Annotated in this window: 59 protein-coding genes and 2 pseudogenes (1 of these 61 cut by a window edge); 10 read left to right on the top strand and 51 right to left on the bottom strand. The window is 54.2% G+C overall.

All coding sequences use genetic code 11. The annotated features are described in order from the left end of the window. The 37 genes from ADK28_RS09505 to mobA form a co-directional block, all read right to left on the bottom strand. Nucleotides 1-975, bottom strand: partial view of a DsbC family protein gene (locus ADK28_RS09505; protein WP_048795543.1) — the 5' portion only. It extends 72 nt beyond the left edge of the window; the window shows 975 of its 1047 coding nt (coding positions 1-975); it begins with the start codon at nt 973-975; the stop codon falls past the left edge of the window. A 109-nt stretch (nt 976-1084) separates the two neighbouring features. Further along, on the bottom strand, nt 1085-2170 hold the full coding sequence (locus tag ADK28_RS09500; protein WP_204375372.1) for a conjugal transfer protein: 1086 nt from the start codon (nt 2168-2170) through the stop codon (nt 1085-1087). Nucleotides 2171-2387: 217 nt separating this feature from the next. Further along, on the bottom strand, nt 2388-3023 hold the full coding sequence (excA, locus tag ADK28_RS09495; protein ID WP_048795541.1) for a plasmid IncI1-type surface exclusion protein ExcA: 636 nt from the start codon (nt 3021-3023) through the stop codon (nt 2388-2390). Between the two features lie 63 nt (nt 3024-3086). After that, the gene (locus tag ADK28_RS09490) at nt 3087-5231 is read right to left on the bottom strand and encodes a DotA/TraY family protein (protein ID WP_048795540.1); all 2145 of its coding nucleotides are present in this window, start codon (nt 5229-5231) and stop codon (nt 3087-3089) included. Nucleotides 5232-5324: 93 nt separating this feature from the next. Further along, nucleotides 5325-5885 (bottom strand): conjugal transfer protein TraX, encoded by a 561-nt coding sequence (gene traX / locus ADK28_RS09485; RefSeq protein ID WP_048795539.1) that lies wholly within the window; start codon nt 5883-5885, stop codon nt 5325-5327. Continuing rightward, nucleotides 5875-7083 (bottom strand): conjugal transfer protein TraW, encoded by a 1209-nt coding sequence (traW, locus tag ADK28_RS09480; protein WP_048795538.1) that lies wholly within the window; start codon nt 7081-7083, stop codon nt 5875-5877. Before traW ends, traX begins: the two co-directional genes overlap by 11 nt. A gap of 12 nt (nt 7084-7095) precedes the next feature. Further along, nucleotides 7096-10155, bottom strand: coding sequence for a conjugal transfer protein (locus ADK28_RS09475; protein ID WP_048795537.1), 3060 nt, complete (start codon nt 10153-10155; stop codon nt 7096-7098). Beyond that, entirely contained in the window at nt 10130-10744 is a 615-nt protein-coding gene (locus ADK28_RS09470) for a hypothetical protein (RefSeq protein ID WP_048795536.1), read from the bottom strand. Before ADK28_RS09470 ends, ADK28_RS09475 begins: the two co-directional genes overlap by 26 nt. A gap of 104 nt (nt 10745-10848) precedes the next feature. Beyond that, nucleotides 10849-11235 (bottom strand): DUF6750 family protein, encoded by a 387-nt coding sequence (locus ADK28_RS09465; RefSeq protein ID WP_048795535.1) that lies wholly within the window; start codon nt 11233-11235, stop codon nt 10849-10851. Between the two features lie 76 nt (nt 11236-11311). Further along, nucleotides 11312-11854 carry a conjugal transfer protein TraQ gene (traQ, locus tag ADK28_RS09460; protein WP_048795534.1) on the bottom strand — a complete coding sequence of 181 codons (543 nt, stop codon included), beginning with the start codon at nt 11852-11854 and terminating at the stop codon, nt 11312-11314. A gap of 10 nt (nt 11855-11864) precedes the next feature. Continuing rightward, complete coding sequence (gene traP, locus ADK28_RS09455; protein WP_048795533.1) at nt 11865-12500, bottom strand: conjugal transfer protein TraP; 636 nt, start codon at nt 12498-12500, stop codon at nt 11865-11867. 76 nt (nt 12501-12576) lie between these two features. Continuing rightward, complete coding sequence (locus tag ADK28_RS09450) at nt 12577-12945, bottom strand: hypothetical protein (protein WP_048795532.1); 369 nt, start codon at nt 12943-12945, stop codon at nt 12577-12579. 10 nt (nt 12946-12955) lie between these two features. Next, nucleotides 12956-14302, bottom strand: a complete 1347-nt coding sequence (traO, locus tag ADK28_RS09445; protein ID WP_048795531.1) for a conjugal transfer protein TraO — start codon at nt 14300-14302, stop codon at nt 12956-12958. A 3-nt stretch (nt 14303-14305) separates the two neighbouring features. Next, complete coding sequence (locus tag ADK28_RS09440; RefSeq protein ID WP_373275253.1) at nt 14306-15280, bottom strand: DotH/IcmK family type IV secretion protein; 975 nt, start codon at nt 15278-15280, stop codon at nt 14306-14308. 23 nt (nt 15281-15303) lie between these two features. Next, nucleotides 15304-16011: a DotI/IcmL/TraM family protein gene (locus ADK28_RS09435; RefSeq protein WP_021807923.1), complete on the bottom strand. Its 708-nt coding sequence runs from the start codon at nt 16009-16011 to the stop codon at nt 15304-15306. Nucleotides 16012-16019: 8 nt separating this feature from the next. Next, nucleotides 16020-16373, bottom strand: a complete 354-nt coding sequence (locus tag ADK28_RS09430) for a hypothetical protein (protein ID WP_048795530.1) — start codon at nt 16371-16373, stop codon at nt 16020-16022. Nucleotides 16374-16397: 24 nt separating this feature from the next. Beyond that, nucleotides 16398-19715: an LPD7 domain-containing protein gene (locus ADK28_RS31445; RefSeq protein WP_152929687.1), complete on the bottom strand. Its 3318-nt coding sequence runs from the start codon at nt 19713-19715 to the stop codon at nt 16398-16400. Between the two features lie 60 nt (nt 19716-19775). Next, complete coding sequence (icmT, locus tag ADK28_RS09420; protein ID WP_048795552.1) at nt 19776-20063, bottom strand: IcmT/TraK family protein; 288 nt, start codon at nt 20061-20063, stop codon at nt 19776-19778. Beyond that, nucleotides 20056-21231: a plasmid transfer ATPase TraJ gene (gene traJ, locus ADK28_RS09415; protein ID WP_048795529.1), complete on the bottom strand. Its 1176-nt coding sequence runs from the start codon at nt 21229-21231 to the stop codon at nt 20056-20058. Before traJ ends, icmT begins: the two co-directional genes overlap by 8 nt. Further along, nucleotides 21224-22036 (bottom strand): type IV secretion system DotC family protein, encoded by an 813-nt coding sequence (locus tag ADK28_RS09410; RefSeq protein ID WP_048795528.1) that lies wholly within the window; start codon nt 22034-22036, stop codon nt 21224-21226. The genes traJ and ADK28_RS09410 overlap by 8 nt, the downstream gene beginning before the upstream one ends. Beyond that, entirely contained in the window at nt 22033-22491 is a 459-nt protein-coding gene (locus ADK28_RS29975; RefSeq protein ID WP_075202059.1) for a DotD/TraH family lipoprotein, read from the bottom strand. Before ADK28_RS29975 ends, ADK28_RS09410 begins: the two co-directional genes overlap by 4 nt. A 40-nt stretch (nt 22492-22531) precedes the next feature. Next, on the bottom strand, nt 22532-23965 hold the full coding sequence (gene pilV / locus ADK28_RS09400) for a shufflon system plasmid conjugative transfer pilus tip adhesin PilV (RefSeq protein ID WP_048795526.1): 1434 nt from the start codon (nt 23963-23965) through the stop codon (nt 22532-22534). Beyond that, complete coding sequence (locus ADK28_RS09395) at nt 23962-24630, bottom strand: prepilin peptidase (protein ID WP_048795525.1); 669 nt, start codon at nt 24628-24630, stop codon at nt 23962-23964. Before ADK28_RS09395 ends, pilV begins: the two co-directional genes overlap by 4 nt. Then, nucleotides 24630-25115 (bottom strand): lytic transglycosylase domain-containing protein, encoded by a 486-nt coding sequence (locus tag ADK28_RS09390; protein ID WP_048795524.1) that lies wholly within the window; start codon nt 25113-25115, stop codon nt 24630-24632. Before ADK28_RS09390 ends, ADK28_RS09395 begins: the two co-directional genes overlap by 1 nt. Before the next feature lie 54 nt (nt 25116-25169). Next, the gene (locus ADK28_RS09385; protein WP_048795523.1) at nt 25170-25760 is read right to left on the bottom strand and encodes a type 4 pilus major pilin; all 591 of its coding nucleotides are present in this window, start codon (nt 25758-25760) and stop codon (nt 25170-25172) included. A gap of 36 nt (nt 25761-25796) precedes the next feature. Beyond that, nucleotides 25797-26912 (bottom strand): type II secretion system F family protein, encoded by a 1116-nt coding sequence (locus ADK28_RS09380; protein ID WP_048795522.1) that lies wholly within the window; start codon nt 26910-26912, stop codon nt 25797-25799. Then, nucleotides 26909-28399 (bottom strand): GspE/PulE family protein, encoded by a 1491-nt coding sequence (locus tag ADK28_RS09375; RefSeq protein WP_048795521.1) that lies wholly within the window; start codon nt 28397-28399, stop codon nt 26909-26911. The genes ADK28_RS09380 and ADK28_RS09375 overlap by 4 nt, the downstream gene beginning before the upstream one ends. 5 nt (nt 28400-28404) lie before the next feature. Continuing rightward, nucleotides 28405-28989 carry a type IV pilus biogenesis protein PilP gene (gene pilP / locus ADK28_RS09370; protein WP_048795520.1) on the bottom strand — a complete coding sequence of 195 codons (585 nt, stop codon included), beginning with the start codon at nt 28987-28989 and terminating at the stop codon, nt 28405-28407. Next, complete coding sequence (gene pilO2 / locus ADK28_RS09365) at nt 28976-30280, bottom strand: type 4b pilus protein PilO2 (RefSeq protein WP_048795519.1); 1305 nt, start codon at nt 30278-30280, stop codon at nt 28976-28978. The genes pilP and pilO2 overlap by 14 nt, the downstream gene beginning before the upstream one ends. 3 nt (nt 30281-30283) lie before the next feature. Then, nucleotides 30284-31915 (bottom strand): PilN family type IVB pilus formation outer membrane protein, encoded by a 1632-nt coding sequence (locus tag ADK28_RS09360; protein ID WP_048795518.1) that lies wholly within the window; start codon nt 31913-31915, stop codon nt 30284-30286. 24 nt (nt 31916-31939) lie between these two features. Continuing rightward, complete coding sequence (pilM, locus tag ADK28_RS09355) at nt 31940-32365, bottom strand: type IV pilus biogenesis protein PilM (protein ID WP_048795517.1); 426 nt, start codon at nt 32363-32365, stop codon at nt 31940-31942. Nucleotides 32366-32517: 152 nt separating this feature from the next. Next, nucleotides 32518-33555 (bottom strand): toxin co-regulated pilus biosynthesis Q family protein, encoded by a 1038-nt coding sequence (locus tag ADK28_RS31440; protein WP_152929686.1) that lies wholly within the window; start codon nt 33553-33555, stop codon nt 32518-32520. A gap of 78 nt (nt 33556-33633) precedes the next feature. Beyond that, nucleotides 33634-33909 carry a hypothetical protein gene (locus ADK28_RS31435; RefSeq protein ID WP_152929685.1) on the bottom strand — a complete coding sequence of 92 codons (276 nt, stop codon included), beginning with the start codon at nt 33907-33909 and terminating at the stop codon, nt 33634-33636. 449 nt (nt 33910-34358) lie between these two features. Then, a complete protein-coding gene (locus ADK28_RS29970) occupies nt 34359-34559 on the bottom strand; it encodes a TraY domain-containing protein (protein ID WP_075202058.1) in 201 nt (66 codons plus the stop codon). A 117-nt stretch (nt 34560-34676) separates the two neighbouring features. Continuing rightward, the gene (locus ADK28_RS09345) at nt 34677-34982 is read right to left on the bottom strand and encodes a helix-turn-helix transcriptional regulator (protein ID WP_048795516.1); all 306 of its coding nucleotides are present in this window, start codon (nt 34980-34982) and stop codon (nt 34677-34679) included. A gap of 143 nt (nt 34983-35125) precedes the next feature. Beyond that, nucleotides 35126-37081: a TraI/MobA(P) family conjugative relaxase gene (gene traI / locus ADK28_RS29965; protein WP_075202057.1), complete on the bottom strand. Its 1956-nt coding sequence runs from the start codon at nt 37079-37081 to the stop codon at nt 35126-35128. Nucleotides 37082-37088: 7 nt separating this feature from the next. Further along, the gene (gene mobA / locus ADK28_RS09330) at nt 37089-37421 is read right to left on the bottom strand and encodes a plasmid mobilization protein MobA (protein WP_048795513.1); all 333 of its coding nucleotides are present in this window, start codon (nt 37419-37421) and stop codon (nt 37089-37091) included. Between the two features lie 244 nt (nt 37422-37665). Between mobA and ADK28_RS31430 the strand changes: the two genes are divergently transcribed. Further along, entirely contained in the window at nt 37666-37968 is a 303-nt protein-coding gene (locus ADK28_RS31430) for a hypothetical protein (protein WP_075202061.1), read from the top strand. A 30-nt stretch (nt 37969-37998) separates the two neighbouring features. Here ADK28_RS31430 and ADK28_RS31425 read toward each other — a convergent pair whose 3' ends face one another. The 13 genes and pseudogenes from ADK28_RS31425 to ADK28_RS09270 all read right to left on the bottom strand — a co-directional run bounded on the left by ADK28_RS31425 (nt 37999) and on the right by ADK28_RS09270 (nt 48773). Then, entirely contained in the window at nt 37999-38562 is a 564-nt protein-coding gene (locus tag ADK28_RS31425) for an LPD29 domain-containing protein (protein WP_152929684.1), read from the bottom strand. Nucleotides 38563-38608: 46 nt separating this feature from the next. Then, on the bottom strand, nt 38609-39025 hold the full coding sequence (locus ADK28_RS31420; RefSeq protein ID WP_075202056.1) for a hypothetical protein: 417 nt from the start codon (nt 39023-39025) through the stop codon (nt 38609-38611). An 853-nt stretch (nt 39026-39878) separates the two neighbouring features. Further along, nucleotides 39879-40749: pseudogene (locus tag ADK28_RS29950) on the bottom strand (DUF4942 domain-containing protein). Nucleotides 40750-40808: 59 nt separating this feature from the next. Continuing rightward, nucleotides 40809-41069, bottom strand: a complete 261-nt coding sequence (locus tag ADK28_RS09315; RefSeq protein WP_048795511.1) for a hypothetical protein — start codon at nt 41067-41069, stop codon at nt 40809-40811. A 166-nt stretch (nt 41070-41235) separates the two neighbouring features. Then, nucleotides 41236-41637 carry a hypothetical protein gene (locus tag ADK28_RS09310; protein WP_048795510.1) on the bottom strand — a complete coding sequence of 134 codons (402 nt, stop codon included), beginning with the start codon at nt 41635-41637 and terminating at the stop codon, nt 41236-41238. A gap of 622 nt (nt 41638-42259) precedes the next feature. Continuing rightward, nucleotides 42260-42985: a plasmid SOS inhibition protein A gene (locus tag ADK28_RS09305; RefSeq protein WP_161802707.1), complete on the bottom strand. Its 726-nt coding sequence runs from the start codon at nt 42983-42985 to the stop codon at nt 42260-42262. Then, the gene (gene psiB / locus ADK28_RS09300; RefSeq protein WP_048795550.1) at nt 42982-43419 is read right to left on the bottom strand and encodes a conjugation system SOS inhibitor PsiB; all 438 of its coding nucleotides are present in this window, start codon (nt 43417-43419) and stop codon (nt 42982-42984) included. Before psiB ends, ADK28_RS09305 begins: the two co-directional genes overlap by 4 nt. Before the next feature lie 34 nt (nt 43420-43453). After that, nucleotides 43454-45517: a ParB/RepB/Spo0J family partition protein gene (locus ADK28_RS09295; protein WP_048795508.1), complete on the bottom strand. Its 2064-nt coding sequence runs from the start codon at nt 45515-45517 to the stop codon at nt 43454-43456. Between the two features lie 87 nt (nt 45518-45604). Then, nucleotides 45605-45895, bottom strand: a complete 291-nt coding sequence (locus ADK28_RS09290; RefSeq protein ID WP_048795507.1) for a hypothetical protein — start codon at nt 45893-45895, stop codon at nt 45605-45607. Nucleotides 45896-46582: 687 nt separating this feature from the next. Beyond that, a complete protein-coding gene (locus ADK28_RS09285) occupies nt 46583-46987 on the bottom strand; it encodes a DUF1380 family protein (RefSeq protein ID WP_048795506.1) in 405 nt (134 codons plus the stop codon). Between the two features lie 55 nt (nt 46988-47042). Then, entirely contained in the window at nt 47043-47468 is a 426-nt protein-coding gene (locus tag ADK28_RS09280; protein WP_048795505.1) for an antirestriction protein, read from the bottom strand. Nucleotides 47469-47890: 422 nt separating this feature from the next. Continuing rightward, nucleotides 47891-48112, bottom strand: a complete 222-nt coding sequence (locus tag ADK28_RS09275) for a hypothetical protein (RefSeq protein ID WP_048795504.1) — start codon at nt 48110-48112, stop codon at nt 47891-47893. A gap of 16 nt (nt 48113-48128) precedes the next feature. After that, on the bottom strand, nt 48129-48773 hold the full coding sequence (locus tag ADK28_RS09270; protein WP_048795503.1) for a DNA methyltransferase: 645 nt from the start codon (nt 48771-48773) through the stop codon (nt 48129-48131). 457 nt (nt 48774-49230) lie between these two features. On the opposite strand from ADK28_RS09270, the gene ADK28_RS09260 reads away from it, so the two are divergent. From ADK28_RS09260 to ADK28_RS30980, 3 genes are all read left to right on the top strand, one after another. Continuing rightward, on the top strand, nt 49231-49866 hold the full coding sequence (locus ADK28_RS09260) for an AAA family ATPase (RefSeq protein ID WP_048795501.1): 636 nt from the start codon (nt 49231-49233) through the stop codon (nt 49864-49866). Further along, complete coding sequence (locus ADK28_RS09255) at nt 49860-50117, top strand: hypothetical protein (protein ID WP_048795500.1); 258 nt, start codon at nt 49860-49862, stop codon at nt 50115-50117. The genes ADK28_RS09260 and ADK28_RS09255 overlap by 7 nt, the downstream gene beginning before the upstream one ends. Nucleotides 50118-50460: 343 nt before the next feature. Then, nucleotides 50461-51066: a plasmid fertility inhibition factor family protein gene (locus ADK28_RS30980; protein WP_193392125.1), complete on the top strand. Its 606-nt coding sequence runs from the start codon at nt 50461-50463 to the stop codon at nt 51064-51066. A 132-nt stretch (nt 51067-51198) separates the two neighbouring features. Here the strand turns inward: ADK28_RS30980 and ADK28_RS09250 are convergent, their stop codons facing one another. Further along, on the bottom strand, nt 51199-52092 hold the full coding sequence (locus ADK28_RS09250) for a tyrosine-type recombinase/integrase (RefSeq protein ID WP_414711740.1): 894 nt from the start codon (nt 52090-52092) through the stop codon (nt 51199-51201). Between the two features lie 446 nt (nt 52093-52538). Between ADK28_RS09250 and ADK28_RS09245 the strand changes: the two genes are divergently transcribed. The 6 genes and pseudogenes from ADK28_RS09245 to ADK28_RS09220 form a co-directional block, all read left to right on the top strand. Continuing rightward, on the top strand, nt 52539-52796 hold the full coding sequence (locus ADK28_RS09245; protein ID WP_048795498.1) for a hypothetical protein: 258 nt from the start codon (nt 52539-52541) through the stop codon (nt 52794-52796). Nucleotides 52797-52828: 32 nt separating this feature from the next. Next, nucleotides 52829-53383 carry a hypothetical protein gene (locus ADK28_RS09240; RefSeq protein WP_239686230.1) on the top strand — a complete coding sequence of 185 codons (555 nt, stop codon included), beginning with the start codon at nt 52829-52831 and terminating at the stop codon, nt 53381-53383. 76 nt (nt 53384-53459) lie between these two features. Then, nucleotides 53460-55439, top strand: coding sequence for an acyltransferase family protein (locus tag ADK28_RS09235; RefSeq protein WP_048795496.1), 1980 nt, complete (start codon nt 53460-53462; stop codon nt 55437-55439). 66 nt (nt 55440-55505) lie between these two features. After that, the gene (locus ADK28_RS09230) at nt 55506-56438 is read left to right on the top strand and encodes an Rpn family recombination-promoting nuclease/putative transposase (protein ID WP_048795495.1); all 933 of its coding nucleotides are present in this window, start codon (nt 55506-55508) and stop codon (nt 56436-56438) included. Nucleotides 56439-56466: 28 nt separating this feature from the next. Next, on the top strand, nt 56467-57081 hold the full coding sequence (locus ADK28_RS09225) for a DUF2913 family protein (protein ID WP_048795494.1): 615 nt from the start codon (nt 56467-56469) through the stop codon (nt 57079-57081). A gap of 37 nt (nt 57082-57118) precedes the next feature. Next, a pseudogene (locus ADK28_RS09220) lies at nt 57119-57394 on the top strand (transposase); the annotation flags it as partial.

Below are 57394 nucleotides of genomic sequence, written 5' to 3'. Positions count from 1 at the left end.
CTGGGGCACATAACGACCATCATCCGCAATCACCCATGGCGTACCCGGAATACGATAGGCCTGATAGGCCACCTCGTTGACGCCCAGTGCCTTTTCAGCCACATCACAGGTGCTGTCGGCTTTCTTGTCGACTGGGGGTTGTTTACCCAGCTGCAGTCCATCCGTACCAACAGTAAATAATGCCTGCCAGGCAGCTGGCCGTTGCTCCGGCGGCAAGCACAATACCGGGGTGATAGCAGCAATGGATTTTTCGCGCCCAATCACGGCCACCGGGAAGACGACCACGTTCGCCAAATGGGCTGCAGCCACTAATGCCGGCTCCAGATGCCGGCAATTCGGGCAGTTGGGATCAGCAAACACGTATAAGGTGCGGTCATGGCCAGAGGAATAGTTCACGGTGAACAATTGGCGATCGGCAGCACTTTTCAGCTTCTGCGGCAGGGTAGCCCGGACTGACGCCGGCAGTGCCCAGCCATCTTCAGGCGCGGCCGCCCGTGCTGGCTGGACGGGTACAGGGTTTTCAGGACGTACGGCATCCGTGGTGGCGTGCGGAGGAAGCGCCGGAGGAAAACCCAGAGGCGGTGGTGCCAGGCTAACCTCTGGCCCCAAGGGTGCAACCTCCCGTGACTGCGCCAGGTAAACACCCAGCATGACCCCGACAAACAGCAACGCACCGGCCATCGTCAACCGGGTACCCCATCGGGAGCGCCATTTTTCCGCCTGCTGCAGCTGTGCCCCGGACAAGGCCGCAAGCAGCTGGTCGTTGCCACCATTGGCGCTGGACTCAACCGTAAATACATTTCCCAACTTGTCGCAGCACATCACCCCGGCGTCAGACAGGAAAAAAGTCGGCTGGCGGCGCAGATCGACAGTACACAAAGTACGGCCACCGCCGTTCTCCCCAGTACGTTGAACGACTAACAAATTATCGCGGATGTATACGGAGAAAGGCGCATAGCTTGATTTTGCACGCATGGAATATCCTTTTAATTCAAATACGGGTCGACACCAGAGCCTGATTAGCCTGGCGTACAAATGGGGTAAAATTCGGTGGGTGTGATCAGATAAATCAAGAGGAGTGACGCTAAGGTGCAGTTGCCTCCTCGCTGTCCGGCGGGTCGGTAATGGCATAAACAGCTGACATCACCGACTGTTCTGCCGCCTGGCGACGACTAATCACCACCGGTGTATACGGATAGACCAGACCCAGACTTTCCAGATCGGCCTGCAGCCCTTCAACAGCTTGCTCCACCATGATGCCCGGACGAGGCAATCCCAACTTGCCGGCGCGCACCTCGGCCCGAGCCTGAGCAGCAATACCGGCACCTTCGACAAACACCTTGGCGGTATCTGCCGAATGCAGGCTATACCACAATGTACGGTCAACACCCTTGAGCCAACGAAAACGCGCCGGTGGCAATCGCAGGTCACGGGCATACAACCCAACCAGCGCACTGCGCACATACCCGTGACCAGCCAACCACTCGTTGACCCCTGGCGCTTGAACCACGCGTTCAAAAGCTGCATTGGCCAACGGGAACAACGGCACAGGTGAAACCCGCTTGCGTCGTAAAAAGCGCCTCACTACACAGGAGCGATTCAGGTCATCCAGCAACCGTGACGCCGCCGCCCGATCGTTCAGGAATACCTGCAGACCAAACACTGCCAGCAGGGCGCGTTCATAAGGATGCCAATTTGTCACATTGCACATTGTTTTTCCCAGTTGCGCAGTGAAGACCTCCGCTGCGGCAGTCCGATCGAGCGTCTTGCGTTGAACGAGTTGATGTTGCGTGGTGAAGTCTTCAGGTTTCAGCGCCCAAACATTCGCCGGCGCGGGATCATTCATCAGGCCATCCGGCCCGGATGCCATGGCCAGAACAGGCATCACTGAGGGGGCAAAGCCACTGACCAGGCCCGGCAACGTATGGACATTGATAGGCCGTTTGCTACGAAAAGCCAGAACGGGGTGCTGCGCCAGCGCGATAAAGCTGGCCACAACGATCGGCACCAAGAACAACAGTAAGATACCTGAAGTGGCGTTCATCACATTAAGCCACTCATCGAAGGTAACGCTGTCGGCGTGATTGGCCGTGTCGGCCAGCAGGTTAATTTTTCCACCGGCCCAGTTATGGATGCGGGGAACATCTACCGCAGTCCAGAGCCAGTACAAGACCCAGCAACTCCCGTACACAAACGAATCAAAAAATAGCCAGCACAATAGAACAGCAGCACAGAAGGCCAGGAACATTTGCCCTTGATCGCCGTCCCACGCGCTCTGCGATGGGCGGTTATACATAGAGGAACTCGCAAAAAAGAACACCGGCTAAAAGCCGGTGTTAAGGGTGTTTGCCACCCGATGAGGTGACTAGAGGGGGATAAGGTACGACTCAGGCCAGGCGAGGGATCGCGATATGGTTTTCACGCTCCAGCTGCTCACGGTGAATATCAACATACTCAGAGAACGGCATCGCCGGCTGATATTGCTTGAATTCCATAGAACCCAGCGTATCAAACCAGCGTTGGGCCCACGGAGTAGCAATTTCAATGCGGGGCAGCTCAGGGAGCTTGGTGTAAAGACGTAACATTTTTCCTTCCACTTCCCGATTGGTCCAGTCGTTCATATCCAGTCCAATCACATCCACTTCACCTTTGCGGATACGATGCACGTAAAGGATGGTGCCGCGCTTGATATCGATACCCAGATATTTACCATCACCTTCATGGAACATCTCATACCCATGTTCTGGCATAAAGAAATCGGGATTTTTTATATCATTGGTAATGATTTTCAAAAGACGGCGCTTTTTTAAAACATGAAAGAAGAATACAGCAACCGGGATTATTACCCCCATCCAGATTGTTCCAACGATAATATATATGTCGCTACCTGTCTTACCTGGGGCACTAATGGCAAACAGAGATAAAAGCCCCAATATGAGCAGACACGGGAGAGCAACTATCCCATAAGCAAGTTTGATAAGGAAAAAAGTGAACTCTTTCCCTGTTTTTAGTCGCTGAGCCATAAAATTCCCTCCTCTATGATTGAATACATTATACCCAACCACTGTGTATTTGTCAGGGGGTTTCTACTGTATTCCATCAGTTTCATTACCCTTTCCAGACCGCTTCGGCATATTACGAATACCAGGAATTCGCTGCGAACCCGTACCTGCAGCACCGAACATATTTTTCATATTATCGACCAAACCGCCCATAACATTATTCCCTTCACGACCGCCGAGGAACGAAATCACATAGTCCGGCAGTGAAGCCTGTAAGCTGAATAAGCGTGTCACGCCAAAGGTGGCAATACGCGCATATATCATCAACCAGCCAACCATCTTGACCAACCCCATAATCGAGTCCGCATTGGCGTTGGCCAGGGCTGAAGCAAACAACAGATTGAGTACCGTGCCGCCGGCAATCGCCGCCACAGAGGCAAAGAAAAAACCCAGCACCATCAGCGAAGGCCGCAACATCATGTCGATCAGGAAGATATAGCCATACGCGCTGCGACTCCCCTTGTCTTCTTCTGCCCCCAGATGCGTCGCTGACCACATTGGCCCTGCTGCGCACCCAATCAGCACGCTGACAATCCAGTTAAAGAAGCCCGTCATCCAGAAAACAAAAGGGACTGCCGGCAAAAATACCGCCAGTGAGAACCCGATAGCCAAAAGCGCAAACATAAAGAAGTAAAACATCGGTGCCAGCGCGCCCATCACATCCTTCACCACTGCTCCGGCATCAACCGCAAAGATCTTACTTGCCCACCCCACCGGTGAGTTACTGGCCGCCGAAGCAATCGCCCAGGTGCCGGCATAGGCTGCCATCAAGGTTTCTGTGGTACCCAGCGTATAATCGCCTACTTCTTGCATTTTAATCAGTGGGTTAACTTGCTCAGTGTAGTCTGAGTTTGCACCTATATTTCTCGTTGCTATAAAGTTAGTTAGCCTTTGTATAGGACTTTTTAATATGCCAACAAATACAGAGTTGGGCTCTTGAGCTGCACCGGCTGCACTAATCTCGCTCTCCGTTTGTGTTCCCAGGGGGGGTGTATAGGTACTGTTCTGTACCTGTGCGCGATAGGCGGTAAACACCTGGTTGTACAAGTCTCCCGTACCGTGCTCACCCACCCCACTCATGCCGCTGGTGATCGGCGTGGCGTTGGCCACATCGTTGGTTTTACTGTTGGCGGTCGCGAAGGTGTGATACCAGGCTCCCAGAGAAACCCAGCCATAACTCTTGATCTGATTAACCAGTTGGCTCTGCAGCGAATCCTTGTAGTTGATCTGGTTCAACGCTTTGTTGACCGTATCTTCATAATCGGCCGCCGCATTCTGGATGTCGGTTTCCACATCCTGAAAACTGCCACTGTCCTGATCCCGTTTACTCAAATAGGTATCGACGAAGTCCATTGCCGCGCGATCCAGCGACGCCTGCATCCTGTCCAGCGCCTGCTTTTGTGACGCCACGACACTGTCGGTATCGACCTTGCTGTCAAACAACAAGTTCCATACACCGCTACGGGCAGAGTTCGGTGTTTTCGCCGACCCGCAAATGGCACTGCCATTACCGGTCTCATACTCACCGTTGCCCCCTTTCGTACTCATCATGGGCGTATTCGCTTCCCCTGACGCATAAAGAGCCTGCAGTTCGCGGTTGATGGCATATTTGCACAGGTTCATTTCAAAAATGGCCCGTGCAGCTGAACGGGTCGCCGGCGCGGTCGGCTGCGTGACCATCGAATACCCGCTGGCCATCATATCTGCCGCTTTATCTGTCAACAGGTTAGCGCTTCCGACGCCCATCACCGATGCGGCCCACAGCATCACCAATTGCGAAATCGACCACCCCGAGCCTGTAGGCACCAGCGTGATAAAGCCCGCAAAGGTCATAACCGGATACAGCATCGAGCGAGCACCATTAAACACACGCCCCTCATGTCCAGCCTTCACGACGGTTTTCATCGTCACGGTCAAAAACCAAAACAGGGCTATGGCACAAAGCACACCGTTAATAATGGCAAATAGCGAGCCAATCAACGTTTGTTGCCCGGGGTTAAACGGATGTAGAACCACATCCCCAAAGATCATGACCAGCGCCTGGCGCGATAAGTCATTGGTTTTCTGTGCAGCGTCTGCGATGGTCTGATAATTCACACCATCAGCGAACGCCGGCCAGGAAAAGACCAGCAGCAAGCCTGCTGACCACAGCCTTTTGAGAAATTTCATCGTGTTGTCCGTATATTATGTCCCCGGCAGCTCGCAGGGCAGAAGGCAGGGAAGTGAATGAGGCGTCAAAGGGGGATAAATGCAGTCGGGCTGTCAGCGCCAATAGCCTAATGACACTACTTGCCGGCAACAGCGATTCTCCGACCGGAAATCACCGAACGTCCCCTTTTCTTCTTTACTGACGCGCTGCGTATTGAGTTGCCACAGGCGATACGTCACGATCAGCGCTTTCACGAACCCTGCAGCCCCTAACAACGCCAAAATCAATGACGCAATCGTCGCACGCAGCAGGACCGAGCCAGGCAGGGAGACTAAACTCACCATGATCATCAGTAACAAAATCAAGGAGAGTCCGCCGCAAACCAGCATAAGGAACCACCAAAATGCCCGGATGCGGACATAGTTGGTGCGAAGCTGCTCAACCGAAACGCCCGCTGCCGCCACGGCTTGTGTCCAGGTCAAAGCTTCACGGTCAACCTGACGACGTTCGCGAACCACCTCCCTTACCCGCCCCAGGTTGTTCAGTATCGGCCGCATGCTACCCCGGTAAATAACGCCCAAGTCAGAGAATGGGTTTACCAATGACAGCCCTACTTTCCCAACACGCCGCAACGAGGAGGTTCCGGTTTTCTTATCGTCACGTTCAGTTTGCATTAGCCGTTACTCCCGCACTCATCTGGTTGGAAAGCTGCTGCAGCTGCGGCGCATATTGTGCTTTCGCCGCCATGGCCAATTGCTGACCGCCAATAACATTTGCCTTGCGTAACTCGTTTTTAATGCCCAATTGCAACCAGTTACCCAGGCTCTGGACACGCACCAATTCACGCATCAGATTGTCGCCATTCATCGCCTGCAGATCGGTTTCATAAGCGGTATTGGCGTAACGTCGGCCGACTTCGAAAGACTCATATTCCCGCTCACTCATCACCCCGGACTTTTGCGCTTCCTGGCTCGCCGTCGCTGAAAAATACTGACTGGCCGATGGACTCTGTAACGACTCACCTAACGCATCCCGGGTCGCAGGATTAGGCTGACTGGCCGCGATCATGTCCAACTGGGGCTGCGAGGCCGCGCTCTGTATTGATTTGTATTGTGTTAGCAATCCCTGATATTCGCGGCCTGTGGCCGATTGAATATCGCCTTTCCCCGGCGTACGCCCCGCATCATGGCGGGACGAGTTTTTCATGTAGGCCATCGCCGCATCGACCTGCTCTTGATTGAAGGTCAGGTCAGGTGCCTTACCAACAGCGCCAGCGCCATCCATCAGGGAACGCAGCTCGATATCACCGCCGGGCAGCGGAGAGACCTGTGGACACAGGTCTGTCCCCCCATAGGTTGCCGCTTCCTCTGCCGTACAGTAAGCCGCATGTACCGCCGCACTGCGATATCCACCCTGACGCGGCGCCACCGGAAGGGACGCCACGCTCTTGCGCACCATTTCGCTGCTGACGCCCCCGCCGCCAGACAGTCGGGAGGCGCTGGAACGGGTCTGCTTACTGACCTGCGTGGCCATGCCGGACGCCGATTCGCTGCAGATACTGTCCGTTACCGTGAAGCTGTCACGGGCACGCTCCAGACGCTCTGTCTGACGCCCAAAAATATCGGACTCTCGCTGTGCGCGGGCTGCCTCCGTCACCGCTGACACCTGTTTGTCGCTGGCCTGCACGATGGCGGTGCCTATCTGGGTTTCCGTCGTGAGGATCTCTGCCAACGTGGCATTGATGGTGCCCATTGCTGGCATAACCTGGAACTCAATCGGCGCACTGCCGGATACATAAACGGTATATGCGGCCGCGGGCTGGGTCAGTACCAGACTGACCGCCAGCGCGACCACTGTCGCAGAGTATTTCATGATTTTTCTCGCTTAAAGGTGATAGCCGCGTTTGGCAATAAGCTCAGAGGCAAGTTGGCGCGTGACATTGCCGGCATCCACATCGCCGACCTGCTTTCGACGCAGCTCGATCAACTTCTCCGCAGTGCCCTGCGGGAAAGCCTCGGCCAGAATGGCACGCGCCGTTGACCCGCCAACCTGTTCGTACAACAGCCGCCGGAGCGAACTGTCTATCGGTGAAGAGTTAAGCGCCCACAGTTCAAGAGGCCCCAGCGCGTTTTTCAATATCCGGGCCAACGTACCACCGCCCTTGATACGGAAAATGCCCAGGAACGGCACGCCACTCCCATCAGGAGCAGGGCCTGTACCGCAGCGCTGGAAGTTACGCAAGGTGACTTTCGGCACCTTGAAGCGTTCGACCAACAGCGCTTCGTCATCCGGATCGACTTCCATCATGAACAATGAGTTAGCCGAGCGAAGTATGGCCTCAGGGAAATCACGCATATACTGGGAAGACAATACGGTGCGAACCCCGAATTTCCGTTGTTCACGATCCTGGGTTTCCAGCATGGGGAAAATAAACGGCACTTTCTTGGCGTTATGCAGCTCGTCATACCCCTTGGTCTTAACCTCTTGATCCAGCTGTTCCAACCGTTCGATATGTAATGCGTGATAACGCTTGTCGACCGCAGTAAGCAACACATCACGGTACTGAGGCAGGACGAAATCACCGCCGGCCACCTGGCCAGCAAACAGGAACATGATCCCCGTTTTGAGATGCCCCGCCTTACTGTCATCCCCCATGACGTTATTGAGGTCGATTGCGATCACGCGTGTCCGAGGACTAATGACAAACCGCGTGCGCCCAGCCAGCATTTTGAATTCACCCACCGCGTCTTTCATGCAGCGATACATATACTCCAGCAACTTTTCCTGACTACCATCTCGCTGCACTTTACCGAAGGCACCCTGAATATCTTCATGATTCAGGATACCGGTCATGTCGGTCAATTCAGGTACAGCCTGGAACTGGGCCAATTGGGCCTCTCGCACATAGCCCCCATCAAACAGCAGATCACGCACTTCGTACCATAGAGCTTTATCCCACCAGTCTGCGTCGAACCGTTCAAACAGCCCCAATTTATCCAATGCCGCATCAACACATTCCAATCCAGGTAAACCGCGGCTATAAGCCTGCGGACTGACTTCTGCATTAGTGGTGTAGGCCTTACTGATGGCACGCTCGAGGATTTGTCGGGTATCGCGGGCATTAGGGGGTTCGCCGGTGGTGGGATCGATACACATGGCGGTCAACATGCCGAGTATCCAGTTGCGTTCAGGCTCTATCGGATAACGCGCCCCCAACTGGATATCAAACAGGTTGCGGCAATGGGCCGTACTATTCTGCAAAACAATACCCACCACCTCATCCTTGCGTTCCGGCGGCAAAGCATCGCGCAGCAAGGCAATCTGGCCTTGCATTGAAAATCCCTTATCGACCCCAGCAAAAAACGGCAGATTTTGCTGAGCGCTAGTGATTTGAATGTTGCCAAGGGCGTTAAGTAACACTGACTTACCCGTCCCCGGAGAACCGGACACCAGATTGGTCAACTTGTTCTGCTTACTGGTAGCCAGCCCCACAGGATAGAGTTTGCCATCCAGCGTGGGGAACAAGGCGTTGCCATCGTCTTCCCAGGCAGATGCCGGTCGCGTCAACGGCGCCAGGTTCAGTGCTTCGGATAACGGTGGGTAGAGCGGGTTGGGGCCGCTACCTTTACTGGCCGCTACCAAAGTGGAAACCCAGGCCCGAGCCGGATCGCCGAAAGTCTGTGTGACTTCACATACCCCCCATGACTGGAAAGCCTGCGTCAGTAGCGTCAGATTACGCGTCACCGCCTGCGGGCTGTCCCCCCAGGTCGCGGCCGTTATCGTCATCACACAGACAGGTTCATTTTTCTCAACTTGTGTCAGTGCAGCGATGGATTTCCAAATCGGCCGTAACGTCGGCACAAACGCCATAAAGTCGAGCGTCCCTTTCTTAACGCCCAGCGCCGACATGCCGCCAGGCATCACATCCATCCGTACCCGCCAGGGCACCGCACGCGGCACCAACGCTTTAAGATGCGCAAACGACTGAGGGGTTTGTGGCCCAAGGACAACTGACAAGGTGCCATGCCACACGCCGTTAATGTGCAACATATTGCCCTGCGGGTGAATATCCTGATTCATCAACTGGAAGTTCAGCCATGGCGCCAGGAATGGCGTGTGATCATCTCCAGCACGTGCGCCATGGGGCATAATGGGATCATCCGGCAACAATGGCTGCCAGTGCTCTGAGGTACCAGCCCGATCCACTTGCTCACGCAATGCATGCCCAACTGAATGCGCGTCAAGACGACTCAACAGCACACCTTCGCCGTTATCTCTCAATGCCGCCTCTATGCCACTGAGAAAGGCATCATGTCTGATTTTTTGTCCCACCATCTCAGCCAAAACAGGGTTTTGGCCAAAACGCGCATCGGGGCTTTGCTGGATAAGCGCCTTGAGACGCTTGTTTTCGTCCATCAGTTCGTGGGCAGACAATGCCTTACGTCCGGTATAACACACCAGATAACAGCGTTCTCGTGACACCCAGGGGCTGATCTTCGCCACCCGTTCATCCAGAATTTCCTTCAACGCCATGCCGGTACGGCGAATAGACCGGTATTGAGGCGCCATAAGGCGCCTGACCTCTTCTTCCCCGCGTGAAGGATCATCCTCGTAAATCAGGCTAAATTTATGGCCATGTCGGCGATACACCGCATTCAAAGATTCGGTCATACGTTTGATGCGACCCGCCCAGGAAAACGGCGCGTCTGACGCCGCCGTTTCATCGGTATCGCAAAAGCTGCCGGCGACGGCAAAGGCCGAGCAATAATCACCGTCGTCAGTCACCAAGATATAGGGAGCTGCCAGCTCGGGGTGGCGTATACGGTCGTCATCTGTCAGGCGGATCACCGTCTGCAGATCACAGTAGTCGGGCAAATCCCGCGACACGGCAAAGCGGGAAGTTGCAGTAATGATCTCTTCAATCCAGCGGATCGGGTTCGGCATACAAATCACTCCGGCGGTAGGTAGGGAAACACCAGGTCGTCAGGGCCTGCGCCGCTGTTTTACCCTCAGGCAACAACAGGGACAGGTCATCGAACACATCAGGGGGAAATACAGGTACACAGCCAACCAATCGTTCTTGCAGGCGTGCCCGCTTGACGGGGGGCAGTCGCAGCATGGCTGCGGCAAACTCTCCCACTCGCGCCGTTCCCCATGCCCCTTCAACCTCTCGGGCATGGAGTATCATCCAGCGCCACACGCGTTTTCCCTCACGCTGCTGTGTTTGGGTGCCAGCAATCATCGCCAGCAAAGTCTGACGCTGCAGGTGAAGGGCGTTCGTCAGCGACACACCGGGAAGCCAGACCAGACGAGCATGGGCTGCGGTGGGGCTGTCGAGGTGCCCGGAGAGGTAACATAAGGTGCATACCGCATGTGGCTCATCAAACCCTGCGCGGGCCCCCTGCCACAGTTTGTTAATATGCAGGCCACAGCATCGACAACGTGAACCGTCCATCGGCTGCGGCACCGGTGTTTGGGGATCGCCACTGATATCCAGTGAAAGTGGCGCTAGCGTTAACTGAGCTTCAGTCATGACGAATTCTCAACCAAAAGCAGACAGGGCCATCTCCCCGAATATGTCGCTGTGCCATAGATTCACTCCATAAAAAACGCTCCGGAAATCCGGAGCGTATCTCGTTAACCGACGTTGACCGGTGACAGTCCCACCTGTGTTTGCGCTCGTTTGATAATTTCCGGCACCACGATGAGGCAGACCCCAAACAGAATTGCCGAGATAATATGGGAGACCTTGATCTGTGGATTGTCCTTCTTGTTTTTTGCTGCAATCAGTCCGCCAATGACAAATACGGCTCCGGCAAGCTGTGCAATAACAAGTGCAGACTTAATCCCGGACTTGGCACCTTCAGCAGCACGGTCGGCCATATCCGCAATATCACCATCGGCCATTGCAGTGACCGGTAGAACCGCTATAGCGCCTGACAAAAACGCCATAAATCGCTGACGTAACCACGTTTTAATGAAATAAGCGCGCACGGAAAGTTTCAGCATCATGTCGTTTGGCATGATTGACTCCTTGAAAATGAAGATTGTTATTAATGAAGGTGAGAGTGCGCTTACGCGCGGATGAAACCCGGCAGGCTTACAGCATGCCAAGGAATTTTTGCAGGGCATCAAGCAGATAAGGACTGCAGACCATCATGATACCCAGCGTGAATTTCAAGCTTCCGGTGGAAACGTCCTGACTGGCCGACAACCCCGTATGCCCATCTTTAAGTGACCGGCGCCAGGTCAACATCCCCTGCAGCGCAACATAAACGCCAAAGACGCGGATCAGGGTCAGCATGGCGTTCGCGGCATCGGCCGCCACGCCAAAGGTGCCAACATCCACATAGCTGATGGCGTCGAAGGTAGCGCCTTGCCAACCCACTTGCCGGGCTGCGGCACCGATCATCTGATCCAACCCCGCCAACCCTCCGCACAACAGCAACCAGGCGATCACCTTTCCGCCGCCAGCGGACTGGCCCGGCGATTTACGTGATGCACTGGCGTGGTGTGCCAGAAATGTCACCGCGCCTACCACGGCAAACAGCATGGCCAGCGTAAACCCCAAACGGGTAAACGCCCCCTGCACGTTATGCGCGAGATTGACCAACAGTTGGATAGCATCGCTTCCGTTAGGCATAACCCTTACCTCACTTCAGCACGCCCGCGCTGGTGCTGACTTCACGAGACTGAGCATCGATACCGGTGATGGTCACCCTCCCCAGCCGATCGCCCGCTTTGACAGCCCAGGTTTTACCTTGCCAGTACACCCACGCCATGCCGTTTTGCACCGCATCAAGTCGCATGCCGGCAAGCGCAGAACGAGAACGGGGTGCGGCACGATCATTAACCTGCGACACCACAGCTGCAGGCTTTGCCTCAAGAACAGACAACCTGCTGAGCAGCTGGTTATTCTGTGCCTGCAGGTCAGTCAATTGCTGTTTCAGCGCGGCCAGCGCGGTACTCTGCGTTTTGACCGTGTCCGCCAACCGGGAAATCGCCGTGCGGTTAGTCTCCGCAAAAGAACGAACACCGCCAACCATGGTGGCAACGTCATTCTGCAGTTGAACCGCGTCCGCTCCCCCTGCCGGTGCGACAGCGGCCAACGCCACCGGTGCCATAGATTGACCATATTCAGCCTCACTAAAGGCATCCTGCGTAGCTGCCGAACCGCCATCATCACCATTCACATAAGGAGCGAACAGATAAGCCGCAAAAAGTCCCAGAGCAAGAACGGCCGCTGCAAGCCAGGGCAGCGTTAGACCCAAAAGCAACTTACGTTGCATTAAGCCAGGTCTGGCGGGCACAGTCGGTGTTGGCGGAGCTTCAGTCGGGGCGGATACTGTTGGGTTAGTTGAAAACTCACTCATGCCTATTCTCCCGAGTAATCAGTTGAACCAGATAATCATGGGCACGCTCTGCGGCTTCCGGCCATGGACTCATCGCCGCAGCGTGTTTAGGATGCACACCGGGCAGGCAGTTAAGGTAACTCTCCAGCGCTTCCCGTCCTTCTTCAAAACGTTGATCGGTATGCATCAGAAGGTACAACTCGGATACCCTATCCGAAGATACCCAGTCCTGAAGCAACCTGGGGGATATCACGTCAGGCTCACAGGCGTGCAAACAGGCCAGCGCGCAGTTCAGTGCCTGCCGCAGTTGCTGACTTTTCTGACGCCACTGCAAATTTTCATCCAGCCCTATAGTCATGTTCTGCTCGAATTGTCGTGCCATGGAATATCCCTTATTGCTGTTGCAGCCTGCGCTGCGCTTCGATTCGTGCCTGTGTCTGTGCCCGCCAGTCGTTTTCTGTCGGCGGCATTCTGTCTACCGGTTTTACCACCGGTGATGTGGCCATTGGCGCTGTTGCTGCCCCAGCGTTGGCCACATCGGTTGAGTAAACTCCTCGCATGAACTGAATCGCCACCACCTGTTGCTTCTCGATAAGGACCTGCTTCGACGGTAAGCGTGCTGCATCACTGCTCAACACATTCGCAGCCTGACTGGCCGTACCGCCGGCAATCACGCCAGCAACTGCTTTACCATCCGGTGTTTCCGGTCGCGTCGTCACCGCGTTGAAGCCGTTCGTCACCACCTGCGTATTGGCCTGCGCATACATCTCACCGATACCCCCAATCCCTTTCAGTAAGGCTGGCAATACAATGCGCGAGAAGTAACGGTTATTGACTTCAGTGGCGACGCTCGGCATCAGGCTCTCATCCTGCAGCGCATAGGCATCGACCTGATAATTGACGCCCCCAAAAGACATTTCGGTGAAGTGGATCACCACCCCATCCCCCGCCAGTTTCGCGCCGGCAGGGGCTTTAAGCACCGCGCCCGCATAGGGACCTGACACAAACCTCCCCAACACTGGGGTGGTGCTGTTATCTGAGTCCACGCCAATGTCGATCACGCCCGGACCACGCCAGTAGGGTGGCACAACCACGGAAGGAGTGACCGACGCTCCCCCCGTTCCGGTACTGAGTGAGGCCGTCTGCACCGACATATTGCCCGGCAGGCTGGCGCTCCAGCGGCTAAAGCCCGACATGTCTCCCCCGCTCCCCCCCGATGTATTACCGTCTCCCCCACCGAGAGCCTGAGCTACCTGTATACCGGTTGGGGATGATGTCGTATCCGCTCGCGGTACCATCTGCGCCAATAAGGCGTCCAACGCTTTCTGACGCCGCTCATCTTGCCGCTGCCTGTCCGTATCGGCCTGGCGCGAATCACTGCGCCCCTGTCGGGCTGACGGTTCTGTCGATGACTTTCGCGCATTCGTAGCTTGGGAGGGCAGCGTCACGGGTTCCTGCTCCAGCGGTATAGAAGCAATAAAGCTGCTATTACGCTGCTGTGCGGTCGTGACCCCTTCCTGGTTATACTGTCGAAGCAAATCCCGATACGCCGGCGTTTCTGTCCCCTTGCTGTGCACCGACGCGCCCACGCGATTGATATCAACCTGGGAGGGTGCCGGTGGCGGCGTAGCCAGCCAGCTCCAGACAAAATAAGTCCCGCCTACCAATGCCACCACAGCAGAGGCCACAAGGGTCAATGTCAGTTTTTTATCCCTTCCTGCATCATTTTCACTCGCCATGTCTTACTCCAGAGCAATGTTTAGCGCGGTGGTTTTCCCCATAACGGAAAACGTCACATAGGGTGTCGCCGGCAACTTCCACAGGTGAGTGCCATCTGCAGAGGAAAGCGTCGCTTCAAACTCGTCACGAATATCGGCGCGCGATCGGATGTACAAATCATCCCCCAGTTGCCATACCGTGGTGTCAGGCACGCCACCGGTAACTTTGAGCCGTCGAGCCTCTTTAGGCGGTACGCCGTCAAGGAAAGACTGCAGCGTACTGTCATGCAGCCCGATGCGACTTTCAGGTATGGCCGTCGCTTTGGCCGCTGGCCCACGCCGGGGAACGCGCATATCGAGGCGACTGTCTACCGTCCAGGTTTTAGCAGACGTATCCGGTTCGCCGCTGGTGACATTCAGCACAATGGGAACGGACAACCCACTCAGATAAACGGTGATATTGCCGCTAACAAAAGGTTGCTTGGCATAGACCACCATCACCGGACTGTCCGGCACCCAGTAAAGCTGGAAGGCCGGATTACCGCTGATCGGTGCAGCGCCCAATTTCCAGGGTGCACCGGTGCTGTCGATAAACGTCAGTGAACTGGGGTAGTTCATCGCCGTGCGCACCAGTGGCAAACTGGCTCCCGGCGACAAATCGACGGTCAGTGCACTGATACGAGGCACCACCGATACTGAGGGTGAGATCATGGCCCGGGTGACGTCGGACTGACGCGCCCGCAACTGCCTAATCTCATCAGGGGTCAAGGGTGATACGGCCTCCTCGGCCTGCGCATAGAGTGGTGAGGGAGGAGGAAGTGGATCGCTACCGGACAACCCGGCACCATTAGGTAATGGTGGCTCCGACACGGGCCGAGCGGCCGGTGCAGCAGGCACCGCAGCCGTGGGAGTCTGACTTTGTGACCAACCTGCCGGCGCGGAGGCGGCAGGCGCCTCTGCCCAGACCGGCGTGGTCATCAACGCCAGCAAGGAGAACATTAGGGTATTTTTCATGGGGAACCTCAGTTGGCGTTTGTTGAAATCATTTGGGTGACTTCAAGACCCGCCGGCTTTTCCTGAACGTCGGTGCGCTGAATGCGCAAAGTGAAGATAAACCGCTGAGCTGGCGTACTGGTTTGCTGCCCATCAAGCTTGAGTGTGACCGGATACTGGAACTCCCAGGTATAACGATCGCCGAGTACCCCTTTGCTGCGTATGACGCCAGGCGCCACATCAACCGACAGGTTCATCCGCTGACTTTTAACTGCAGCAAGAATGTTCGACGACGTCAGTGCCTTGTTGTATCCCTCAAAACCCTGGTCAGAGAAAAGTGGCTCCACCCGGGTCATCTGCGAGCGATAGTGAACAAAGTCGAGCGTAAAGCCTTTACGCAATGCATCGGCACCAAATGCCGCAACATCCTCTGAGCTAAACGCTGGCATATTCATCGGTTTGACCGGAGTCACCCGCCCGTTCTCAGTCGCAAAGTATTTCACCGGAGGGTGTGCAACCTGCCATCCCAGATATCCGTTTAGGGAAAGCGACAGCACCATCGCCACACATAACCACAGCATGACGGTCAGGCAGCGATGAGCAAAAGCCGCCCCCAGCTCACGCTGGCGTTGCAGGGACAGGGCATGTGCATAAGCACGCGCCTCATCGTCTGACACAGGGGGCGCCATGTTCGGCGCCAATGGCGCCTCGGCAGAGCTCTGTTCTTGCGTTTGCATGGGTCTCCTTAACGCCCCGTGAACTCTTGCCACGGGTCAATGGTGCCGGGGATGTTGTCGTTGATCTTGTCAACGGCCGCCTGACAGACCTTCTCAGACACCTGGTTCATAATGTCAGCAAGGCTGGGGAACGTGGGCAGTTGGATCGTGGTTGTGCGTATCCGTGACAAACAATCCTGCAACTGGTCGGAAGCATTCTGCTCTCGCGACGCCCAGGCTTCGGCTGCCCGCCGTGCCTGTTCATAACCGGCTTTGCTACCGGCTTCAGCAGCAGCCCCCGCACGGCAGGTAGAAGCAAAACTGGTAGCCGGCAGACAGCACAACACCGCAAGCAGTGCAGCGCACACGCTTTTTTTAAACATAAAGTGTCCTTTGCGGTCAGTGAGTTATATCGGGCGAGGGTCGCCCGGCTGCGCCTTTGGCGCTGCCGCCGGCGCGGCCTTTGGGGAGGTGTTCTCATCCCGCCAACGTTCGTCAAATCCCAATCGGGAATGAAGCGCGGGCGGTAAGCTGGCGGGTGCATCCAGTTTGCCAATCCGAACCTGGCTATCACCTTCCAGCTTGAAGGCGATATTCTCGCGGGGAACAGGCTGGCCGCTGCTGCGGTTGATCCCATTTCCGCAACCTACAGGCCTCGCTCCCTCCGGGGTGACCGTGTTGAACACCATCGGTGGGGCATCGTCCCTGCCAGGCAACGTCACCAGGACATGCTGATACTGCCCCTGGTGGCGAACCACACCCTGTAGGTACGGCCCATCACTGCGTACCAGGTATAAATCAAGATGGCCATCTTTCGACCAACTGCTGACAACCGGCTCCCCAGCCCCTTTATCCACGGACGGCCGCGGTGCGGATAACACATCTCCGGGAGCCTGACTGCCCTGCCCATCAGGACGCAACCAGTACACACCTTCCTTAGGCGCAGCCGGCGGCGGCATATCAAGGTGCAGGTGGGTGATGATGGCCGATTGGATTTTGGCAAAGCGCGACGCATCGAATGCCGCCAGCTTCACGCCTTCATCAGTACCGGTGCGTACCGTATCGCCCCCAGTCGGGGTCAACGACCACTGATTGCGATGAGCAGTTTTAGACTCAAAATGGGTGACCACCCCCTGATCGTCCTTTTGCGGAACCTGTACGGTTACCGCCTCCTTTCCCAGCCAGGTCAGTGTCGCCATGCGGCCTGGCTGGATGCGTGTTTCACGCAGCAACCCCGACAGTTCCTTACCCCAGAACGTTTGTTTTCCTTCTCGCGTCCGCAACGTAATGAACGCGCTTTGCGATTGCCCGGGTTCAAAACGGAAGGGTGCGTTGCCACATTCGAGTACCTTACCCGTCACCCCCGTTGCCGCCGCTTTGTAACTTTGGTGAATAGCGGGAGAAATACTGCTGTCAGGCTGAGCCGCATTATCTTGCGGTCGTGCTGCAGGAGCGACACGATGTTCAACGGCTGGTGCAACCTCTCGCGGGGCGTCCGCTGGTGTGGCTGCTGCAGAGGCGGGGTGATTCACTGGCGATACAGCCGGTTGCGATGTGGGGGAATGAGCAGGCATCGGCACCCTGTCACCGGTGACAGCGTCACGCGCTGATACTGGTGCAGCCAATAACTTCCGCGCATCCTCCAGCATGGCCTGTTGAGCGGGTACCTTCATCGCCACATTGATTTTATGCTGGGCAATCAAGGCAATCGCTTTTTCCTGAAAAGCCTCACTACCGGTCAGTTCAATACGTCCCCGGTAATACTGTGCCGCCGTCAACAGTGCCGCGAGCACCTTCTCATCGCTTTGGCTGGCCCCTTCAGCCATATCCAACCGAGAACCCCGATCGATGAACGCCGGTTCGTTATCCAGCTTATAGAGAACCGATTTATCACTCTGCGACTCCCATGACAGCCGCTGGAGTAACGCATCCTTATCTATCAGCGCTACGTCCGGATCAGCGGCTTCACCGTTCGGGCGTGACGGGCCAACCCAGATAGCGTCAACGGCAGGCTCGGCCTGAGTCTGTTCTGACGCAGCGCGGTGAGCCCACTGTGACGCAGGTATGGCATTTTCTTGCTCTGGCTCACTGGCTGGGCGAGCTGGCACATCAGCCTCCAGCTCACTTGCCGTATCCGCTGTCGCCACCCGGGACGTTTCAGTCGCCTCTGGCGTCGGTACAACGTATTCTGCACCGCCGGTCGGGGTTGGTTCTGGTACGCCCCCTTCAGGATTAAGTCGTCCAGCCAGAGAAATGGGGGCGTCGTCTGAAGGGGTGACTACATCAGAAACCTCGGGGATCTCTGCGGGTTCGGTGCCCACGCCAGGTAAGGGAACTGTCGATGTTTCGGCTTGCGCGGCCCAGGACGCATAATCATTAATATCGATCGGCATCTCATCAACAACGGGAAGGTGATCTACAACCGGTTCAACAGGCTCGATGTCGCCCTGAAAAGAAGGCGTCTCGGCCGGCATTGGCGGCATAGCGTCGACCGGAGTAGGCAGCGGTTCGTCAGGAATGGGCGGCGATACGCCCTCGGATGGAAGGTTCATTTTGTCTCTTTCCTCTCGGATGATCTCCAGTGCTCGGGCAATGTTGGCGGTCACGAGCAAACGCAACCCATCAAGCCCACGCGACTGGTGAAGGTCATTGAAATCGGTCAGTCCCTGTTTTTTTTCAGCGTCGGTAAAATCAGGCACAATTGCAGCACCGTAAGTCACTGAGGACGCTGCCTGGGTTGCCATCAGCAACCCTTTGTTCACCTTCTTCGCATGATCCAAATCGGCCAGGAAGATATGTGGGTTGTCGGGATAACGCGCGTGCAGCACGTTGGCTATTGCAGCCATATTGCCGGCATCGATAGTCATCACGACCGGCTGGCCAGTGGCAAGATTCAGGCTTCTGGCCGTGGCATACCCCTCGGCATACATCACCGGAGCGTCAGGTAAAAGCGGGCCTCCCACCACCAAAAAATTCCCCTGCTTTGGCGCATCGCTGTAAAGCCGCTTATCACCGTCAGGCGTGATGTACTGCAAGGTGCGAAACTCACCCTCAGCATTAAAAAACGGCACCACCAGGGCACCGTTTTGAGTTTGTCGCAGCTCTGGCGTCGGGGTTATCCCCTTTCGCACCAGATAAGGATGGGCGGGGTCAGCGCCCGGAAGCTTGTCGTATAACACCTGCGCTTTCGCCGTCTGCCGACGGTAATTGGCCTCTCGTGCCCGTTCAGCATTATCGTGTGCCTGGCGGGCTGCAGCCCGAATGTGCAGCCGGGCAACGGGGTCAACTTCTGTTCCGCTGGCCTTCCAGTTAGTGACCGACTTCTCCGTTTCCGCACGGTGGTAATTGATAAACCAGCCGCCGGGTCGGCGATCGAGGAACCCGCGGTAAACGCCACTTTTTTGCCCCTTCTTATCCTCCAGCGTAGCGACGCGATGCCGCTTCCCGTCCATCACCGGCAAACCTTTCACGACTAATCCCGCCTGCGTCAGGGCATCATGAAACTCTGCCTGCGCATCACCACCGCCGGTGCTGATGGTGTTATCGGGCAGCCAGGCCTTCACGCGATCGATATCGCTCCCTGGGCGCGCGTACCACAGAACGGCATCTTTATCCCAGGCCAGTGCCGAACGGCCATCATCAAGTAGCCCTGCGGCCTTGCGCGCCTTATCTCGTTCTTCGTGCGGCACCGCCAGCCAAAGACAGTGCTCAATTACTTTTCCCATGTTGATCTCCTCGACGCCGATCCCTACTCCGTCACCCTAAAAGGCCTATGTGGATAATCGTCACTCGCCTTCAGTAAAACGGCGATACCACCACGGGCGGCCCGACAGCCGCTTTCCCCGCAGCAGATAGACCAGCCGGGCATTCAGCACCGTCAACGTCCAACCAAAGGCCGACAGAATGCGGAAAAAAATGATGATGCCGCTGATCACATAAATCGTGTCCCAGGTAGGGAAGCGGAACCAGAATAAATACAGCAGAAACAAAGGGGCTGGAACACCGTAAACGTTGAGCCGCCGAGAGGCATTGCGCCAATAGCCCGGTGGCAAAGGTTCCTGTTCATCATTCATGAGCATGACCTCGCTCCAACTCACGTAACTGGTGGCTAGTCAGGGCGACGGCCAGCTCGCTGCGAGCGATGCGACCTTGCAAGTACAGCCGCCAGGCATGATCGGCAATGCGCCGTTTCTCAGTTCGAATAATGCCGTCAATATGCTGGCCCCATTTGATGTAAGGCATTTGCGACAGCCGTTCCCGCAAGAGATCGTCAAAGATAATGTATTCACGCACAGCCTGCCGTTTGCCATCGGTGGTTCTCAGCAACTTCTGCACCACGATGTACTGCAGTACACCCAGCATATCGTGTGCGATAGCTTCGCGGATCTCGGCCTGGAACAGGTTCAGGCAACGAGGAATGGCCTCCCCCGGTGAATGAATGTGCAGTGTCGACAAGCACAGATGACCAAGCTGGCCCGCCTGTATACCGGCCTCCACGGTTTCCCTATCACGCATTTCCCCGACGCCAATAACCGACGGTGCTCGCCGTAGGTCAGCACGGATACCTTCGGCAAAATTGGCCACATCCCGCCGGATCTGTAGCTGGGTCGCTGGCAGAATATCTCCGCTCTTACCCAGAACAAACTCTATCGGGTCTTCGGTCGTCGTCACTTTGCGGTCAGGGTCATGGTCGATACAGTGCCGATAAACCGACGCCAGGAAGGTACTTTTTCCGGAGCCGGTTTCACCGCCAATGAAGGCCAATCCTTTATGAGGCAGGACAACACTGCGTAGGTCATCCTCGATACCCAACGAATCCAGGTCGGGGATTGCGGTCGGGATAATTCGCATGGTCAGTGCAATGGTCGTATCAAGCCGCCCCGCCGTTGCCTGTACGAAATTGCAACGGAACCGCAACCGTTCGCCACGATCCAGACCGTAACGCTGGTACATATCGCCATCCAGCTGCAGCGCTCTGTCCACTGGATGCCCCCCACCGGCCGTTGCCCGGACTTCCGGCTCAAAGACCTCGTCAATCAGTTTGGACAAGGTGTCGTCAGCCAGCACAAAGGTGCTGGCTCGTCGCAATCGACCGTGGTGGCTGACAACCAGGTGATTGCCGCCCTGGATATGGATATCACTGACATTCTGCTTGGCGCACCAGACAAAAAACGCTTTCAGCGCATTGCCATCCAACCCGTTCTCAAACGGGTAGGGTACAAAGTCAGTAGATTCAGTCATGATCGCCCTCTCTTTGTATTACCGGCTTCCATTTCGTCTTGTCAGGCACAAATCCAGCGTGCTCTTTGAGGCGACGTACCCTGTCCCCCGTGGTCAGCTTGCTACGATCGCCACTGACGGTTTGTTGCTGGTCTGTCACCACCGGAGAGGTGATATATCCCTGTTGCAACAAGCGGGAGTAAACCAACATGCCGCGATAATCACGGGTCAGACGATTGAAATTGGCCTCCAACGTATGGTCAGCACTTTCCCGCCCTTCTTCCCACCCCTTGCGAACAGCAGCCTGCCACAGTGCTTTCTGCGCACCGTTAGCCGGAATCACTGCCGCCTCAGGCCCATCTACAGCCGAGGTAGACAAACCTGCACTGAGCCAACTCCGCCAAGATGGCGGGTTGCTGACAAAACGCTCCGGGGCAAGAATTTCATACACATGCGTAGCGGTTCTTATCTGATTAGGGGTGATGTGGGCCACATCCTGAGCCTCACTGATCACCGGAGGAAGCCAACCTTGGCGGCTGATCAAAGTACGAAAGTCATATAAGGCATCCAGGTTTTTAGCGACAGCATCAAGTGTTTGCCGTAGCTCCCAGGCTCGCTGTGCTTTTCCACCCCGAAAACCCAATGTGCGTCCAGCCTCTTCAAGCAGTTGACGCCGCGTTTCCGACACATCCGACGATGATGGCTGTGAAGGACTGAGGTAACTGCCCATATCTGGCGGTGCAGACTCTGAAGGGGATTGTGCAGCTGCTGCATGACCGCACAGTACGCCATTGACGAAAAGCAGCGTCAGAAAAGATTTTTTCATCTGCTCCCCCTCGGTTTCTCTGCTTGTGAAAAGACCAGCGTAAGCTGGCCAGGAAACTCATGCAGAGTAGCGCGCCAGGCAGTCTGAATTTCGATCATTCGCAACAGGTTTTGGTAGGTGACGTCGTTTACATGCAGGTTGACCGGCAACGGAAGCCGCACACCAGTCCAGTTAAAGGTCAACCCACGTTGTCGGGTCAGATGAGAAAGCAGCTCAACAGCATCGCCATCCCAGTCAACCGTGACACGCTGCGAATGAGCATTGATGCCAGGCGTAAAAAATGCATTTCGAACCTCATTAACAGCACCAGCCTCCCAGAGCGTAACGTTATTATGTTGCACATTCTGAACAGCGGTTGTCATTTGTGTTGATGGAGTTACAAGGGAAATCGGTTTGGAATTATGCGTACATCCACCGAGCAACAGCCCGACGGACGCCACCAATAAAATTCTCATCAGATTGAGTTCCTGTGGAAATTAAAGAGGGAAGTGAACGTTATTGGTAGGCCAGCACCCCAAATTGCCCAGGACTGCACCCACGTTCAGGCAGAGGATTAGAAACAATGTTGTAATTAGCTCCCGCCGGCACCGCAAAATTAATGGTGGTTTGTTTGGCCCACTCAGGGTTATTGCTGATGCTTGTCGCAACATTTAAACCGTTAACACTTGCGGCCAAAGCGAAGGTGTTATCACAAGAGCCATCGTTAACACCCCATGTTTTTGTAGACTGCCCTCCTATCGCGGTAACCCACATTGTCGAGCTACCAGGATTAGAACCAGAGAAATTGCCAACGTGGCTCCCAAGCTGTTGATATGCACCATTACTTTTACCCGTACCCCGCCATATTCCGTTTTGGCAAAACAACAGTGCACCATCGGTTGCCCTGCCAACCAAACCATTAGGGCTACAGCCCCAGCCTTCATTTGCCGTACCATCCAGTTGCAGATATTCGCCGACCGATGCCCGCCCGTCTGCACGAACACTCCCGCCTTTCAGTTGGCCACCGGTATAAATGCCTTTATTATTCAACGACCTGATCCAATCGTTGTCATCCATATAAAGGCCGCCTCCGTGGTCTTCATTGAGCCAACCTTTACCATGCTTGGTAATAAGCCAACCACTATTACTGCGGATGTCACCGTTAGAGGTTATCCACCCGCTGGACCACACGCTATCATTAGCAATTAAACGTTTACCGTTAACATCTTCACTAAAATTACCTGCTTTGGCATTGATATTGTTGGCATTATTCAAATCATTGGTGCCCATATCAATGGCAGTATGCATCTTGTTAAGATCGGGACGGCCATTAACCTGGAAGCGATACAAGCGATCACTTTCTTCAGCACCCCCGGCCAATACATCCGACGTCAGGTAAGCAGCAAGGTGGCCACTCTGCCCACTGAGACCCATGCTAGCCAAATTGACTTGCCAACCACCGCCGGCACCGTTGGCAATATTGGCAGGATAGATATATCCCCCAAGGCCAGAGGTGTTCTGGGCGATATATCGCTGCCCCTTGAACGCAATGTCCTGACCGCCGGCCGTCAACACAAAGGCGACCAGTTTGTCCGTTTGTGTGGGATTGCGTGTTACGGCGAGGATATAGGTCTGAGTATTATTGTTGGTCAGGGAAAAACCCGCGGGCAAATACCCTTTATCCCTTAGGGTCTGCCCGGTTACAGTGATGTTGCCGCCCCCTTTGACCTGATTCAGTAAGGTGTCGTAATTATCTTTGACGTATCGGCGTGCACCCTGGCTCACCGTGCTCAGGTGTGTGGCTGTCACGACCCAGGTTTGCTCCTCTATATAGTTGGAGTATCTTTCCAGCCCGATAGGGGCGGCAATCAATACGATCCCCAGCACGATGGCCATTGAGATCAACGATACCCCCCGGTTGATACGAGGGTTGGCAACTTCAGCAGTCATAAAGCACCTGATAGGGTCAGTTGAGGGAAGCTTCCGGCCAAGGCCGCCAGTAAGGCGAACAGCCAGGGAGCATAAGGTTGAGCCGTTTTTTTCATCAGTAGTGCACCAACGATAAACAGCAAGAATGCACATCCACTCAGCACGCTGGCCAACTGCCAGGGAAACCAGGCACACAGTGCGGCGATCAGATGAACATCGCCAAGGCCAAACCCTTCTTCACCCCGCAGGCGTTTGGCACCGTAGTGAAAGGCATAGAGGAACATAAACATGCCGATACTGCCTGTAAGCGCCTCCGTCAGGGTGAGCGTGCTCCCAGGCAGACAGGTAAACAGCAGACCTGTCAGCCAAAATCCGGAGGTATAACGCAGAGGGAGCCAGTAATTGCGCATATCAAGCAGCACCATGGGAATACCCCACGCAAACAGCCCCAGTATTTTGACCGTTCCCAACCAGGGGAAATCCGCGAGTGCTGTCGTTGCAATCAGGACAGTGCCAGTGCCGGCGAAAACTATTGTGACGCCCCGTATCTGCAACCGAGTGAGGGGTGGGCCATCGTGCTCAAGCAAAAATTGTTTCGCTCGATGAACCAACGGTTGGGCACCAATGCACAGAGTGATGCCGGCGAAGGCCATCAGTAACGAAAACTTCAGGAGATACAGGGTCATCAGGCTGCACCTCCCTTAAGTTTCATGTACATCGCATACACTTTCCGCGCATAAATCATGCGCCGTGGACCGTTGTTGTCAGCAAACCCGGCATTGTAGGAGCCGAGGCATTGCCAATTGACGCCGCATTGCTTGAGATGCTTTGCCAGTATCCAGGCCCCTATCTGTACGTTGAGACACGTATTTGTCAGCAGGTCCTGCTCACTTTGAATAATGCCCAGCGCACGCAGCTGGGGAATGTGTCGGTCATTAATCTGCATCAGCCCGAAGTCTCGGCTGGTGACCCGTCCTTTTTTATCGCGATTATTGCCGATAGCACGTGGGTTAAGACTGCTTTCAACGGTGGCCATTGAACGCAGTAATAAGGGGTCGACTTTATAGCGGGCGCCCGCCTCGTTAAAACAGAACGCCTGTGCCGGCAGCGATAATAATAACGCCCCGCCCAGCACCAGGCAGGACAAGGCACGTTGAAATGAAAACAACATAAGAATGCACTCCAGAAGGAGGCCGGCAACAGGACGTTACCGGCGGGATGGGCATCAGGTGTTGCTGGTGAAAGTGAGGGTATTTTGACCAACGGAGCCTTTATCTGCAGTGCACTGTGCGCCAACGGCGCTCGCCGCTATTGCACCATTAGTTGACGTGCCGTTAACCATGGTGGTCACAACACTCGGCGCCGCACTCAGCTTGGTCGCCAGAGTAATGCACGCTTCCTGTGGAACCGCCGCGTAGGTCAGTGAGAAGGAGGACTTCTGACCGCCGGCAGTCGCAACGGGTTGCACGGTGACAGCCCCACCCCACAAGTTTTGCAGCTTGGCGCTGCCGGAGGATTTAGTGCCGACAACAGTCATGTTGGCCGGCGCACCGCCAAACTGGATAAGCGCACCGGTCATGGCATCTGCAGCAGCAAAATTATAGATACCGGATGTTTTCAACATGGTGCGGGTATTGGTTAACAGTTCCGCAGCATTATTGTACTCCGTGCTGGCGTCGTTACGGTTAAACAAACTGCCCCCTTGGGTAATGGCGATGGCCAGTACGACCAAGACAAGAACAAAATAGATGGCCGCTTCAAGCAGGGTGATAACCCCACGGTTGATTGCCGAGCGAGGTGTTTGTGTCAATTCCATTACTGTTTCCTTTAGGTTTTGTGGAGAGTGGACGGCTTAACGTGTGCCCACGAGGTCGTTGAGGTTTTGTGTGGCCAGGAGGATCAGGATCATGTAGCCAGCGTTGGTGCCCAATGCGATGTAAGAAAGCAAAGACGCCGTTCGCTTGATCCGGGCTACGGTTTGCACAAGCCAGGCCCGTGCAAAATTTTCAATAATCATTTCAGCGTTATCGCCATCAGTCAGCAGGACCAGTTTGTCGATAGCGCGTGGGGAGGGAAATCCGTAGCCGGCATTGCGTAATGCGAGCCCCAGGTGGTCACCTTGTCTAACCTGACGCTGGGTTGCGGCCAATCGTTCATACAACCAGGGCGGCGCATAGCGACTCAGCATCTCGATGGCGTCTTCCGTTTTCACCTGAGCACGCATCAGCGCACTGAAATTCAGCAGGAAGCCCACGCCGAGCACGTCGCGATACACGCTCCAGGGCAATAAACGGTCCAAGACATGTTGTCGTATTTTTCCAATCAGATTTGGCATCGACCAGACAACGAACCCAATCAGCAGGATCACCAGCCCGCTGAGAATAATTGCATGATTAACAAAGAACTCTGATATGGCGCTGAGCCACCACAACCCCCCCGTCCAGTTTTCTCGGGAAGATAATGACTCCAGGCGAGGAAGAAAGTAGACAGTCACCATCTTCATCATGGCGAATGTGGTTGCCATCAGCAGCATCGGGTAAGCCAGTGTGGAAACCAGCGCTGATTTCATATCCGACATACCCTGAACCACGGTGATTGCCCGATATAAGGCGGCAGCCAGGTTACCGTCCTGAACACCGGAGCTGAGGATGGCGGCTTCCTGTCGGGGTATCCAGGGCGCCAATCCCTGATCGACTGATCTGCCCTGACGCAATGCACTGAGCATATCCTCCAGACAATAGACCACCGGGGGGCGCTTGTTCCCGTAGCTCCCTATCATTGAATTGATGGCTTTTTCTACTTTAAGGTTATTGTCGAGCAGGAAAGCCAGGTCTTCGTAGAGCGTCAGGCGGTCGGCCGTAGAGAAGGTTTTTTGCGCCAACCAACGGCCTAAGCCCTCATTCATTTTTTCCGATGACGGCATATTGCCCCGCAATGCCGTCAGACGTTCGCGCAAGCGGGAAATCATGATATGACCTCCGGGGGTAGCAAGGTCAGACTGTCCTCGTCAAGCGGACTGATGTAATCCGCATCAATCGGGTCGACCAGCCCGGCATTGAGATAACGCAACAGGTGCTGCCCGCGAGTAATGCCGCCCAGCACGTTCACCCAATAACTGCGCGCGGCCAGCTTGCCCTCATGGCGAAACAGCTCCATGAATTTGGCGTCGGGACGAATAACTTCAGCAATGACACGTCGCCCCGTCACGCCCTTATAACAGTGCTTGCATCCCTCCGGATGGCGAAAAGCCAATGTCTCCACTCGGCAAAAGCGCTCAAGTAATGCTTTTTTCTCTTCTTCCAGACCGTCACTGACGTCACACCAGCTTTTCTTGCAGTGCGGACACAGCAGTTGCACCAGTCGTTGAGCGATTAAACCGATCATGACTTGAGGATCGGCCACCTGTCCCATAGGGATGCCCAACGTGTCTGTCAAACGGTCAAGAATGCCGACAGCATCATTCGCATGCAGCGTGGTTTCCACCAGGTGGCCGGACTTGGCCGCTGTAAGTGCAGATTTAACCGAGTTGGCATCACGAATTTCGCCGACGACCATGGCATCGGGGTCTAACCGTAAAGCAGCAGAAATAGACCTAACCCAGGCACGGCTAACGGCATCCGGATCGTTTTTATCGGCAATGATGGGGGTCTGTACCGCCCCCAGAATCAACCCCTCAGGCGGATCTTCCAGCGTCATCAGGCGTTTTCTATGCCCGGTAAAAGACAGGTACATTTCGCTGAACGTACGCAGGGAGGTACTTTTCCCGGAGCCGGTCGGCCCGGAGAGGATAATGACGCCCTCAGGGCGTGCCAGCATGCGGCGAATGAGCGTTTGCTGTTCCGGTAGAAACCCCAGTTCGTCCAGCGTGGGGGGAGCCTTTCCTTCATCAGGCAAAATGCGCATCACCACATACAACCCAAATTCTGCCGGCGTGTGCGCATAGCGTGCGCCGAAAAGCTTAAGCCCCTGCAGGAACTCTTTGCGCACCCGCCCATCCTGAGCGCGATTGGGATTAAAACTCTTCTCTGCCACATCGCACATGGACATCACAATCGTCGACGCCAGCGTCATTCCTTCGGCGCGATCCAGCTGCGTCACCGTTTCGAGGTCGCCATGCACACGAAATTGCACCACTGTCACATTATTCATCCCGATCAGCAGATGAATATCACTGGCGCCTTTCTTCTTGGCTTCCCGAAAAAAACCGATGATTTTCGCCTGTTGAGCGGAATAATCGTTAGCCTCGGGGTTGTCAGTTACCTGGCTTTGCTGCAACTCCTTCAGCTTGTCGAGCTGAACCCGCTTAACCTGCAGTCTGGGGTATTTCTTATACGCGCCGGCAATCTCTGACGTGACGGCCAGACTGTTATTGTGTGCGTCAGACACATACAGCGTTGGGGCGTCAGAATTGGCCAGGTCTAAATGGATATAGGTTGAACCACGTTTCTCATACATATCGGTTACCCCGCAAAGGAAAGAGACACCAGCGTTTGGTTCTTCCCGGCGACAACGACCTCATTGAGATTGATCCGTTTAACGACATATTCCGTACCCGGAATGCGGTTCCCTGACTGCACCGTGACCTGATTGCCGTTGCTGAGAGCCAGCACGGCCGTAAACCCCTTGCCGGTACCGGTGATCTCCACGATTTGTGGCGGAACAGCATCTTGAGTTGCCCCCTTGACCTCCGCCTTATTGTCCTGAGAAGGCGGAGCCGGATTAAAAGGCTGTTCCAGGGCACGGTCATAGCCGTTCTTTTGAAGTTCATTCAACGCCTTTGCCCTGGCAAGCTGAGCTTCATACAGCACCGTCTCAGCCTGTATGGCTTCCAACTGGCCCAGATTTAACGCTCGCCCAGCCTCTGTACGGGTGAACGTGGTTGGCAGGGGAATCTCTGCTGACGTTGGCGGCTTCACCGACTTTTCAGCCGAAGGTGTAGCAGGGGGGGCCGCCGCTATGTCAGCGACAGGCGCGGCGAATACACCGGGTGCGGTCAGCACCAGGCACAACGCCCAGGGTGTTACCCCGGATTTAACGATTGGCATACAGAAGTCCCTCAATGGTGTATTCCAGACGGTTGTTCTTGAGCGTCGTCGTGATACTGGACGCCCTTATCCCGCTGCTGTTGAAGCGCGTTGGCGCAAACAACCGATCGGGCGGAATGTCGGTAATGAACGTAAAGCTGTAGGTGCGCCAAGGCAGGTTTTGTACGTCACCCTGCGTTAATTGGGTGCTCGCGTCCATTTCGCTAAGGCGCAAACGGGCATTGATACGCTGGGCATAGCTGGTCAGATGCTGGATTTGCTGACTGCCCGGGAGCAGCGCTTCGGGGTGTTCAGGAGGAGAAATCGACACCGGTAACGCAAAGGATGCGTCATCCGCGCTACCGGGAATATTAAACACCGGTTGAATATCCGAGCCATAGAGAACGGGCAACCGCAAGGCAAAGTCCCCCACGGTGCCACCGTTCGGCAAGGTGTAGTGCAGCGTGATCTTGCCGTGAGCATCACACGTCGCCGTATTGAATACCCAGCCGGCAATAGATATCTGTGCATCTTTCCACACACTACTGCAGGCGCTGAGCATCGGCGGGAATCGCGGTTGCGTTGCCCAGGGTTTCAGGTTGTCAGTCGGCGCCTGTTGCTCCAATTGTTGCCTGGCCATCAGCGCCGCCTGAGCTGCAGCAATACGCGCCTCTTCCTGATGCGCCTGCCATGTCGAATAGCCGGTATACCCTGCGCCCAACGCCACCACCGCAATACCCCACAGCCACAGCATCTGCGGATTATGGGTTTTACTCAGACGGGCACGTCGCAAACCGACCTTGTTGTCGGTCAGTGTCGAGAGCGCCTTATCTTCGGTGCCGTGTTCAGGAAAGAAGCCATTTGGAGCATATATCGTCCAACCCGTCGCCGGCGCAGAAGTGATTTGCAGAAAGTTGGACACCGCTATTCGTATGGCTGCGTCATCACCCACAATATCGCCGAACGGTGACAACATGCCGTCGCTGACAGCCACAAACCAGTATTGGCCATCCGGTAACGGGAAAACACCGTAACAGGCCTCCGGTAATGCTGGCAGGACGGCCAATGCCAGCGATGCCAGTGTATGTCGACCGCCTTTCCGGCGCGTTTTGTCGGTGAGGGTGACGGTTCCCAGTAGGGTGCCTTGCGCCTGGCCATCGCCGGTAGGTAACGCCGCCCAATGTGTGGCATTCGCTTCTTTAGCACGTAAGCGCATGCTACGGCGCCCACGTAGCGGCAGATACTGCCAGTGCAATCCGGCAACCAGCCAGGCACTCCCATTCTGCAACGTATAGGTAGTCTGTTGTTTCATGGCTTATCCCAAAATGACCGGAGTGATAAGAATGACCAGCATGGTTTTGTTGTTTTCACCGTTGGCACCGCCACCGAGTCCGAAGAAGCGGAAACTGCCGACACCCTGGCGGTTGGCGGTATTATTAAGAGACTGATAACCACTCAGCACCAACGTCTGGCCGGATTGCATAATGACGCGCTGGGTAAAGGTCTTGAGTCGCGTTTTCATGAGTTCGACCGAGGTGTTGTCACTGGTGAACGTGCGCATGGTCGGGTCATCCGACATATTGATTGCAAACTGCAGCTGCATTTTTGGAGACTGGGGCATCAGGAACGGCAGCACCGTCATATTGAAGCCCGTGGTAATAGTCGACTTGGTGATGCTGCTCGATGAGCCGACGTTAGCCGTGTTCTCTGTAGTGACGTTCGAGGCATAATCCTGCTGTAGAGCAACCTGGATCGGCACCGCTGACAGGTTAGTCGTCATACTCGAGGCCTCGGTCATCACGCTGACGTTCGCCTGCTCGGACAAGGCTTTGATAAAGGCTTTGGTGCCAGCCCCTTTACCATCCAGTATGGAAATACCGCCATTCAGGGCATCGGACGAAGCCCCGGTGAACGCATTGGTCAAAGACAAACCGACGCTGCCACTGTTGAATACAGCGTTCCAGTCAATGCCGTACTGATCCTGGGTGCGTTTCTCAACGCTGTAGACCTGGACGTTGAGCACCACCTGCCGGTTAAGCTCTTTATTACGGTCATCCAGATAGCGGCCTATCTGCTCAAGCACACGCGGTGTATCCGTAACCGTCAGTACACCGGCGGACAAATTCATGCGCCCGGTGCCCGGCGTCAACATCGACTTGATGGTATTGGTGACGTCCTCGTACAGGCTCGACTTGATTTCCATCTCAGTCGCCTGTGAGGTATTGGAGTCGCCACTGAGCCCACCGCCGCTGCTGTCGCCCGTAGCCCCCATCGATGAGGTGGTGCCACTCACGGTTTTTGAGCCAAAGCTCGCCTTACTGTCCATAAACATGACCGGGAACGTCCGGGTGTCGAGATAGAAAATGGCGATCCGGCCTTGCTCATAACGCCATGACAATCCCAGGCGAGTAGTGACATTGTCGAGCAAACCGCCCAACTCCCCCTGCCAGAACACGCCCCTGAGTGAAGTACCACCGGTAACGGCCGGTGCAGCTCGGGCGGGTGAGCCACCCAACGCAGCCAAAGGCACCATCCCATTCGGATCTGGTGCCGGAACGGGGCCACTGAGTTGCTCAGTTTTGCCACCTGTCGGCGCCAATATGGCCTGCGCATCGGGTGTCACCACCACCGGCAACCGGCAACGTTTACTGATAAAGGCGCTCACTTCCGCCAGCGTGATACTCCCAGGCCGATTGATAGCCACAGCACAAGGTGGCAGTAAGTTATTGCCGCCTGACTGAGTATTCAACGGGTAAGGGTTGATCCATTGAGAGGTCAGATCACGTACCACAGAACCCTTTTTAAGGGCATTCAGATGCTTATCTGCCTGTTTTTCGTCTTGCGAGACCGTGTTGTCGATCTTGTCGATGCGCTCAAGCGGCGCACAGCCGGAAAGCAGCAAACACAATGTTGCCGCCAGCCCGGTTAAGGGGAGGTGTTTTTTCATTTTTAACCTTACGGTGGGGAGAGATTAGTTGAGGTACACCAGGCTGCCGTCAGCAATGCTGGCCGGTACATTAACCTGCATGTCATTGCCAAAGCTGTCGATCAGACGTCTTCCTGCGACCTTTCCAACCAGCGCTGAATGCCGACTCTGTGCCAACAACGCGGCCATCAACCCTGGTTGATCCGGCTGGTAGACATACACACGGTCAGCCTGCAGCACATTGTGTAATTCAGGTAGGGGTGACCAACCGAAGGCGCTATCAGGGATCACGCCGTCTTTTTGCGAAGGGTTGTTATAGCGCCAATCATTGATGTCATTGATATAACGAACGGTTTGAATAGCGCGCTGGCTCAGCGTGCTATCCTGCATCTGCGCCCCTGTTTGATCATGAGGTGGTATGTTGACCCATACCAGGAGCCCCAGAAAGACCGAAAGCAACCAGTAAATCATTGCACAACTCCCCAAATCAGAATCCAGAACACAGCGCACAGAACTATCACGCCGATGTTCACTTTGCCGCGATAACTCATTCGTACCTCCAGAAATTAAGGCTGCGAATGCAACCTCTTGGACTGAGGGGCATGGAACCTACTGACTGACCATCAGTGGATTTCCTTGTCGTCAACAGAAATGACGCACTGAGCATGGCGAATGCCAGCATACAATGGCACTTTCGCCGTACCGTACAAGGTAAACAGGCTATTCAATGCATCCCGGAAACTCCCTTCAAATTGGAGCGGTGCATCGATACGGTAATTTGCTGATGTCAGCCAGGCAACCGTCCAATTGGCCACGTCTGGAGTAGAGCACTTCTCAGCGGCGGCCCAACTGAATAGGGTATCTTTCAACGTGCTACCCGCCTCGATCCGCCAGACTTTCGGCTTAATAATCGTCTTAGGTAACGTCAGCGATGCGGTGGTTTTAACCGCTGCTGCTGGGGCTTGTACCGATTTTTTTCCACCAAATGGATTACGGCCAGAACTCACAGTTCCCTGCTTATCCGTCATAGCTGGAGCCGTAGATGTTGATACCGCTATTTTGTTTGGCGGCTGGACGGTTACAGCACCCGGGGCAAACTCAGCAGATTTTGCCGCGACGGAAATCCGTTGTGCCTGCCAATCGATCAATGCCACTTTGCCTTGCTGCTGCAGCACTTCATCCAGTACAAACGGCCACTGATCGTTACCACGCCATTGCAGCGATATTCGTGCATCAGGTTTAAGTTCTTGAGAGAAAGAAACTTGCCATCCAGCAGGAGCAATCTGACGTATTGCTTGTCGAAGCGTCGTAGCTTTCCCCGCTCTTGCAAGCGCCAAACTGGCCGGGCGCTCTCCGAGATAGCGGATGGCCTGTAAAGTAGGCACCGGCTGACCTGCCAATGCCTTGGGCTGAATAGTATCTGGCAGGCGATGCGACGGTGTAGTAGTCGCTGGCACTGACTCACGAGCTGCCGGAGCAGGTTTCAAACGAATTCGGCTAGCTTGAGCCAGATCTGCTTGAGCCCTCTGGATAATCGGTATTTGCTCCTGGATCAACGACGTCACAAATTCTTGTGCCGGAACGCGCGGCGGTGCAGGGGTGCTGATAGCACACCCACTTAACACCACCGGCGCCAGGGCAACGGGGAGGAATATTTTCAATAGAGTCACCTCAATTACGCAGTGGGATAGATAGGTGAAAAAGTCAGACGACAAACTGAATAACAATGAAAGGGGCTATCACTCGGCAGCCTTGCGGCAAAGAATGTCTGAACACGCGACTGCGCGTTCACAGGGTCTAGAGCGGGAAATTTTGGGAGAGGCTTTTATTCCTGGGGATGACGGCCTGTGCTTTTTCTTTACCTGCACTTTTGTCTTACCTAAATAAAATAATTTGTCGCGCCTAACTCGCTTACGCTTTCTATTTACTTTACTTATATCAGGTTCAACAAGTGTCAATAGCTCGGAAAAATTACATACATACTTTTTCGGTGCGTTTAATTTTCCTTTTGCCATCAATATCTCCTTATCTGAATATCAACAACAGTTCGGGCAAGCCCACTCGTTCGAATGGACTTGCACAAATCTCTTTTGCGTCAGCATCCCTGCTCTGCCAGTGTTGCCTGTTCGCGCCCAGTCCCTCGCGGGTGGTGCTAATCTTCTCTAGAGGCAGATCGTACCTATAGATACATTGCATTTTTGCATAAGGGTCTAAACAGTTACAGAATGCTGTCCGACTTTCCAAAATTGTTAAATAGCGGACACCACCCCGTATAAATAAGGCCACAGGCACCCCACCCCAACGGGTGAATTATTAGTTTCGTGATAAAGCCTCACGGGCCATTACCAAAAAACCGTTAGATTCCAGGTAAAAGAAAGCCCTGCGAGTTAACGCAATGTATTTTTATAATCACTAAACAAACTTTAAAAAATAGAGTTCCCTGGCGTTGGGGCTCTATAGGGTGCTACTTAGATTCATCAGAAAGGAAGCGGCGACCAGGCACCGCAATATCAGTTACAGTTTTTAGATGATCGGCCAACCGAATTGTTGCTTCTTTAACCTTACTGCGACCTGAGCGCTTTGCGGCCTGAGTCAGCAGCCGATTAACATCAGGGGTCATTTCAATGACGGTTTGGGCTGATGTCCATACATATTTATCAGTCATTTATTATAAAGCCCTATGTGTCAATAAGATTATCGAGAGAATAACTTATTCAACACGCATGACAACCTTCCTAAATTAGGAAGGTTGTCATGAAGTAAAAAATATGGTAGCTGAATATCAGTGGTCGTTTATTGTCCTAACAGAGGTTAGTGCTTCAATCAGATTCTCCATTGCTGTTATCTGCGCAATTTTTATCCTAACTTCAATTGCGGTTGACATAATAGTGACTGATGGAACACTCATTTTTTTGCAAACTGCAGCCAACGTTTGCTTAACTGCTTGTTCAGATATGTTTCGCAACTGAGAAATCTCTGCAACCGAATACCCTTCGGCACGCATAACACCGATCGATACCTGATTGAGAGTTAAACCCGGAAAATACTTGTGTAATGGTTGGAAATGGATAGGATCGATGGCAGCCATAGCAGCCTCCCGTATAGGTTGTTGTGGTTAGCTGGTTGTACAGGCTCCTAACCCTGTGCAGCCAGCGCTAATAATCAATAAGTTACCTATTAAACTGCTCTATAAAACCTCTCAATTTATCCAATCATTATTTGCAGATACCGCTATGGACGCGGCCCCCAATACGAATTCACTGTTGGTGCATCATCGTCGCGATCGTCGGTTTGTCGTGATACTGCAGGGTCGTCATAACCCATCTCTGGTCGAATATGGCGATGTTCCAGAACCTCGGAGCGACCACGTTGCCAACTATCTGTTGGCCGGAATACCTCTTTTTCCTGCTGGTAATTCAGGCGGCATCCTTCGATCAGCACGCGGTCAACGAAATCGTCATCACCCACAATCTCCACACGCTCGCCACTTTTGGCACCGGCAATCTCTGCAGCCAGGTGGTAATTCGCCGTATCGTCGTAATCCTCGAACCCGGGCTTAATCTCAACCTGGTCGCCACGATCTACCACACCGACAACCCCATCCCGCAGATATTCAACTGTACCGTTCCGGTGTAAGCGGGTTGCATGGGTAGACCGTTCAAGCAACGGTGAATCGTCAGCGGCACCAAACACCAATACACTGTCTTTATGTTTATTAGGGGCAGAAGTCCTGGCTTTTCGTTTCTCACGGTAAGCCCATCCTCGCAGCTGGCTAACTGCGGCAACATCACCCGTTAAGGCTTCGCGTTCCACCCAGGAACGGTAAGATAATGGTCGATATTGCCCAGATTCAAACAGGGTCTTACGTTCCTCTCGGATCTGAATCCGCAACTCAGCCGTCGCCTTCATGCGCTCGAACTCGGCCACGCGATACATCAGCTTGCGCAACAGTGGATCGGGATAGCTGTCGCGAACATTACCTTTCATAGCCTGATAGTGTGCGGCAATTTCCTGATGACGCATCTTCACGTTCAAGTCTGGCTTGACCCATTCTCCGCGATACTTTTGGTAACGCAATTTGAGATCATCTCGTGCAGCAGCACGCTCTTCTCGACGCTCTTTTCTGGCATCACGATCGCGCACATGGAATTCAGGTTGGTAGCGGTTATATATCGCATAGCCGCCCTCTTCCGGGTCACCAGAGTCGAAAGAAGGAGGCCCTTCAAACGGACCGAAATAAGGTTCAAGTCTGGGTTTTGCCAATGTAGGGTGAACATCAGATGCCTTGACCATCATGGTGTCAGGTCGTTCCAGATCGTATATGACCAACCCGCCAGACTGTTCACGCAACCCCAGACCATTAGCATGCATCAAGAGGTGAAAATAATTCCAGCTGGCCGTCTTGTTTTTAATGGCATCAGTTATCTGGGTGCGTGTCTGACGAACAGCATAATGATACAGACTTTCCTTATCAGAAAAGATCTCCCGCTTGGCAGCACCTTGTGGAGCACTCTGAAAACGCCAGGGTGCGCGATGCAATGTATTGTTATCCCCCCACACCCAACTACCATTGTCTTGTTTGAAACCAAAACGCTTCTCCAGGACACGACAACACTGTTGCAGCGTATCGGCATCATTCCACAAATTAGCAGCACGGTACGTTTCTGGGTTTACACGATTAACCGCAATGTGGCAGTGAACATTGTCAGTATCCCGGTGGATAGCGGTAACAAACTGGTGCTGTTCCATACCCAGTTTTTCCAGGCAATGACGTGCGCTATCAAACACCTGATCTGGTGTTGGTGCCTCATCCGCTTGCCAGGATAAAATGAAGTGATAGACGGGGTCTTTGCAGTGACGATTTTGTGCAGCAACCATATTCATTTCCGCTGCTGCCGTCTCCAGTGAGAAACAATTGGTTTCGCACTCAACGCCACCAACAATGACTTGCTCTCGCCCATCAGGAAAGCTCTCGATGACCTGCATAGGTGAGAATTCATCGCGCCGCTCAACATAATCAACCAGGCGGTCAAAAACGGCTTGGTTGGAGCGGGAAGTGGACTTTTCAATTTTGTCTGGAGTGATAACGTCATCAGGCTTTTTCTCATCCCGTAGACTCAGGTAGCCAACCAGCTTCATAAAGCTGGTACCGCCGTCGCGTCTTTTGGGTGGGATGATAACGTTCATAGTGCCCTTATTCGTTTGCCGGTATGAGATTCAAATCCAGTGCAATGATGGCCTTTTTCACCTCAACCAACACGTCTGAAAACTGCTTACTCAGTTCCTGAGTCATTTGTTCCTGCATCTGAGTGTAGAGATGCTTTTGCAAGCCACCCAGGCGAAGAAGTTCGTTCATCAACCGTGTATCGGTACGGGTCATAATCTTCCTGTTAAGCGCGGAACGACGCAGTAGTTCGGAGGTACTAATCCCTGCCGCCTTGGCCTTGCCTTTGATGGCGTCCGCCTCTTCCTCGGTGCATCGAATTTGGATAATGATCCCTTTCTGACGCGACTCGCTTTTCGACATAACTCAACCTCTAACACTCAACTGGGGTGTCGGGGCATAGCCCTGACCAGGTGTTTTGCATTATCGTCTGCGTGCAGGCGGTAATGACAAAACATTTCCTGTCCGTCATTTTACTACGTCTATCCTTCACGATGCGAGTTATTTTTCGCCTGATTAGGCGTCAGTGAGGGGGGCAGGCTTGGCCTATCAGGATTGATATGGTTTAATGTGTCTGGTTGGCATTGATGAAAATCACGAGGACAAAATGGCAGGAAATAAATTTTATACCCAGGAACAGCTTGAAGAAGCAAAGCTAACACTTGAGTGTTTACCAGATTTGACACCGAACAAAATCAGCAGAACTGAATTGCTCGATTCGCTGAAAGAAAACATCATCACTTTATCTACGTCAAAGGGTTATACAGCAACGGAAATAAAATCCGCATTGCAGACTGTAGGTATAGCAGTGAGTGAAAAGTCAATATCTGACATCATTCGTGCATCAAAGTCACCAGCAAAAAAACGAACAAAGACCGCAGTAAAGCCAGAGACTAAGCAAGTAGTATGAAAATGGCGGGTTTACCCGCCTTATTGATACTTAAAGTGATCTAAGAACAAAACGGATTTCACTCTGTAAGTTATCGTGGCAAAAGAAACCTGAGCTAACCGTAAACAGTTTCCCTCTTTTATAGGAATCTACGTCAACCCATTCAGGGACCTCTTCAGAAAAAATTGTTCGACACTGTGTGATGGCTTTTTCGATGAGTTTATCACTATAACGCCGGTCTACTGAAACGTAATGCACACCACCATAAACAGCATTGAATGGACTTTCACTATACTCATAAATATCTTCCATACTGTTAAAACAGCCGTTCTTAAATTTTCGCGTAATCTCTTCAACTTTTTCATTCTGTGGACCATCTTCCCATTTTATCGTAACCGCATCATAATTGGTTTTTTTGACAAAAAATTTCACACCGGGAAAACTCTGTTTCAGTAGCAAACGAATGTTTGCTGAGACTACTGCGGCAACAGTAGAATTTTTGTTTTTTTCAATCATTTTAAGATGCGAAAATTCAGGCGAATTTTTTAACCTTTCTACTTCAGAATCAAAAGCAGATTTCATCTCTTTTTTTTCTTGCTCTTTAAGTGAATGCATATGATTTTCTCCGTGATGAGTGGCGGGGCCATCGCCCCGCAGATTTTTAGAAGATTGGTGTCAATGTGCCGTATGGATTTAACGGCTGCATGATCTCGTCATAAATCGCACCATCGGCTGTCACGATCACTACAAATCCGGTATCAAGACAACGCCAGCATCTTGAACTCAGTGGTACAAATCGGTAGTTAGTTGAACTCAAAGCGACGACCTGAACCGGTTCTTTTTCTATCACCGAATAAATGTCGTAATGCGCATTCTTACAATGCTGTCCAAATTGAAAAGCCGCATCCCATTCGCTACTGGCGTTGCATATGTAGCTGCAATTGCCTTGCATAGCGCCATCGCTTGATGGTGCATAAAAACGAACCACAAAACGCCCGATTCGGCAGGTTTCAAAGTCATTCAGATCACATCTTTCGGAAGATTTTTGAGCAGCGGTGTTGACGTTTTGTGTGTTCATTCTGGTTTTCCTCTTGTCGGTGGTTAGTCCATCTCTCGGTGAGTTTCGTCGCAGCAAAGGGCACTGGTGCAACGGCGAACGGCGCAATACCAGGGCGACAACGAAAAGTTTTCTGACCCGCAGGAAGGAAAAGTTTTTGGCGGCGGCGTAGCGTCACCCTGGTATTGTGTTGGGCGACGGTGCTACCCCCTGCCCTCTGCGCCGGTACTCACGGGTGATGGTCACTGACACAAACGTGAGAATGAACACATCCGGCACGCCGGAACGGCGGGACGTCTCTGGCGGTGGTGCCTATGGCGCCACCAGTGAAAGCGGCGCCGGCTTCTGCCGGCAGCGAGCGCTTGCTGTTGACGTTGGCTCTCAGACCCTAGCCGGCAGGCCCGAAACCGAAGGGTTCGGCGAGACTTGTCTGCCGCGTGCGGCTGGCTAGTCGAGTGGGGGTGATGGTCGGGCGCTGGCGACCGGCCACCGCAGGGAGCGCCAGCCCGTTGTGGGTTTATTAAGGCCTGACGAAAGGAAAAAGAGGCGTCAAAGAAAGGGAGAAACCAAACGACAATATCGAACTGATGGGGAAAAGACATGGCTGAATCGGACAAGAAAGGCAGAGATCCGCAGGGGCGCAGCCACAGCAGCCTTTTCTGCCCAGCCGATTTATGGCCGTTGGCATACTCATATGCATGATTGCATAAATGTGCCAAAATGACATATTACCGCTACTTTCAAGACAATGGATTTCTTCACCCGCGCCTTCCCCACATTGTCGATACTCGTCCCCAGCAGGGGCAAAGTACCGTGATCGAACATATTTTCCAGGCAGGGGGCTTCCCTGCCTGCCTAGCGTTAACTCACCCTGTTACAGGCGGGGTGGCAACATGCCGGGGAACTGACGCGCCACGATATCATTGATTTCATTGACCAGTTCGGGACGCTTAAACACGATATGCCCCGTCCCTTTGGCAAAACCCTTGACGGTAAAATATTCAAGATCACACAGCTCACCGATTTTGTTGCCAGTACGGAAAAAATCAGCGTACTTTTGACCATCTCCCGCTCTAAAGTCCGGTACGGTTTTCCCATCAAGCAGATAGAACGGACGGGCCAGATCATCCAGCAGTTGCTGCCCTTCCCATGTGAAACTGGAATGACCGTGGCGCCATGTGCTGAGAAAGCGCTCCACAATGATTTTTTTCCCAAGACGGCAAGGACTGTTGGTCTTATAATCCCATGACAAGCTGCGGAACACGTCGATCACACCTTGTTCAAAGGTATTTACCTTCTCTGAATTCAACTGTTTGAACGTCGCCAGCACCGTCTCAAGCGTGACCTCAGGACAATCCTTGCTGTTCAGTTGGCGATCCCATTCATCCCGTCTCCAGCGTGTACATGCCGGTATCACTCAGCAACCGATCCCATACTTTCTGATCAATCAGCTTGGCAACCGCATCACCGTATTTCTCAGGTTTGTCCCGCCAGTCCACTGCAAGTTTAACTACATCACTGAATCCATACAGATTGTCCTTGTTGGCAGCCTCGGAGAGCTGTTTAGCTGCGGCATGGACCAGCGCCATTCCATCCATAAATTGCGCAATGCCGCCGTTGCGCTGCGCGATGATGCGATCGATAGCCACTGAGGGGATAAGGTCGCCCCCCTGAGAAGGGTTAACGGTAACGTCAGCGATCACATCTGTGCACCAATGGGCTTGCTCTGTTGTTGAAAAAGTCATAGTCATTTCCTGTTTCAGTCGGGGAAAACTGCCGTCCAAAGGGACGACAGTCAGTGCTATCAGGCGTAGGCCCGTTTCAGTTCCAACGTGCGTAGTACCTGCCCCAACTCGCTGCCACGCATGGCCGGAATACGTACCTGCTGGCCCTTGCGTTGACATTTGGCAATATGCCGACCCAATGCACGCAGTTCAGGCTGAACCGCAGCGGCTGCGAGACTGTCCCGCAGGATGCGGGTTTGCTTTTTCGGTGTTTCGTTTTTCACTGCCAACTGCTTTACATACAGGGCCGTTGGTGTGATGATTGAGCCTTCAATAGTCATAGTTTTTACTCCAATCGATTATTGAGAGCCGGGCTAGCTTTCCTAGGGGTAGACCGGCACGAAATAGCAGCGGAAACGCTGCTTTTTTCATTTACGGGTTTGCGTTTCCCGGATTGACACCTCCTTACTAGGTTGTTCCGAGCCATTGCCGCTCGGACGGTTAAGATCAGGCATACGAATTATCGATTGCCAACGTGATAGCGAGGCGATACCGCGCGTGTTCCCATGCCGCGTTCCCGACGGTGCCGAAATACTCACCGGCAAGGCGCTGAGCCTTAACCCAATACTTGGCAACCTCATAAACGATTTTTGGCTTGTCGGGATTGAAATACTCCACTCCATCGAACGCGACACGATCCGTCATCGTTTTGAAAATTTCATAAAGTGCCTGCTCCAGCTCGTCGACAGAAACTGCAGCACCGTGCAGCTCGTCCATGAATTCAAGTTGTCGGCTCATTACCCTGTCGGCATCCGGGTATTTCCCCGAAAATATCAGAACAGGGGTTTCCCCCCATCTTTCCGAGGGCTCCTGAGCGGCGGTTTTGACGTTGACGTTCTGTGTGTTCATTCTGCTCTCCTACCCGGTGGTTAATTCATCTCTCGTCGGGACCTTTCGCGGCAAAGGGCAAGGGAGCAACGACGAACGGGGGAGCGCAAGGGCGCCGCTGGCGGCGTGCATTTCACCCTTGCGGTCACGCGGGCGGCGGTGCTACAAGCAGCCCTCCGCGCAAGGGGTCGCACGGGAGATAGCCACCGATATCCGGAGAGGATGAACACACCCGACACGGCGAAAGCCGGGGCGTCTTCAGCGTTCGTCGCCCTGGTGACGAACAGTGATAAGCGGCGCCGGCAATAGCCGGCTGCAAGCGGCCCATGACCTTCGCCCTCAGACCGTAGCCGACAGGCCCGAAACCCATAGGGGTTCGGCGAAGCTTGCCGGGCAGCTCGCCCGGTTAGCGCAGTCGGGCTGACGGCTGGACGGCATCGCCGGCCAGTTGCCGGAGGGGGCCAGGTTCCTGATTTATTTACGAGGAAGTCTCGATGAGAAGGGAAATGGCTGAAATATACCCCGCCAGCGTACATCCTGCTGACATGGACAACGGACATACATGTGACCATTCGGTCAACGTTATCAGGCATGGCGACATCATAGCCGCAGTGGCGAAGCCACCGCAGCTTGACGTCCGGTTTTATCGGCGCACCAGGCGATTGGGGATACGCGCACGGTTATCCGATCGAACCGTACCTGGCAACACGGCGCTGATCTGACTTACCTGTAACCGAGCCTCCCAAAACGGCATCGCAGCCCAATGGTAGCGATCCAGCTCGGCCAGACAGGGGAAACGCGTCGTCCACGCAAAGACCATGTTACTCAGGTCAAACTCTTCGATCCCCTGCTGTTGCCAGCGTTTTAACCAATCCTCGTGATCGCCCGGGGTCACAAACGCCAGCTCAATCTCCGCCTGTGCCAGACTGACCTGATAGCGACGTCGCTTATGCCACTTCACCTGTTTTTCTTGCCGTTGTTGTCGGGTCTGTTTCATCGCCAGTTTGTGCTCAAAACGCTGCCGACGGCGGCGGCTGACCTCGGGGAACAGCATATCGCGCGTATCACCGGGCAGCGGGGAATAACACTGCTCGCCACGGCTGGCAATCAATGTATTCAACGCATCGACATAGTCTTCCAAACAGGAAGTCCGGTGGCGATCGCCGGGGCGGTAGGTAATGTCGATCATACGCATGTCCTTGGCTGAAATAGTGGAGCGTCCGGTCAGTTGACGAAAAAAGGCGTTGGCATAGGCATAGACAGCCTGCCGTCTGCCCGTCTCGCGACGGGACTCAACCTGAGCAATGGCAAACCAGACCGCCTGCCGGTAGGGGTGCCATGGCACCAGAGCCAAATGGTTCGGGATCACAGGCAATGTCCTCCCATCCGCAGTGCAACTGCCAGTTTCTCCGGTCGCCAGAAACCCTGCCGGTAATACACGGCAACAGTAGTCAACACGCGATTCACGATCGCCGGTGTATAGGTATCATCCAGGTACAACCATGCCTGAGACTGACCATCGTCAAAGGGCAGGATCATCGACCAACCCGGAACATCGGCTCCCGCGCTGCACAGATACACCGCCGTGGCCTCATCGCCTGCCGGGCTTATACGACACACGACCGGCACCCGCCCGCAAAATTCACAGCCTTCTTCGGCGTTGACACGCCAGCCTTCCGGCACCGTCAACTGACTCAGTACGGCACAATTGAGCATCACTCGGTATTCCATACCCTGCTCGCGGTACTGCTCCAGATCGAGCGGACTCATGCTCATCAACTGCTCAAGGTTCAATTTTTTCATGATGTTATTGCCGCCCAAAGGGCGGCACCTCCGGTCAGGCAGCAACGTTATCAGGATGGGCAATATCGTCAGCAGCATCAGCGTCTTGGCTAGTGGGCAACAGGCAATCAGGCACCCAGCCGCTGGCGGTCAATTCGTCCTCGGCCAGCTGCGCGGCGTCGCCCTTCTTCATCTTGAGCACCGAGGCCGCCTGCGCCACTTTTCCGCCATCAACCAGCGCATCGCTCATAAGTTCCTTACTGATCCGCCCGAAGTAATTGGCCTTGGTCGGTTGCCACCAGTCGCGCAGATTGAAATCCAGCGCATACTCGAGTGGCGTCAGTTCACCGCCAACTTTGCCATCCCTCGCAGGCCACAACTGGATGGCATCGAGAGACTGGCCGACACAGTACGCCAGCAGCGCCACGACGTCGGCCTGTTCCCACGTCAGCAACCATGTGAAATCGGTATTCCACTCCGGCGGCAATTTGGACTCCCACTGCGCGTGCAGCTCGCCCAGCTGGCGATCGGCGCGGCTTCCTTCCGCTGTCGGAGCTTTGGTCAGCAGTTCCGCTCGTTTGGGCGTCAGGTCGGTTTTGAGTAGCGATCCGGCGTAGCGTGAGCCGAACACCTTCACGGTCAGTGTGTGGGTGTGCAGTGCCAGCGCGACAGTCGGGTTCTCTACCAGCGCACCCATCACCGCCAGCGAGCGCTCTGCCGACAGGCAGGTGATCAACGCCGCCGACAGCCCTTTCTCCTTGGTTTTCGGTGCAGGTGTCTCGCTGGCCGCTGTCCCGTCACCGTTGTCATCACCGGCAGGCGCGGTTGTCGACTCACTCGCACGCAACACGATACCGCGCTGGTAAACCACGTCCCCGCCACGCAGAGACACCATCACCCCGCCAGTACTGCGCAACGCCTGCGGCCATGACCGGATAGTCGCCAGCTCGGTGATCCGCTCAATATCAGCCTGTATAGCGTCGCTTTCGGCAATCATCACGTCAGTATCGGTATCGGCATCCGCTTCTTCGAATGCCGCTTCCAACGCAGCAAACCGCGCTTTCAACCGGGTGATCTCGGCCTGTTCGTCGCCTGTGAATTCCGGCACAGGTTCAGCCATCTCGCGATAAAGCTCGCCATCTTCGCCCCACGTTTTAATGGCCGAAATGCGACCTTCCGCCCAGCTCCAGCCCTCGTCCCCGGCAACCTGCTGCGCCAGTGCGTGCAGTTTTTCGCGGGTAAGCCGCTCCAGCAACGCCGGTTCGGTCAAAAAACCTTCGTCGGTAAACAGATCGAATTTGAAGGTGCCGCCAGCCGACTCGTAGGCTTCGCGCCCGACGAACGCCAGTTGGCTGTTGTCCTTGGCCGAAACTTCGTCTTTCAGCACGGCCTCGCGCAGGTGCTGCGGTGCGGCCGCCCAGCCGTGCGCGTTGACCCACACGTCACATTGACGTTGATGATCTTCGGTTGCCGACAGCGCTTGCAGCTGGTCGAGTGTGATTTTGTCTTCGGCCAGCGCATCGAGCAGTGCCGGTGCCATCGTCGCCAGCCTCAGGCATTTTTGAACGTGCTTGGTGCTGAAGCCCAGCAGGCCGCCAATCTGCGCCGGAGCACGCCCTTCTGCCGACATCTCACGGAAAGCGAAGACCTGATCAGCCGGGTGCATCTGCTCGCGCTGACTGTTTTCCGTAAGGGAAATGATGCGCGCCATCTCCTTGCTGACGATCAGTACATCAACCGCGTAACCCGCATTGACGATGCCGTCCGGCGTGGTCTTGTCGGCGTCGTCTTCATGCCCCATCAACCACCGCAACGCCAGCGTGCGCCGCTCACCGGCGGCTACGCCAAACTGACCGTTCTCCATCTCGAAGACGATCAGGTTCTGCAATAGCCCGACGGAGCGGATACTGGCGGCCAGCCCTTCGATCGATGCCTGTGAGGTTTTTTTCTTGCGCACGTTCAGGCCGTCCAGTTCCAACTGGCCGAGCGTGGCCGTTTTGCGCACGGCTTTTGCCAGTGCCGCTTCGATATTTTCAGCGACAACGCTTTTCTTCGTCGCGGATTTGGCCGTGTGGGTTGCTTTGGCCGTGGCCGGTGCTTTAGACTCGATAGTTGACATGTGATAGCTCCTTCAATGTTATTGCTGTTGTGCCAGTCCCGATGGCGTCAGGACTGACGGTGAGAAAGCAGCGGAAACGCTGCTTTTTTATCGCCTGAAACTCAGGCTCCAATGGGTCAGGGTCATCTGATCACTGGCCGCAACCGGCCAGCCGTTGACAACCCAAACCGCAATGGTGTCGAAATCCCCAAAATCCGCGTAATACTCCACCGCCCCTGCCGGAACAACCGGAGGCTCACTGGTGCCGGTCGAACGGCCACAAACCGCCTTCACGAAACAAAACAGGTCATACACCTGTGATACGGTCAGATCGCAGTTGGTCTGTGCTGATGCTGCTGTAGGCTTCGTTGTCGCGCTGTTGACGTTTTGTTGAGCCATGTTGAAATCCTCCGTGGGTTGAAAACTGATGCCGCTGTGAGTATTCGCCGTCGCAATAAAACTGATCCAGCACGGCGAGGAGCGGCGGCAAGGGGCGGAGACAAAAAGTTTTTTGACCAGAGGGAGAAAAAGTTTTTGGCGGAGTTCATTTACCCCTTGCCGTTTAAGCGAGGCGTTGTGCTGCTATCAGTTGCGGCGGGAAGACTGACTGCGGCTAAAGCAACCCAAAAGGATGAACAGGGCACAACTCGCCGGCCGGGCGCGACAGCGAACGGTTCGGCGCCTCTGAAGCGGCGGCGGCCCCACCGCCGCGCGGTTGGCCCTGTGCGGCGCGGCCTGTGGCCGCTGCAAGCGTGTCGTTGCGTCATGGGATGGACGCCCGCAGGGGGGCGACGGTGTGCCGGCGCCATGCGCAGCACGACAGCCCGCCCGGACGCCCGATACCAGTATCAACCCTGCACAGAGACCCATCACCAAAAATGCAGAAACAGGAAGCATCACTCTACCAGGACGATAAACCGTCCTGCCCCATCCACCTAAACAGCCCCCCACACGGCAGCGAAAGAGGGCGGCGCAGCCGCCACCTTCGGTAGCCTGACGCCGAAGGCGGCTGGCAAGGTTTTCCGCGCGGCCAAAGTACGCAGGGGCAAGCAGGCCGCCACGCTGACGGCCCTTTGTCTGTGTAACTCAAAGATGTAACGCGGCCCGCAATGCCTCGATGGCACATTGCCCTCTGGCTGTGTCCTCATCCCAATTTTCCGGATCGTCTATATCTATAGTAATTGCAGCCAGCTCTAGCACGGTTTCCAGCGCGCTGGCGCTCACCTCGACCTGTAGAGTCCGCCTGCGGCTATTGGCGATTTTCGTCATTGCATCCTGAATGTATTGTTGATTGATACCGTACCGCTGATATTCCTCAATATCAGAGCAGCCGATGGTTTCCAGTATTGCCAGCACATCCCCGTCGGTAGGGTTCCACTCCTGTGCAAAATAGCGCACGGCGTGCGCATCCCATATCAGCACGGTGATAGGTTCGTCGCTGCCGTACTCACGGAATAATTCCGCACACACTTCTTTCACGCTGCCAAACATAATTCCCCCTCCTTATTTATAAGGGGCGGCATAGCCGCCCGTATTCGAATCTCTGTCAGTCCAGCGCGCGGCAGATGTCGGCGCATTCCGGGTGCGTCTCGATATAGCGCCAAAGCTGCTCTTCCCGCTGCATAAGCAACTTCACCAGTCCGGCATTACCCCGATCGTGATGCAACCAACAGCGGCGATTGATGGCCAGTGCCGTCAACACGATACCGGCGGCGTCACCGCTGAGAGTCTTGTCAAACCAGTTATCAGCGTTGATCAGGTGCACACGATCGCTGTCAGGTGCCATATAGCCGCCCCCCTCCGGCAAACGGATGAAGTGCCAAAACCCGCCGGTGTACTGCGGCAGATAGCGATCGGCGAGGGAATACACCTGCATTTCAGCGGGCAAAAAATCCTCGCCAAACAGATCCGGCAGAAATGACAGACGATCGGATTCACAGACTTGCAGCGTGACGGAATGAGCATGTTGCATGGGACTACCTCCAGAGTTTCAGGGTTCGCGACACCGGCCGGTGCCGTACCCATTCGAAAGGCCGGCCCCGAGGGAGGGAGGCAGGGGCGCCACCGCAAGCCGCAGCGCAAACCCGTTGCGGGCTGAATGCGCCGTAACGGGTGCGAACGGGTGAGGAGCGGCGAAGCGTACCCTTGCTGCCCGACCGTGCCGGACTAGCGTTTGGGGACGGCACAGGCCGTCACTATGCCGGGGCCGCAAAGGGAAAAGATTTAGAGAGGTGTAGGCAGGCCCAGCCAGCGTCCTTTGCGGCGCCGGCATCGCCGGCAAGTGCCGCGTGGCGGTTCTACGGACGCGGGGCGTTCGATGCGCCCTGGCGTCCGCAGGCTTACAGCGAGGCAACCCGGGCAGGTTTCCCTGCCCGGCTGCATAATGCCTGCGGTTCAATCTTTGAAATGGTGATCCAGTTCGTTGATAGCCTGATAGATTTCGACGTAACGATCGTGCGCGTCCCGCAGAATATGGCCGGTAAGGCGCTCTGCCAGCACGTCACTGTTCCAGTAATACGTACTCACCAATCCCCGCAGCCGCAGGTGCATCTCACACATGTCGTTGGACAGTGCCGCAATTGCGGCGCGCAGGTCTTCATTCCCGGTGTAGTTCATCGTTGATTTCCCTTTGTTATGCTGCGTACTGGGCACGCAGACGATGCAACCGCTGCTGACCGATGGTGTGGTACTGCTCCAAAAGCTCGATGCCGATATAGCGCCGCCCGGCCTGAGCGGCGGCGACACAGGTCGAACCTGAGCCTGCAAAGGGATCGAGGACAATCGCGCCGGGCTGAGTGAACGACTCAATCAACGGTTGCAGAATGGACACCGGCTTTTCAGTCGGGTGGTGACGATTGCCGGTGTATTCCCAGGGCTGCACATCAGAGCGCGGTTGCGCCGGCAATGCCGGGCGCCCTTTCGCCAAAATGTAGGCACATTCATGCTGGTAGCCGACAAAGGCAGATTTGGAGGCGTAGGGTTTGGTAAACACCATATGCCCGACGACGCGGAACCCGGCCTGTTTCCAGGCGGCCATAAAGGTGTCTACCCGGTTCCAGCCGTAGAAACTCACCGCCAGACTGTCAGGCTTGAGCACCCGGAACATTTCACGGAACGCCGGCCGCACCCATTCATCATTTTTGTCGTTGGCAATGCTGCGACCGCTGCGGTCGGTATAGCCGACCAGATAAGGGGGATCGGTCAGCACAAAATCAATGCTGTTTGACGGAAAGCCAGCCATCACCTGCACGGAATCACCCAGGACATATCGGGACATAAGGAATACCTCGCCATTCGAGGGGTGCAGGAGGAGGCCGGTACGGCCACCGTTCCCTGCTGCCCGATGTCAGCGCGGCCAGGCACCGCTGCGGGTCAAGCGGACGTGGAATACCGCAGCCGCTTGCGGCAAGGATATGCCGCGAAAGCTGCTTGAAGACGGGACGCCCGTCGCCCCGCCCAAGCCGGGGTATGGCAAGATGTCATCGGGCTGCAGGGGCAATGAAGAAGGGAAACAAAAGTACGTTGAATTGTTGTTTGGGGGCTATCAAGTGGGTATGACACTTCCCATGAAGATAAAAATTAGTGCAATAACGGCACCATAATAGCACCATAAAAATACCAAGTAAGATGGGAAGGGCATCAGTACCATAATAGACATAAAGGCGGTTGACAGGGTGTTAAGTTGGTACTAAATTAACACCCATAAGGAACCATTACGGAGCTAAAAAGGCATCATGATTATACTAATCGGAAGTCAAAAGGGCGGCTGTGGTAAATCGACCACCGCCGTCAATATCGCAGCGGAATTGGCCCGACAAGGCCACGACGTCATCCTGGTCGATTCGGACCGTCAGGGAACGGCGGCTAACTGGATAGCAGACCGGAATGCCATCACCGATATCCCTACGATCCACTGCATTCAGAAGTTCGATAATATCCGCGACACCTTGCTTGATCTTGATAAGCGCTATAAATATGTCGTCGTAGATACGGCCGGGCGTGACAGCAGAGAACTACGAACCGGCATGACATCAGCAGACATCTTGTTGGTACCTTTCCGCCCTTCTCAACCCGATCTGGATACGCTGCCACGTTTGACTGAAATCATGACGGAAGCGAAGGATCTCAATCCTAAATTGAAGGCAATCGCCATGCTGACGCTGGCGCCGACCAACCCCATCATCAATGAGATCCAGGATGCTAAAGAGTACCTGAAGGATTTCCCGGAACTGGACATGATGAGCACCGTGGTTCGTGACCGAAAGGTGTACCGGGATTGTATGTCCGAAGGCCGTGGCGTTGTCGAGATGGAGAACCCTAAGGCTAAGGCCGAGATACAGAGCCTGGTGAAGGAGTTGCTGACATGGTAAAGCGCAGAGAACCCACCGGCATCTCTGGTTCAGTGGAAAAACGTATTGAGGAGTTTGCCGCAGCTGCGGATCATGTCGTCACACCGCCTATGCAAACCGACAGTGAAGCGCCTCGGGATTACAAGGCCATCCGGGTACCGTTCAATCAATACGAGTATGAATTGCTCGAAAAACTGTGCAAAAAGACGAATCGCTCCAAGCTCAATATGATCAGGCATGCCCTAAAATATTATGACGAGAACAGCGATTAATAGTATCGCAACACCACTAAAAAGGAGCCATAAAGGCTCCTTTTTAGTGCCAATAAAGCACCATTTTAGTGTTATTGATTTACCTTGCTATCACTGCACCACATCGTGCTGACCACTGGTTACCCCACGTACAAAGAAGACCCAAACCGAAACTGGTCACTATCGTTCTCTGTTTCATTCCCCAGTTTTTGGCCAGCATCGGCAAGGTATGGCAGACTGATGTCTGACAGGAAGCACGTTGACTGACCAGTCCCAGACACTATGCAGATGCCACATAAATGGGAAAAAACAGTACCGGAAGGGCACTTAATTGGTACTAAAAAGGCACTTAAGAGACACCAATATGACACCAGATTTAATCAGTAAACACATTGACGTGAAAGACTATCCTCAGCATCTGCTCGAGGGGGTGTTCAGTTGCAGATTCAACGACATCATATACTGCCGCTTCAAAATTCCACTGCGTGCGGGAAGATTTGCCTATATGGAGCAAGCGCTCTCGGACACAAGTGAGAGTCATATTGTCATTGCCGACCGGCACAGACTCTTGTCAGCCTGGCGCAATAATCCGAACTCTATCGTGCCGGAACTCAGCCGCGGAGATGAGTCCGCGTGGCGCCGCGACCGTAAATTTCATGAAGCCGAAAAAGGGTTTTCCCACGGCGCAGGCAACCCGGTACCGTTAGCTGATCCACATTGCCGATTTATTCTGGACCAAGGGTTGCCGGTTCCCGCCCTCGGCTTTACCAATGGGATCACCCGGACCATTTGGCTACTGGCCAATGGCGCCGAACGGCTCCCGCTCCATGCCGATAATCATCGTAGTGCCCAGCTGCTGCAGCGAGGTATTGGGCATCGATCTGCATACCCATTAGCTGTTCAAGCGCTATTTTTCCAGTATGCCGGCAGCGTATTACCCCGGCACTTACGGTATAAAGCGGAACCATAACGGTACCAAAAGAGCACCATTTCAGTATCATAAATGCACTGTGTGCTAGACATCGCAACCCGAACATAGGCGTGACAAACCCGCTCCAATTGCACACCAAAATCACACTAAAAGAGCATCATATTAGTACTATTACGGCACCGTTTTTACGCTATTTCCGGCCAGCTGGAGCATCTCCGCTGCCACGCCCGCATCCATCGAGAACGGCACGCAGCCCCGGCTTGCCGCATAGTCCAGACTGAATACCTTCAGGTAAACCTGCGTCGACTTAAAATCCTTATGGCCCATCACCGCCTGCAGGGTTTGTGGCGCCACTCCGTGAAACAATAAATGCATCGCAAAACTGTGTCGGAAGGTGTGTGGGGTGACACGCTCCAGGCTGAACCGCACGCCCTGACGATCGGCCTCAAGCAGCACCTTCTTCAGCCAGTTGCGGGCAGTGTCATCGGTCACCGGCCAGATGGGTTTGGTCTTGTGTTCGGTGAAGGTGTGAATATGGTCATGTAGCCGCGTGGCAAAGGGCGCATCGTCCAGGGCTACGGTGCGTTTGACCGGCGAAGCCGCACGCGCTGTCTTCTTGTCTGCCTGACCCGGCGTTTTCAGTTTCACCGTGGCCGGACGTCCTACTTTGGGGTGCAGCCGTTGCTTGAGCGTACGCAGCGTCACGAATGCCGGCGATGCATCAAACTCCACGTCAGCCGGACGCACGGCCAGTGCCTCGTTGATCCGCGCGCCGGTGTTCCACAAAAACTCGAACAGGGTGCGTTTTTCCAGGTCATGACAACAGGACAGCAAGACCGCGATTTCCGGTGGCAGCAGGTAGTAGGGCAGGTCACCGTGCACCGCCGCGCGGTTGCGCAGGGTGAGGGCACGGACATAACGATCATCGGTGGCCAGCAAATCACCGCCGATCGCGCTACGTAAAATCTGAGATTTTTGCAGAGGGGTAGGGCGCATTTTTTCATTATCCGCAATCAGTGTCTTTCTGCGTCTATTTTGCCGTATCCGCGCCAGGTGATCGCTCACAATAATTATTCTGGCCTGGACCAACCTTCGGTTAAATCGTTACTCCTGGAAGTTTAACCGATTTCACGGCAATGGCCAGCGGTGGTATTACCAAGACCAGGGACGGGGGTCATTCCGGCCCCGGCACAAGATGTAGTATGCCGATCAGCTGAAAGAGCCACGAGATAGGGGATTTTGTGCCGCCAGGCGGGGCAGGGGAGAGGCGTTCGGCTTTCTTGGCGTTTTGCCGAATCCTGAAATTTCGGCGATGCTGCAGGGTCGGGTGCCTGATGAAGATCCATCTCTGGGAGTTTTCGGATTTGTGCAGCAAGGAACTCACTCACCAATATGATATCATTGTTAAATAATAAAAATCATATCAGATATGATTTTTATTAAATTTACATAATTATCACATGTGATATGATTTTAATTAAATAGCTTAAAATCAATATGGAGATAATCCAGTGGAAGAGAAAGTCTACTTCAGACTCAGCTACGAGAATATGACCGGTACCACGGAAGACTACATTACGGGCTGTATTGAACGCGCCGCCAGAACGGACTGTGTCGATCCGAATGCCGAGCTGGCCCGCGCCCGGACAGCGCTCGATCACTGGTACTGTCTGGCGCTGGCCGGCAGAGCTCCGGATGAGATAACCGATCATGACCGGGAACGAATGACCATGATGATCCTGCGGGCGCCCGGCGCCGGGGAACGTTGATGCCGGCAGTAAACACCCGCCGGCCGTCGCCGTTGCAAAGGAGTATTCTCATCGTGCTGGCCGCCCTCGATGCTCAACGGCCAGGGCCGGTCGCGACGAAAGATATTGAGCGACTGCTGGCGCAGGGCGGCGATCGGCCGGTCTACGGCAACAACCTGCGCGGCTCCTGCCGCCGGATGGAAGCCGCGGGCTGGCTGCGAACCCTGCGTAACAGGAGTTCGCTGCAGCTGGCGGTTGAGCTGACGGACATGGGCAGAGCGGTGGCCACGCCCCTGCTTGCCGACGAACAGGCGGCTGCGTGCGAACAGCAGCGCCTGGACGACGTGCGCGTACTGCCGGTACGCCCAGCAGACAACCTAGGCGAGCAGGATCTGGTGATCGCCGGCACTGGCTATACCGCCTGCCGTGGGGCGTTTGTTGTGCGGCTCGACGGCACTACCTGCCTGCTGCTGTGGCGCGCGGACGGCACTGTCGCACGGCTGGAGGGGGATGCACTGCAGGTCGCTGGCTGGTATCAGGCGGCCTATGACACCGGACTGCCGGTGCAAATACAGGTAAATGAGGGCAGAGCCCAGGCGAGAGCATAACATCGCCATCTGGCAGGACACTGCCGACGCTCATCAATAATTGTTATCATGCCAAATAAAAATATTAGAGGGATAAATGAAGTACCGCAGCGATATTGATGGATTAAGGGCACTTGCCGTTATTATAGTCATTCTTTTTCATGCCGGAATAGGTGGGTTTAATTCTGGATTCATTGGCGTCGATATATTTTTCGTAATATCCGGATATTTAATTTGCAATATAATGCTATCCGGTATCAAGGGGGAGTCGTTCTCTCTTACAAACTTTTACAGTCGTAGATTGTGGCGATTACAGCCATCACTTTTGGTGATGATACTAGCTTCGTTATTTATCGCCACTGTTTTTTATCTGCCTAACGATTACAATACATTTCTTCACAGCGCCAGAAATACGCTTTACTTCATGTCAAACAGCTATTTCTCAGGCGCGACAACGGCATATGCATCACCTGACGCTAAATCACTCCTTCTGCTTCACACATGGTCGTTATCAATCGAATGGCAATGGTACCTGGCATTCCCTGTTGTGTTCTATTTTTTTTGCCGTGGATTAACACTGCGAAAACTTGCAATAGTGAACCATCTAGTCACCTTACTCTTACTGGCAATTTCTCTTTATCTTTCGCTTCACAGCGATCCGAAAAATTACTATCGTTTTATCTCCAGGGCCTTTGAACTTCAGCTAGGCAGCTGCATCGCTTTTTATCATATCCCCCGCATAAACCGCCTGTTGGCGACGAGCATGGGTATTGGCTCGCTGATTGTGTTAGTGATGTTATCTCTAACACCCGATATCCTCACAGGATACCCAAATATCTACACCGTATTGGTTGTGATATTAACCGGGTTGCTGATAATTTCGGGAACGGATGCTAAAAATATCTCCGCCAGAATACTTTCTAGTCGCGCTGTCGTTTTTATCGGTAAACGGTCATACTCACTTTACTTATGGCATTGGCCAATCCTTGCAGTTATCAGCTATGCGGGATTGTCTGATGACAAAGCCGTCATCAGTTTCGGTCTGATGGTTACGCTTGCAGCCGCATTGCTGAATTATCGTTACATCGAGTCGCCATTACGAAAGTGCAGAATATCACTGGTTAAATCGGTCATGCTATTGGTCCTGGTACCTTTAAGCTTTTTTGCCTGTCTGTACAGCGTGTCAGGTAAGTTCAATGATTTCCCTGGCAGATTCGGGCATCAATATCAAAACGAAAGCAGGCTGATTAATCAATATGCAAAAGAAGCCGGTCACCGCTCAGATTGCCTTACTGATAGCGTTGATAGTGATAATAAAGATGACCTGTGCAGTTTTGGTAAAAAACAATCTCAGAAGAGAGCCTTTTTCATCGGCGACTCCAACTCAAACCACTATTGGTTATTTCTGGATGTTCTTGCCAAAAACGCTGACATGGCCATTACCGCTCAAAGTACAGCGTCCTGTTTAACATTACCCGGAATATATCAATTTGATTGGTGGCACTTTCACAATGAAATTTACAAAAACTGTCATAACAATACGGCAATGTATTATAATAAAATCAAAACAGGTCACTATAATTATGTGATTATTGGTGAATTGTGGCCTATGTATAACAGCGACAAAATCATCAACCAGCCAGGTGATACACGGTCGATTGAGTTGGCGCAGCAGCGCCTGCGAACCGCAATGAAAAACGCACTGAATATCATAGAACAGTCTGGCGCAATACCCGTGATCATGAAAGAGATCTATACAAGGCCGGAAGGTTATGATAATTGCATGAAAAACAAACTCATTAACCGAGAGCATTACAGCAATGGTGAATGCAACACAACCGACTGGAATGCAAAACAAAAAGGGTGGTTTGATACGACATTTGAAGCCTTGAAAAAAGAGTACCCTAACCTTGTTGTTATTGATATAAAGGATGTTCAGTGCTCAGGAAATCGTTGCAAGACCGAAGTCAACGGCGTGTCTATTTTCCGTGACGTTGGTCACCTGAATGACTACGCCGCGCATTATTTTGGTGAAGAGTATCTGAAAGTAAAAGGGAACCCTTTCATTCAAAAATAAACGTGATAATGACTGCTCTTGATATCACAGAGCAGTCACCTTCTGAATACAGGCAACGATAGTCAAATGAAAACCACCCCAACCCCGCATGACGCCTTGTTCAAGCAGTTTCTGACTCACCCGGAAACTGCCCGTGACTTTCTGCAGCAGCACCTGCCACCGGCACTGCTGAAAACCTGTGATATGAGCACGCTTCGGCTGGAATCAGGCAACTTTGTCGAAGAAGACCTTCGTGCCTATTATTCCGACGTCCTGTATTCACTCAAGACAGGGAAGGGCGACGGGTACGTTTATTGTTTGATTGAGCACCAGAGTTCACCAGACAAACACATGGCCTTCAGATTGATACGCTACGCTATCGCCGCCATGCAACGCCACCTTGACGCCGATAATGATCAATTGCCTCTGGTCGTCCCGTTGTTGTTCTACCATGGTCAAGTCACACCTTACCCGTATTCCATGCGCTGGCTGGATGAGTTTGCTGATCCCGAGCTGGCCCAACAACTTTATACCGGTGATTTTCCGCTGGTCGACGTTACCGTTATTCCAGATGATGAAATCATGCAGCACCGTCGTATGGCCATCCTGGAACTGCTGCAAAAGCATGTTCGACAGCGCGACCTGGCCGAACTACTGGAACAACTGGTCACCTTGCTGTTGGCCGGATACACTACTAATGAGCAGCTGGCATCATTGATGAATTACATGCTGCAGGTTGGCGACACGGCCTCTCCGGAAACCTTTATCCGCGAGCTGGCACGCCGAGCGCCACAGCACGAGGAGGTTCTTATGACCATTGCACAAAAACTGGAACAAAAAGGCCTGGAGCGCGGGCTGGAAAAAGGCCGTTTGGAAGGACGCCAAGAAGGGCGCCAGGAAGGGGTGCTCGAGGGCAAACTTGCCGTTGCCCGCACTATGCTGGCAAACGGCATCGATCGTGATTCAGTAATGAAAATGACCGGTTTGACTGCCGCCGACCTGGCGCAAATTCGCCATTAATCCATCGTTACGACGGGCAGGGTAGGCATTGTTAGACAAGACCGAATCCGTTACCACGGAAAACACCACTTCAGCGCTCAGCCATCTCGCGTTCTGCGCCTTGGCGGCGCTGGGTCTGGCGCGTCAGGAGGGCATCGCCGGCACACCCTATGCCGAAAATCTGTTCCTTATTCGCTGGCTGGCCACTGCCCAAAAGCAGAAACGATTCCCCAAAAGCGTCGCCGTCGACATCAGCTGGCTACTCGAACGCGGGCGTAAGCACGGGCCGGCTGGCAAACTGCGCCAGCACCTGGACTACCTGTGGCGCTCCTGCAGTGGCAATTTGGCCGCACAATCCGATCTGTTCCGACTCACCTACGCCTCAGAAACGCTGAAAGACCAGGGTTGGGACAATTACGTAATGGATGCACGGGAGTGGAAATCCGGAGTTACCCTGACGCCGTCACTTAACAACGGCTTCTACGTCGAAAAAACGGCGCTGAATGCGGCCTTTACCCAAGACGGACGCCACCTGCACCCTGTACCCTTTCGTATTATTGGTGACACCGTCACCTTTATTCGTATCATGACGGAATATGGCCTGAACGCAAGGCTCGTTGACAGCACCCCAGATCACCACACGGTCGCGCTGGAGCCCGCGTAGCATTGCTCCCTGCCAAACCGGTAAAAAGGAAACACCGATGACAATGGCCAATTTTCGCCGAATGGCGGCAAAAATGGATCAGCATATGCAGCAGTTGGACGCTCAAGGCGTCACGGAGCCGCACCAGGTTATCAACCGCATGATGGGCTATACCCCTGAACTGCATCAGATTTGGACCGGCACCACGGATAAAGAACTGATGGCATTAACCCAGGAATATCCGGGGTTTTACCGTTACGCCCTCATCATGGAAACTGCGTTCGAGCAGGAGAGCCAGAGGTCATCCCGATCTTATGACGGCATGCCTGAATTC

The sequence above is a fragment of the Serratia sp. 506_PEND genome, from assembly GCF_001076875.1.
In the GTDB taxonomy this organism is placed as follows: Bacteria; Pseudomonadota; Gammaproteobacteria; order Enterobacterales; family Enterobacteriaceae; genus Serratia; species Serratia marcescens.
The sequence above is the reverse complement of the archived record's forward strand: the minus strand, read 5'-3'. Positions and strand labels throughout refer to the sequence as shown.

What these genes read in the sequence shown, in the direction of transcription:
- ADK28_RS31445 (WP_152929687.1), bottom strand. Translation starts at nt 19,715, where the DNA reads ATGGGAAAAGTAATTGAGCACTGTCTTTGGCTGGCGGTGCCGCACGAA.
- ADK28_RS31420 (WP_075202056.1), bottom strand. Translation starts at nt 39,025, where the DNA reads ATGAACACACAAAACGTCAACACCGCTGCTCAAAAATCTTCCGAAAGA.
- traO (WP_048795531.1), bottom strand. Translation starts at nt 14,302, where the DNA reads ATGGCGAGTGAAAATGATGCAGGAAGGGATAAAAAACTGACATTGACC.
- ADK28_RS09290 (WP_048795507.1), bottom strand. Translation starts at nt 45,895, where the DNA reads ATGGCTCAACAAAACGTCAACAGCGCGACAACGAAGCCTACAGCAGCA.
- traX (WP_048795539.1), bottom strand. Translation starts at nt 5,885, where the DNA reads ATGCAAACTGAACGTGACGATAAGAAAACCGGAACCTCCTCGTTGCGG.
- ADK28_RS09285 (WP_048795506.1), bottom strand. Translation starts at nt 46,987, where the DNA reads ATGTTTGGCAGCGTGAAAGAAGTGTGTGCGGAATTATTCCGTGAGTAC.
- ADK28_RS09310 (WP_048795510.1), bottom strand. Translation starts at nt 41,637, where the DNA reads ATGAACACACAGAACGTCAACGTCAAAACCGCCGCTCAGGAGCCCTCG.
- traP (WP_048795533.1), bottom strand. Translation starts at nt 12,500, where the DNA reads ATGCAACGTAAGTTGCTTTTGGGTCTAACGCTGCCCTGGCTTGCAGCG.
- ADK28_RS09375 (WP_048795521.1), bottom strand. Translation starts at nt 28,399, where the DNA reads ATGTATGAGAAACGTGGTTCAACCTATATCCATTTAGACCTGGCCAAT.
- ADK28_RS09255 (WP_048795500.1), top strand. Translation starts at nt 49,860, where the DNA reads ATGGTAAAGCGCAGAGAACCCACCGGCATCTCTGGTTCAGTGGAAAAA.
- ADK28_RS09235 (WP_048795496.1), top strand. Translation starts at nt 53,460, where the DNA reads ATGAAGTACCGCAGCGATATTGATGGATTAAGGGCACTTGCCGTTATT.
- ADK28_RS09260 (WP_048795501.1), top strand. Translation starts at nt 49,231, where the DNA reads ATGATTATACTAATCGGAAGTCAAAAGGGCGGCTGTGGTAAATCGACC.
- ADK28_RS09345 (WP_048795516.1), bottom strand. Translation starts at nt 34,982, where the DNA reads ATGGCTGCCATCGATCCTATCCATTTCCAACCATTACACAAGTATTTT.
- icmT (WP_048795552.1), bottom strand. Translation starts at nt 20,063, where the DNA reads ATGAATGATGAACAGGAACCTTTGCCACCGGGCTATTGGCGCAATGCC.
- ADK28_RS29975 (WP_075202059.1), bottom strand. Translation starts at nt 22,491, where the DNA reads ATGAGAATTTTATTGGTGGCGTCCGTCGGGCTGTTGCTCGGTGGATGT.
- psiB (WP_048795550.1), bottom strand. Translation starts at nt 43,419, where the DNA reads ATGAAAAAATTGAACCTTGAGCAGTTGATGAGCATGAGTCCGCTCGAT.
- ADK28_RS09470 (WP_048795536.1), bottom strand. Translation starts at nt 10,744, where the DNA reads ATGACTGAAGCTCAGTTAACGCTAGCGCCACTTTCACTGGATATCAGT.
- ADK28_RS09395 (WP_048795525.1), bottom strand. Translation starts at nt 24,630, where the DNA reads ATGACCCTGTATCTCCTGAAGTTTTCGTTACTGATGGCCTTCGCCGGC.
- ADK28_RS09360 (WP_048795518.1), bottom strand. Translation starts at nt 31,915, where the DNA reads ATGAAAAAACACCTCCCCTTAACCGGGCTGGCGGCAACATTGTGTTTG.
- ADK28_RS31430 (WP_075202061.1), top strand. Translation starts at nt 37,666, where the DNA reads ATGGCAGGAAATAAATTTTATACCCAGGAACAGCTTGAAGAAGCAAAG.
- traI (WP_075202057.1), bottom strand. Translation starts at nt 37,081, where the DNA reads ATGAACGTTATCATCCCACCCAAAAGACGCGACGGCGGTACCAGCTTT.
- ADK28_RS31425 (WP_152929684.1), bottom strand. Translation starts at nt 38,562, where the DNA reads ATGCATTCACTTAAAGAGCAAGAAAAAAAAGAGATGAAATCTGCTTTT.
- ADK28_RS09275 (WP_048795504.1), bottom strand. Translation starts at nt 48,112, where the DNA reads ATGAACTACACCGGGAATGAAGACCTGCGCGCCGCAATTGCGGCACTG.
- ADK28_RS09295 (WP_048795508.1), bottom strand. Translation starts at nt 45,517, where the DNA reads ATGTCAACTATCGAGTCTAAAGCACCGGCCACGGCCAAAGCAACCCAC.
- ADK28_RS09270 (WP_048795503.1), bottom strand. Translation starts at nt 48,773, where the DNA reads ATGTCCCGATATGTCCTGGGTGATTCCGTGCAGGTGATGGCTGGCTTT.
- ADK28_RS09435 (WP_021807923.1), bottom strand. Translation starts at nt 16,011, where the DNA reads ATGCAAACGCAAGAACAGAGCTCTGCCGAGGCGCCATTGGCGCCGAAC.
- traJ (WP_048795529.1), bottom strand. Translation starts at nt 21,231, where the DNA reads ATGACTGAATCTACTGACTTTGTACCCTACCCGTTTGAGAACGGGTTG.
- traQ (WP_048795534.1), bottom strand. Translation starts at nt 11,854, where the DNA reads ATGCCTAACGGAAGCGATGCTATCCAACTGTTGGTCAATCTCGCGCAT.
- ADK28_RS09410 (WP_048795528.1), bottom strand. Translation starts at nt 22,036, where the DNA reads ATGAAAAAATCTTTTCTGACGCTGCTTTTCGTCAATGGCGTACTGTGC.
- ADK28_RS09430 (WP_048795530.1), bottom strand. Translation starts at nt 16,373, where the DNA reads ATGTTTAAAAAAAGCGTGTGCGCTGCACTGCTTGCGGTGTTGTGCTGT.
- ADK28_RS31435 (WP_152929685.1), bottom strand. Translation starts at nt 33,909, where the DNA reads ATGGCAAAAGGAAAATTAAACGCACCGAAAAAGTATGTATGTAATTTT.
- pilP (WP_048795520.1), bottom strand. Translation starts at nt 28,989, where the DNA reads ATGCCAATCGTTAAATCCGGGGTAACACCCTGGGCGTTGTGCCTGGTG.
- pilM (WP_048795517.1), bottom strand. Translation starts at nt 32,365, where the DNA reads ATGATTTACTGGTTGCTTTCGGTCTTTCTGGGGCTCCTGGTATGGGTC.
- ADK28_RS29970 (WP_075202058.1), bottom strand. Translation starts at nt 34,559, where the DNA reads ATGACTGATAAATATGTATGGACATCAGCCCAAACCGTCATTGAAATG.
- ADK28_RS09380 (WP_048795522.1), bottom strand. Translation starts at nt 26,912, where the DNA reads ATGATTTCCCGCTTGCGCGAACGTCTGACGGCATTGCGGGGCAATATG.
- ADK28_RS09230 (WP_048795495.1), top strand. Translation starts at nt 55,506, where the DNA reads ATGAAAACCACCCCAACCCCGCATGACGCCTTGTTCAAGCAGTTTCTG.
- ADK28_RS09450 (WP_048795532.1), bottom strand. Translation starts at nt 12,945, where the DNA reads ATGGCACGACAATTCGAGCAGAACATGACTATAGGGCTGGATGAAAAT.
- ADK28_RS09390 (WP_048795524.1), bottom strand. Translation starts at nt 25,115, where the DNA reads ATGTTGTTTTCATTTCAACGTGCCTTGTCCTGCCTGGTGCTGGGCGGG.
- ADK28_RS09385 (WP_048795523.1), bottom strand. Translation starts at nt 25,760, where the DNA reads ATGGAATTGACACAAACACCTCGCTCGGCAATCAACCGTGGGGTTATC.
- pilV (WP_048795526.1), bottom strand. Translation starts at nt 23,965, where the DNA reads ATGACTGCTGAAGTTGCCAACCCTCGTATCAACCGGGGGGTATCGTTG.
- ADK28_RS09465 (WP_048795535.1), bottom strand. Translation starts at nt 11,235, where the DNA reads ATGCCAAACGACATGATGCTGAAACTTTCCGTGCGCGCTTATTTCATT.
- ADK28_RS09315 (WP_048795511.1), bottom strand. Translation starts at nt 41,069, where the DNA reads ATGACTATTGAAGGCTCAATCATCACACCAACGGCCCTGTATGTAAAG.
- ADK28_RS09475 (WP_048795537.1), bottom strand. Translation starts at nt 10,155, where the DNA reads ATGCCGAACCCGATCCGCTGGATTGAAGAGATCATTACTGCAACTTCC.
- excA (WP_048795541.1), bottom strand. Translation starts at nt 3,023, where the DNA reads ATGGCTCAGCGACTAAAAACAGGGAAAGAGTTCACTTTTTTCCTTATC.
- pilO2 (WP_048795519.1), bottom strand. Translation starts at nt 30,280, where the DNA reads ATGAAACAACAGACTACCTATACGTTGCAGAATGGGAGTGCCTGGCTG.
- ADK28_RS30980 (WP_193392125.1), top strand. Translation starts at nt 50,461, where the DNA reads ATGACACCAGATTTAATCAGTAAACACATTGACGTGAAAGACTATCCT.
- traW (WP_048795538.1), bottom strand. Translation starts at nt 7,083, where the DNA reads ATGAAATACTCTGCGACAGTGGTCGCGCTGGCGGTCAGTCTGGTACTG.
- mobA (WP_048795513.1), bottom strand. Translation starts at nt 37,421, where the DNA reads ATGTCGAAAAGCGAGTCGCGTCAGAAAGGGATCATTATCCAAATTCGA.
- ADK28_RS09490 (WP_048795540.1), bottom strand. Translation starts at nt 5,231, where the DNA reads ATGAAATTTCTCAAAAGGCTGTGGTCAGCAGGCTTGCTGCTGGTCTTT.
- ADK28_RS09440 (WP_373275253.1), bottom strand. Translation starts at nt 15,280, where the DNA reads ATGTTCTCCTTGCTGGCGTTGATGACCACGCCGGTCTGGGCAGAGGCG.
- ADK28_RS09280 (WP_048795505.1), bottom strand. Translation starts at nt 47,468, where the DNA reads ATGCAACATGCTCATTCCGTCACGCTGCAAGTCTGTGAATCCGATCGT.